The 57,671-nt window shown below is 38.5% G+C and carries 52 protein-coding genes and 1 rRNA gene (1 of these 53 running past the window's edge); 9 read left to right on the top strand and 44 right to left on the bottom strand.

Features of this window, described 5'->3' with window-relative positions; translation table 11 throughout:
* The 10 genes from purR to metG all read right to left on the bottom strand — a co-directional run.
* Positions 1 to 494 carry the 5' portion of a pur operon repressor gene (gene purR / locus H0184_RS20935; RefSeq protein WP_221828079.1) on the bottom strand. Its footprint begins 337 nt before the window's first position, so only the first 494 of its 831 coding nucleotides appear in the window; its start codon is at positions 492 to 494; the stop codon falls past the left edge of the window.
* Positions 495 to 548: 54 nt separating this feature from the next.
* Positions 549 to 1,418, bottom strand: coding sequence for a 4-(cytidine 5'-diphospho)-2-C-methyl-D-erythritol kinase (gene ispE, locus H0184_RS20930; RefSeq protein WP_221828077.1), 870 nt, complete (start codon positions 1,416 to 1,418; stop codon positions 549 to 551).
* A gap of 199 nt (positions 1,419 to 1,617) precedes the next feature.
* A complete protein-coding gene (locus tag H0184_RS20925) occupies positions 1,618 to 1,803 on the bottom strand; it encodes a small, acid-soluble spore protein, alpha/beta type (RefSeq protein ID WP_221828075.1) in 186 nt (61 codons plus the stop codon).
* A 134-nt stretch (positions 1,804 to 1,937) separates the two neighbouring features.
* The gene (gene veg, locus H0184_RS20920; protein WP_132097037.1) at positions 1,938 to 2,201 is read right to left on the bottom strand and encodes a biofilm formation stimulator Veg; all 264 of its coding nucleotides are present in this window, start codon (positions 2,199 to 2,201) and stop codon (positions 1,938 to 1,940) included.
* A 202-nt stretch (positions 2,202 to 2,403) separates the two neighbouring features.
* Positions 2,404 to 3,276, bottom strand: coding sequence for a sporulation peptidase YabG (gene yabG / locus H0184_RS20915; RefSeq protein ID WP_260631709.1), 873 nt, complete (start codon positions 3,274 to 3,276; stop codon positions 2,404 to 2,406).
* Between the two features lie 137 nt (positions 3,277 to 3,413).
* The gene (rsmA, locus tag H0184_RS20910) at positions 3,414 to 4,292 is read right to left on the bottom strand and encodes a 16S rRNA (adenine(1518)-N(6)/adenine(1519)-N(6))-dimethyltransferase RsmA (protein ID WP_221828073.1); all 879 of its coding nucleotides are present in this window, start codon (positions 4,290 to 4,292) and stop codon (positions 3,414 to 3,416) included.
* Entirely contained in the window at positions 4,285 to 4,845 is a 561-nt protein-coding gene (gene rnmV / locus H0184_RS20905) for a ribonuclease M5 (protein ID WP_221828071.1), read from the bottom strand. The genes rsmA and rnmV overlap by 8 nt, the downstream gene beginning before the upstream one ends.
* Before the next feature lie 184 nt (positions 4,846 to 5,029).
* Entirely contained in the window at positions 5,030 to 6,208 is a 1,179-nt protein-coding gene (locus tag H0184_RS20900) for a G5 and 3D domain-containing protein (RefSeq protein WP_221828069.1), read from the bottom strand.
* 237 nt (positions 6,209 to 6,445) lie between these two features.
* Positions 6,446 to 7,213: a TatD family hydrolase gene (locus H0184_RS20895; protein ID WP_221828067.1), complete on the bottom strand. Its 768-nt coding sequence runs from the start codon at positions 7,211 to 7,213 to the stop codon at positions 6,446 to 6,448.
* A gap of 110 nt (positions 7,214 to 7,323) precedes the next feature.
* Positions 7,324 to 9,291, bottom strand: coding sequence for a methionine--tRNA ligase (gene metG, locus H0184_RS20890; protein ID WP_221828041.1), 1,968 nt, complete (start codon positions 9,289 to 9,291; stop codon positions 7,324 to 7,326).
* Positions 9,292 to 9,783: 492 nt separating this feature from the next.
* Between metG and H0184_RS20885 the strand changes: the two genes are divergently transcribed.
* Complete coding sequence (locus H0184_RS20885) at positions 9,784 to 10,068, top strand: AbrB/MazE/SpoVT family DNA-binding domain-containing protein (RefSeq protein ID WP_045515586.1); 285 nt, start codon at positions 9,784 to 9,786, stop codon at positions 10,066 to 10,068.
* 44 nt (positions 10,069 to 10,112) lie between these two features.
* On the opposite strand, the gene rsmI is transcribed toward H0184_RS20885, so the two are convergent.
* Genes rsmI through H0184_RS20855 form a run of 6 tightly spaced genes read right to left on the bottom strand, consistent with a single transcriptional unit; the run spans position 10,113 to position 14,386 of the window.
* Positions 10,113 to 10,991, bottom strand: a complete 879-nt coding sequence (gene rsmI / locus H0184_RS20880) for a 16S rRNA (cytidine(1402)-2'-O)-methyltransferase (RefSeq protein ID WP_221828038.1) — start codon at positions 10,989 to 10,991, stop codon at positions 10,113 to 10,115.
* A gap of 15 nt (positions 10,992 to 11,006) precedes the next feature.
* Complete coding sequence (locus H0184_RS20875; RefSeq protein WP_221828036.1) at positions 11,007 to 11,756, bottom strand: tRNA1(Val) (adenine(37)-N6)-methyltransferase; 750 nt, start codon at positions 11,754 to 11,756, stop codon at positions 11,007 to 11,009.
* Between the two features lie 58 nt (positions 11,757 to 11,814).
* Entirely contained in the window at positions 11,815 to 12,186 is a 372-nt protein-coding gene (gene yabA, locus H0184_RS20870) for a DNA replication initiation control protein YabA (protein ID WP_221828034.1), read from the bottom strand.
* A gap of 12 nt (positions 12,187 to 12,198) precedes the next feature.
* Positions 12,199 to 13,026: a PSP1 domain-containing protein gene (locus H0184_RS20865; RefSeq protein WP_221828032.1), complete on the bottom strand. Its 828-nt coding sequence runs from the start codon at positions 13,024 to 13,026 to the stop codon at positions 12,199 to 12,201.
* Positions 13,019 to 14,026 (bottom strand): DNA polymerase III subunit delta', encoded by a 1,008-nt coding sequence (holB, locus tag H0184_RS20860; protein ID WP_221828030.1) that lies wholly within the window; start codon positions 14,024 to 14,026, stop codon positions 13,019 to 13,021. The genes H0184_RS20865 and holB overlap by 8 nt, the downstream gene beginning before the upstream one ends.
* A 30-nt stretch (positions 14,027 to 14,056) precedes the next feature.
* Positions 14,057 to 14,386, bottom strand: coding sequence for a cyclic-di-AMP receptor (locus tag H0184_RS20855; RefSeq protein ID WP_045515592.1), 330 nt, complete (start codon positions 14,384 to 14,386; stop codon positions 14,057 to 14,059).
* Positions 14,387 to 14,608: 222 nt separating this feature from the next.
* On the opposite strand from H0184_RS20855, the gene H0184_RS20850 reads away from it, so the two are divergent.
* From H0184_RS20850 to H0184_RS20830, 5 genes are all read left to right on the top strand, one after another.
* Positions 14,609 to 16,351 carry a sensor histidine kinase gene (locus tag H0184_RS20850; protein WP_221828028.1) on the top strand — a complete coding sequence of 581 codons (1,743 nt, stop codon included), beginning with the start codon at positions 14,609 to 14,611 and terminating at the stop codon, positions 16,349 to 16,351.
* A gap of 1 nt (position 16,352) precedes the next feature.
* Positions 16,353 to 17,138, top strand: a complete 786-nt coding sequence (locus H0184_RS20845; RefSeq protein ID WP_221828026.1) for a response regulator transcription factor — start codon at positions 16,353 to 16,355, stop codon at positions 17,136 to 17,138.
* 111 nt (positions 17,139 to 17,249) lie between these two features.
* Complete coding sequence (locus H0184_RS20840) at positions 17,250 to 18,557, top strand: extracellular solute-binding protein (protein WP_396953612.1); 1,308 nt, start codon at positions 17,250 to 17,252, stop codon at positions 18,555 to 18,557.
* A 72-nt stretch (positions 18,558 to 18,629) separates the two neighbouring features.
* Complete coding sequence (locus H0184_RS20835; protein WP_221828022.1) at positions 18,630 to 19,508, top strand: carbohydrate ABC transporter permease; 879 nt, start codon at positions 18,630 to 18,632, stop codon at positions 19,506 to 19,508.
* Between the two features lie 16 nt (positions 19,509 to 19,524).
* Complete coding sequence (locus H0184_RS20830; protein WP_221828020.1) at positions 19,525 to 20,418, top strand: carbohydrate ABC transporter permease; 894 nt, start codon at positions 19,525 to 19,527, stop codon at positions 20,416 to 20,418.
* A 105-nt stretch (positions 20,419 to 20,523) separates the two neighbouring features.
* On the opposite strand, the gene H0184_RS20825 is transcribed toward H0184_RS20830, so the two are convergent.
* The 17 genes from H0184_RS20825 to xylA all read right to left on the bottom strand — a co-directional run bounded on the left by H0184_RS20825 (position 20,524) and on the right by xylA (position 41,486).
* Positions 20,524 to 21,150, bottom strand: coding sequence for a YesL family protein (locus tag H0184_RS20825; protein WP_221828018.1), 627 nt, complete (start codon positions 21,148 to 21,150; stop codon positions 20,524 to 20,526).
* A 201-nt stretch (positions 21,151 to 21,351) separates the two neighbouring features.
* A complete protein-coding gene (locus H0184_RS20820; protein WP_221828016.1) occupies positions 21,352 to 21,957 on the bottom strand; it encodes a polysaccharide deacetylase family protein in 606 nt (201 codons plus the stop codon).
* Between the two features lie 13 nt (positions 21,958 to 21,970).
* Entirely contained in the window at positions 21,971 to 22,954 is a 984-nt protein-coding gene (locus H0184_RS20815; protein WP_221828014.1) for an aldo/keto reductase, read from the bottom strand.
* A gap of 50 nt (positions 22,955 to 23,004) precedes the next feature.
* On the bottom strand, positions 23,005 to 26,424 hold the full coding sequence (locus H0184_RS20810; protein ID WP_221828012.1) for a glycoside hydrolase family 2 TIM barrel-domain containing protein: 3,420 nt from the start codon (positions 26,422 to 26,424) through the stop codon (positions 23,005 to 23,007).
* Positions 26,425 to 26,439: 15 nt separating this feature from the next.
* On the bottom strand, positions 26,440 to 27,105 hold the full coding sequence (locus tag H0184_RS20805; RefSeq protein WP_221828010.1) for an SGNH/GDSL hydrolase family protein: 666 nt from the start codon (positions 27,103 to 27,105) through the stop codon (positions 26,440 to 26,442).
* A gap of 47 nt (positions 27,106 to 27,152) precedes the next feature.
* Entirely contained in the window at positions 27,153 to 27,599 is a 447-nt protein-coding gene (locus tag H0184_RS20800; protein ID WP_260631708.1) for an MATE family efflux transporter, read from the bottom strand.
* Between the two features lie 14 nt (positions 27,600 to 27,613).
* Positions 27,614 to 29,668 (bottom strand): alpha-glucuronidase family glycosyl hydrolase, encoded by a 2,055-nt coding sequence (locus tag H0184_RS20795; protein WP_221828137.1) that lies wholly within the window; start codon positions 29,666 to 29,668, stop codon positions 27,614 to 27,616.
* A gap of 84 nt (positions 29,669 to 29,752) precedes the next feature.
* Positions 29,753 to 30,808, bottom strand: a complete 1,056-nt coding sequence (uxuA, locus tag H0184_RS20790) for a mannonate dehydratase (RefSeq protein ID WP_221828008.1) — start codon at positions 30,806 to 30,808, stop codon at positions 29,753 to 29,755.
* Positions 30,809 to 30,932: 124 nt separating this feature from the next.
* The gene (locus tag H0184_RS20785; protein WP_221828006.1) at positions 30,933 to 31,628 is read right to left on the bottom strand and encodes a YesL family protein; all 696 of its coding nucleotides are present in this window, start codon (positions 31,626 to 31,628) and stop codon (positions 30,933 to 30,935) included.
* Positions 31,629 to 31,845: 217 nt separating this feature from the next.
* Positions 31,846 to 33,471, bottom strand: coding sequence for an ABC transporter substrate-binding protein (locus tag H0184_RS20780; RefSeq protein ID WP_221828004.1), 1,626 nt, complete (start codon positions 33,469 to 33,471; stop codon positions 31,846 to 31,848).
* A gap of 70 nt (positions 33,472 to 33,541) precedes the next feature.
* A complete protein-coding gene (locus H0184_RS20775) occupies positions 33,542 to 34,414 on the bottom strand; it encodes a carbohydrate ABC transporter permease (protein ID WP_221828001.1) in 873 nt (290 codons plus the stop codon).
* 13 nt (positions 34,415 to 34,427) lie between these two features.
* Entirely contained in the window at positions 34,428 to 35,399 is a 972-nt protein-coding gene (locus H0184_RS20770; RefSeq protein ID WP_221827999.1) for an ABC transporter permease, read from the bottom strand.
* 160 nt (positions 35,400 to 35,559) lie between these two features.
* Positions 35,560 to 36,354 carry a Nif3-like dinuclear metal center hexameric protein gene (locus H0184_RS20765; protein WP_221827997.1) on the bottom strand — a complete coding sequence of 265 codons (795 nt, stop codon included), beginning with the start codon at positions 36,352 to 36,354 and terminating at the stop codon, positions 35,560 to 35,562.
* Positions 36,355 to 36,402: 48 nt separating this feature from the next.
* Positions 36,403 to 37,248, bottom strand: coding sequence for an SDR family oxidoreductase (locus H0184_RS20760; protein WP_221827995.1), 846 nt, complete (start codon positions 37,246 to 37,248; stop codon positions 36,403 to 36,405).
* Between the two features lie 86 nt (positions 37,249 to 37,334).
* Positions 37,335 to 38,342 (bottom strand): endo-1,4-beta-xylanase, encoded by a 1,008-nt coding sequence (locus H0184_RS20755; protein ID WP_221827993.1) that lies wholly within the window; start codon positions 38,340 to 38,342, stop codon positions 37,335 to 37,337.
* 248 nt (positions 38,343 to 38,590) lie between these two features.
* Positions 38,591 to 40,090, bottom strand: coding sequence for a xylulokinase (xylB, locus tag H0184_RS20750; RefSeq protein ID WP_221827991.1), 1,500 nt, complete (start codon positions 40,088 to 40,090; stop codon positions 38,591 to 38,593).
* Positions 40,091 to 40,154: 64 nt separating this feature from the next.
* Entirely contained in the window at positions 40,155 to 41,486 is a 1,332-nt protein-coding gene (gene xylA / locus H0184_RS20745) for a xylose isomerase (protein ID WP_221827989.1), read from the bottom strand.
* A gap of 361 nt (positions 41,487 to 41,847) precedes the next feature.
* On the opposite strand from xylA, the gene H0184_RS20740 reads away from it, so the two are divergent.
* Positions 41,848 to 42,999 carry an ROK family transcriptional regulator gene (locus tag H0184_RS20740; protein WP_221827987.1) on the top strand — a complete coding sequence of 384 codons (1,152 nt, stop codon included), beginning with the start codon at positions 41,848 to 41,850 and terminating at the stop codon, positions 42,997 to 42,999.
* Between the two features lie 203 nt (positions 43,000 to 43,202).
* On the opposite strand, the gene H0184_RS20735 is transcribed toward H0184_RS20740, so the two are convergent.
* The 7 genes from H0184_RS20735 to H0184_RS20705 form a co-directional block, all read right to left on the bottom strand.
* Positions 43,203 to 43,868, bottom strand: a complete 666-nt coding sequence (locus tag H0184_RS20735; RefSeq protein ID WP_221827985.1) for a nitroreductase — start codon at positions 43,866 to 43,868, stop codon at positions 43,203 to 43,205.
* Positions 43,869 to 43,964: 96 nt separating this feature from the next.
* Positions 43,965 to 45,443: a glycoside hydrolase family 5 protein gene (locus H0184_RS20730; protein WP_221827983.1), complete on the bottom strand. Its 1,479-nt coding sequence runs from the start codon at positions 45,441 to 45,443 to the stop codon at positions 43,965 to 43,967.
* Positions 45,444 to 45,471: 28 nt separating this feature from the next.
* Positions 45,472 to 47,073 carry a glycoside hydrolase family 43 protein gene (locus H0184_RS20725; protein ID WP_221827981.1) on the bottom strand — a complete coding sequence of 534 codons (1,602 nt, stop codon included), beginning with the start codon at positions 47,071 to 47,073 and terminating at the stop codon, positions 45,472 to 45,474.
* 8 nt (positions 47,074 to 47,081) lie between these two features.
* Positions 47,082 to 48,470 carry a glycoside-pentoside-hexuronide (GPH):cation symporter gene (locus H0184_RS20720; protein ID WP_221827979.1) on the bottom strand — a complete coding sequence of 463 codons (1,389 nt, stop codon included), beginning with the start codon at positions 48,468 to 48,470 and terminating at the stop codon, positions 47,082 to 47,084.
* Positions 48,471 to 48,575: 105 nt separating this feature from the next.
* Positions 48,576 to 49,415: an aldo/keto reductase gene (locus H0184_RS20715; protein ID WP_221827977.1), complete on the bottom strand. Its 840-nt coding sequence runs from the start codon at positions 49,413 to 49,415 to the stop codon at positions 48,576 to 48,578.
* Positions 49,416 to 49,611: 196 nt separating this feature from the next.
* Positions 49,612 to 50,547 carry a dihydrodipicolinate synthase family protein gene (locus H0184_RS20710; protein WP_221827975.1) on the bottom strand — a complete coding sequence of 312 codons (936 nt, stop codon included), beginning with the start codon at positions 50,545 to 50,547 and terminating at the stop codon, positions 49,612 to 49,614.
* A 79-nt stretch (positions 50,548 to 50,626) separates the two neighbouring features.
* Complete coding sequence (locus H0184_RS20705) at positions 50,627 to 52,621, bottom strand: YjhG/YagF family D-xylonate dehydratase (protein ID WP_221827973.1); 1,995 nt, start codon at positions 52,619 to 52,621, stop codon at positions 50,627 to 50,629.
* 223 nt (positions 52,622 to 52,844) lie between these two features.
* On the opposite strand from H0184_RS20705, the gene H0184_RS20700 reads away from it, so the two are divergent.
* Positions 52,845 to 53,606: an IclR family transcriptional regulator gene (locus tag H0184_RS20700; protein ID WP_221827971.1), complete on the top strand. Its 762-nt coding sequence runs from the start codon at positions 52,845 to 52,847 to the stop codon at positions 53,604 to 53,606.
* Positions 53,607 to 53,828: 222 nt separating this feature from the next.
* Entirely contained in the window at positions 53,829 to 54,812 is a 984-nt protein-coding gene (locus H0184_RS20695) for a glycoside hydrolase family 43 protein (protein ID WP_221827969.1), read from the top strand.
* Between the two features lie 53 nt (positions 54,813 to 54,865).
* Here the strand turns inward: H0184_RS20695 and tmk are convergent, their stop codons facing one another.
* From tmk to rrf, 4 genes are all read right to left on the bottom strand, one after another.
* Complete coding sequence (tmk, locus tag H0184_RS20690) at positions 54,866 to 55,495, bottom strand: dTMP kinase (RefSeq protein ID WP_221827967.1); 630 nt, start codon at positions 55,493 to 55,495, stop codon at positions 54,866 to 54,868.
* 111 nt (positions 55,496 to 55,606) lie between these two features.
* Entirely contained in the window at positions 55,607 to 57,076 is a 1,470-nt protein-coding gene (locus H0184_RS20685) for an aminotransferase class I/II-fold pyridoxal phosphate-dependent enzyme (protein WP_221827965.1), read from the bottom strand.
* 74 nt (positions 57,077 to 57,150) lie between these two features.
* Entirely contained in the window at positions 57,151 to 57,351 is a 201-nt protein-coding gene (locus tag H0184_RS20680) for a sigma factor G inhibitor Gin (protein ID WP_221827963.1), read from the bottom strand.
* 226 nt (positions 57,352 to 57,577) lie between these two features.
* Positions 57,578 to 57,671: ribosomal RNA gene (gene rrf / locus H0184_RS20675) — 5S ribosomal RNA — on the bottom strand; the annotation flags it as partial.

The raw sequence follows: 57,671 nt of genomic DNA, 5'->3' as shown, positions 1-57,671 counted from the left end.
ACCTTACTGTCTCTTCTTACAATGACAACGGGTGTATTTAATTGGCTCGCAACAGCATAAGCAAGTGGAATCCCCTTCGTTGCCACGGTCATGACTACATCAATTTTTGTATTTACATAAGCGGATGCAATAATCCTGCCCGCTTTTTGAACAATAGATGGATTACCTAATATGTCCGTTAAATATAAGTATCCCCCTGGTAAAAGTCGATCTGGGTGGGCAATTAACGAACATAACTCATCTACAAAAGGTTTTGCCTCTTCATCACTTACGCTGACAAAGAATTTAACTCCACCGGCTGCACCTGGAACGGTTTGTAAGGTTCCAATTCCTCTTTGTTCAAAGGTCTCCTTAACGATTGCTAGATCTTCACTAATGGAAGATTTCGCAGAAGAGTAACGTTCAGCGAAAAAGGTGAGTGGTACAAGCTGGCGCGGATGATCAAGTAAATAACTTGTCATATCAATCAATCGTTCACTGCGGCGAAACTTCATAACAATCCCCCAAAGACGAATATTCTAATAATAGAATATCACTATTGTCCGTTTTTAATCAAGAGTATGACGCTCTCCAAGCATTCTCACAGCAAAAACTTGATCACAAAATCCTCTAAGACCATTGTAAATCCGATGCATTCGTGAATCGTGCTGCACAATTCCAAAAACCGTTGGTCCGCTTCCACTCATTAGAACAGCGTCGGCACCGAACCGCTTCATTTGCTCCTTGATTTGTGCTACCTCTGGATGAAGTTTTAACGTAACGTCTTCTAAGACATTGCCGACATTTTCACATACACTTTGATAATCATTGTTTTCAATGGCCTTAACCATTTCGTTTATATTGGGGTGCTTCATTCCCTTTAAATCTAACCGTCGATAAACCTCCGCGGTTGATACACCAATGAAAGGCTTGGCCAAAATTACCCAGCAAGTGGGCGGGGCAGGAAGGTCCGTAATCATTTCTCCTCTCCCTTTGGCTAAAGCGGTACCACCATACACACAAAACGACACGTCTGATCCGATTTCAGAACCAAGACTAGCTAATTCATCCAATGTTAACCCGAGGTCCCACAGTTTATTAAGACCTCTAAGCGTTGCAGCAGCATCACTGCTTCCTCCAGCCAGTCCAGCAGCAACAGGAATTGTTTTTTCAATTGTAATTTGGACACCTTTTTTTACTTGGTATCGATCCTTCAACAATTGTGCTGCCTGATAGGCCAAATTCCGCTGGTCATCAGGTACATATCGGTTATGAGATAGTATATGTATTTTATCCTGCTCTAATAATGTCAGTTCCACTCGGTCTGCCAAATCAATCGTCGTCATGATCATTTCAACTTCATGAAAACCATCAGGACGCTTATATAAAACATCCAAAGATAAATTAATTTTGGCTGGTGCTTTTACTAAAAGCTTCACTACGCCCACCTACACTTCTATATCGTTCATTTATTTTTCCCTATTTTACCACAAAACTTCTGATAGGAAAAAAGTCTATTAATAATATTTAAAGGCCAGGGATTCTTTCTCCTGGCCTTGCCGTGGTATGGTGTCTGTTTTGTTTAATAATGGGAAGCAAGTGCCGCATATCAACTTTTGGCTGCCGCGGGTGCTTCTTCTAAGTCTTCCTGTTGTTTTTCATAAGTTGCTCTGAAGCTAATTCAACCGCTCTTTTCACCATATTTCCTGCGTCTTTTGCTCGAATGCCGCCCCATCCTTCTTTTTGAACGACATCATAAAAACCAAGCTCTTTCGCAAGTTCCTCTTTAAATTGAGCAGACATAACACCTCTTCTTCTTGCCATCTAAACAACCCCTTTTATCACACCACAGCACTATTAGTATGTTATCTAGAGTTTATTTCATTAATATTTATTTAATGGTAAAGCAAAAGGCAGAAAATCAGATGATTTTCTGCCCTAAAAAATTGCCCTATATTCTAACTTAAAGCTATGTTTCCTGCTGCATCTTCATAGAAGGTTATTTGAACTGTTTCGGTAAGTACATCAGCATAGCTGTAAGAAACTCGTTCAAATGAATTCTCTTCTTGATCTAACTCGATTACAAAAACCGAAGGGTACGTTTCGGCTAATACGCCTGATCGTTCGATTGTCTTTCTACGTCCTCCGTTTGCCTTGAGCAACAATCTTTTCCCTAAATTTGAATCAAGAGCCTTTTTAATATCGGCTAAGGTTTTTGGCATTCGGTCCACCTCACTGTGTAAAGTATATCACACTGACATAGTCCCTGTCAAATAAAAACATAAAATTATATCAGTCCGACAAAATGATTGTCAATATCTTTTCTTCTACTTTTTCTCCCAAATTTCAACAATCATTAGGATTACCTTAATTATGGATATTATGTGTGTAAAAAAAATAAGCCCTTATTTTTTCCAAAGGGACTTATGACTCTTCATCCTGGACAGGATTGTAAGGCATCCCTGTTCGTAAGACTCCTTTTGTTTCGATGCCTCCTAGTCCTTTTTCTCCTGTAAGTGTGTTTCGTAAGACATCCCAAACATTGATACTCTCCATAAACGGCGTAAAGCCTATTTTCGCTACGATATAAACGGGATCTAGTGCATGTATGTTAATTCGCGAGGGAGAACTTGCAAAGTTTGCACCAGCATGTATCAAGGATTCAAAGTGAGATTGGCAGGCACCTGCAAAAATAACGAGTTGATCTAAATGAGGGATCTTCCTCCGTGCCTCCTTAACGGTTTGAACGAAATGCTTTGAGTGGCGGTATGCATTAATATCTGTTATTTTCCCCTTAGACTTAGAATAGGCGTCATGACCGGTAATAACTAGTATATCAGGACGATATTGATCAAGCAGGCTGCCAATTTTATTTGGCATTTCTTTTTCATTACAATGTATACCATAGACAGGAATACCAATTTTTTCATATAATGTCATACATTTTTGTAGATAGTCCTGGTCTCCATCTAAGTGAAGAACCTTCCCTGGGATTTGAAAGTAATTGGCGGGCTGTACATAGCCTCCAGTCGCTTCATAATCCTGCCTTTGCTTAATTAGATCTACGTCCTGTGCAAATAGTTTGAAGGATTGCTCCTCTAGGGTTTTGTATTCCTGGATAATCCTCGATCTCACATTTTTGTTAATAACGACTAAATCTTCGTAAGGCGCATCTGCCACTAAGCGAATATCCTCACCGTAAAGGACTGCAAATCTCTGGCCATTTAGTATTTGAATATCAATCACTCGGAATAGAATATCGCAGTTATAGGACCGTCTGCCGACAATATCCATCATTTTTATTTCCACTGCCTTCACTCCAATAAGACCAGCATATAGGCCTTCCAATAAATTTTTCTCTTTGATAGGCTATGCAACTACACATCTTTTGGTGAATGGACAGCTATAGCCAAAAAAAAATAGACCATAAAGGTCTATTGAAAATAGGTATATAATTCATCACTTAAACGCCCAAATTCCTCAACAGAGAGTGTTTCCCCTCTTCTTGACGGTTCAATTCCTGCTGCGTTTAGCGCAGCTATGATTTCTTCCTTCTTCTGTTTCCCATCCTGCAGCTGACTAGTTAGATTATTTAGTAATGTTTTTCGTCTTTGCGCAAAGCTTGCCCGGGTTACTTGGAAAAAGAATTTTTCATCTTTTACGATAACTGCCGGCTGGTCCCTTCTTGTTAATCGAATAACAGCTGAATCAACATTCGGCTGAGGAACAAAAACTGTCTTTGGGACAATCATCACTGTCTCTGCCTTTGTATAGTACTGTACAGCGATGGAAAGCGATCCATACTCCTTAGTACCCGGCTTGGCTGAAATGCGGTCTGCGACCTCTTTTTGAAGCATACATACGATACCGCGTATTGGAATTTGTTCCTCCAGCAGCTTCATAATAATCGGAGTTGTAACGTAATAAGGAAGATTAGCAACAACCATAAGGTCATTAATATCATTAAATTCATTATCAATAACTTCTTGAACATCTGCCTCTAAAATATCTTTATGAATAATTTTTACATTTTCATAAGGAGAAAGAGTGTCTGACAAAATCGGCAGCAGCCTTTGGTCAATTTCAAAAGCAACAACTTTCTTACTCCTCCGGGCAAGCTGTTCTGTAAGAGCACCAATACCAGGACCAATTTCGATTGCCCCTGAATTTTCACCCAAGTCGGCAAAATCAACAATTCTATGTAAAATATTTGTATCAATTAAAAAGTTCTGGCCCAGACTTTTCTTAAAAGAAAATCCGTATTTTTCGAGTATGGCTCTTGTTCGAATCGGGGTAGCAATATCTTTATTCATTATTTTCCTCCTGTATAACCGCTGCAAGTGCCTCTGCAAATTCCTGTCTGCTGATTTGGAACATCATCAACCTCTTATAAAGCTGTTTTCCATTGGTATATCCAATTTTCAAAAGTTTTCCCAACATGATTCTACGCTCTTTAGAGCCAGCTCCGCCAATGAGTCCTGCAATAATTAAATCCTCTTGTGTAATTTCCTCTTTAATTGAGTCCGACATGATTTGTGCATCCTTTAGTGCATTCTGGATGGCCTCTAATGAAGCATGCTCAACACCAAGCCCTTTTCCATTTTTCGCAATCGCGTTTTCCTTCGGCAGGAAAGCATGCTTGCATCCAGGTACTCTTTCCGAAATTGTCTTTCTAATCTTTTCTCCGGGATAATCGGGATCGGTGAAGATAATAACCCCTCTTGTTTTTTGTGCTCTTTTGATTTTTTCGATAGTATCTTCATTAATGGCAGAACCATTGGTTTCAATCGTATCTGCATCAACAGCTCGTTTAATCGTGGTGGTATCATCTTTCCCCTCCACCACAATGAATTCCTTAATCTTCATTATTTCCTCCGTATGTAATGATAAAAGATAAAATAATTTGAAAAATAAATGAAACATTTTTGTAATGTCCATCGTCTATATTAACAAATACATTCATATTATGAAGTAAATACCTTGTAAGTATAATGAATATCGGAGAAAAAGCAAAATGCAGAGGCTAAAATTAACCTCTGCAGTGATATGCTTATTGTAATATTTTGATTTTGACCTTTCTAACTCCCCAGCGGAATGCCTCCGCCTTTGTTGGGAAAAAAACATCGATCTTGTGTCCTTTAATGGCGCCGCCAGTATCAGCCGCTACAGCATAGCCATAGCCTTCCACATAAACCTTTGTTCCCAGCGGAATTACCCGCGGGTCAACTGCAATTACTTTTGCCCCTGGGTTAGCGCGCAAATCAAATCCCGTTGCCGTTCTTCCTGAACAGCCGTTACAATATGCCGTATAGGCAGTAGTATTAACATAAAACTCAGTTCCAGTTTCTGCTCCACGTGAAACTTGAAGATTTAATTCCTTCGTTCCGACAGCCACAACTTTATCGAGTTTCTCTCTAAGACTCTGCTCATTAATTAGTTTTCTTGAAACTTCTATACCGTTTTCCATGATGACTTCATATTCTCTTGAAACAAGCCCCTGTCTGCCATCTTTAACCGTTATTTGTTTTCCTTTTTCTAAACTCTCATCTTTCTTGGTGATCACGGCAAATTGAATTGGTTCTTCCACTACATCGGTGACCTTTTCTACGCGAATGACATTAATAACGTCATCCTTTATCAATGTCTCTGATAATGACGGTTCAACTCGGTCAAATTCATTAAGTTTAATTCCCTGTTGTGTTAAAAAGTCAGCGACCGTAGCCGAAGTGGACCATACCTGTTGCTTTTTTCCGCCGTCAACTAGTGTAAGATGAAGAGCATATTTGATACTAATATCCATCTTATTTTTGATTTTTTCCTGCGGCCTTGGTGAAATTTCGTCCTGTTCGTTCAATACAATTTTCTGCTCTTTTAAGAGCTCAGCGACCGTACCTGCTGTTGTCCATATCGTTTTTTTCTCGCTGTCTTGTACCATCTGAACCTGTTTTGCTTGTTTCCAGACAATTTTTTGATTGTCTCTCACCTTAGCATCAGCTGAAGGTGACAAGTAGTCTTTAGAGTTTAGTGATATATCCAGTTGGGCGAATATATCCTTAACCTTATCGGCATGTGTTTTTATTACTTTTTGCTGTCCGTTAAGAGTTAATGCAACTGTATACTTCGATCCCTCATAATATGAAAAACCAAGGAGTGCTGCTAAAACTACAAAACTAGCAAAAATGATTGCCAACCTTTTCTTACTCGAAGACTTGGAAAACAGGTTTTTCATGTTTTTGAATACGATGAAAAACGCCTCCTTTTCTCGGAGAGATTATTGAGAAACATGCTGCCGGCTGTCAACCCTTGCATTTGTTGTGAACGTATTTCCTATTATGCATATAGTTGGGAAATTTGCAAAGGAAAACTTATCGACACGGTTATCCTATGAGAAAAAGGAGACATGTAGAACTTTAAGTTATCTATAAAAATTTGGACAAGCTTCTATTAACTTCGACAAGCTTGTCTATCAGTTTATGTCGAATACTTTTTTCGCATTAGCTGTGGTTACCTCCGCTACCTCCTCGAAGGATATACCCTTAATCTCTGCAATTTGCTCAGCAACTAGCTTTACATATCCCGGTTCATTGCGTTTTCCACGATAAGGGTGCGGCGCTAAATAAGGACAGTCAGTCTCAATCAGCAGCTTTTCTAACGGAACGACGGCTGCCACTTCTTTGGGTTTTTTGGCATTTTTAAATGTGACCGGTCCGCCAAGTGAAATATAAAAATTCATTTTTAGACATTCCAATGCGACCTCAGGACTGCCGCTAAAACAGTGCATAATCCCCCCGACTTCAGCAGCGCCCTCCTCCTGCAAAATTTCTACGATATCTGCCGTTGCTTCCCGGTTATGAATTACAATTGGAAGTTTGACTTTCTTAGCTAATTGTATTTGCTTTCGGAATACTTCCTTTTGAATATCTTTTGGAGATTTGTCCCAATGGTAATCTAACCCCATTTCCCCTATCGCTACTACTTTTGGGTGGGAGGCAAGCTCTTCTATCCATACCAAGTCTTCCTCAGTCATATCAATTGCATCTACAGGATGCCAGCCAACGCAGGCATAAATAAAGTCATAGCTTTCAGCAAGCTCCATAGCCTTTTGTATGGTTGGCCTGTCAAAACCGACACAAACCATACTCGACACTCCGGACTCTTGTGCCCTTGCAATTACTTCTTCTAAGTCTTCTTCAAATTGCTCTGCATTTAAATGGACATGTGTATCAAATAACATAAGTCATACTCCTTTGTTGTATTTCATCACTATATCTTGTCGAATGTATAAAGAAAAAATGGAAATGCCACGAAATTTGTTTCACGTGGAACATTTCCATTTGAAAATTTTTACTTTACCTTAGAACCGTTAGGTAATGTCTGGTCAACTGTGGCTAGTGATAAGGATCCATCCTTTGAACCAGCTAGTATCATACCTTGTGATAATTCACCACGCAGTTTCACCGGCTTTAAGTTTGTAATACAAATTACTTTTCTGCCAACTAGCTCCTCAGGCTTATAGTATTGTGCAATACCTGAGACCACTTGACGTTTCTCATAACCTAAATCCAACTGAAGCTTTAGAAGCTTGTCTGCCTTCTTAACAGGTTCCGCTTGAATAACTTCTGCTACTCTTAGATCAATTTTCATAAAGTCATCTATAGCGATTTCATCTATTTCTTCCGGCTTTTCTTCCTGCTTCACTTCTTGTTTCTCTTCAACAACAGGAGTTGAACCTCCCATTTTTCCACGGATAAATTCAACCTCATCAGCGATTTCAAGTCTCGGGAACAAAGGATTTCCTTTCGAGACCTTTGTATCAGCAGGAATAGCCCCGAAGCTGGCTAAACTATCCCAAGTTTTAAGCTCCTCATTACTAACACCCAGTTGTTCAAATATCCCTTTAGGTGTCACAGTTAAAAACGGCTGCAGAAGGATAGCAGTTCTCCTTAATGATTCAGCTAAATGCACCATTACACTAGCCAGCTCACTTTTTCGTTCTTCCGCTTTGGCCAAGGTCCATGGTTGTGTTTCATCTATATATTTATTAGTACGGCTTACTAATTGCCAAATCGATGTAAGTGCAACTGAAAACTCCATTTTCTCCATGGCTTCCTCATATTTAGCAACTGTTTCATTATTTGTTTGTAGTAATGCTTCATCAAACTCACCCGTGGAACCAGTATAAGAAGGAATAACACCATTGAAATACTTCTCAATCATTGCCACTGTACGGTTCAACAGATTGCCGAGGTCATTGGCTAAATCGAAATTTATTCTTTCAACAAATCCTTCTGGTGTAAATACACCATCAGCCCCAAAAGGTACTTCTCTTAATAGGTAATACCGAAGAGCGTCAAGGCCATAGCGGTCAATTAATGTAACAGGATCCACTACATTTCCTTTTGACTTGGACATTTTCCCATCCTTCATTAAAAGCCAGCCATGAGCAAAAACCTTTTTAGGAAGCGGAAGATCAAGAGCCATCAACATAATCGGCCAATAAATGGTATGGAAACGAACAATTTCTTTCCCTACAAGATGAACATCTGCAGGCCAATAATTTAAGTATTTACTGTCATTTTCCGTTCCATAACCAAGAGCTGTAATGTAGTTTGACAGGGCATCAATCCATACATAAATAACATGCTTTGGATCACCAGGTACTTTTACTCCCCAGTCAAATGTAGTTCTAGAAACAGCTAAATCCTCTAGGCCGGGCTTAATAAAATTATTAATCATTTCATTCTTACGTGACTCCGGCTGGATAAACTCAGGATTCTCTTCATAGTATTGCAAAAGCCGGTCAACATACTTACTCATTTTGAAAAAGTAAGATTCTTCTTTGACAATTTCTACTCCTCTGCCGCAATCAGGACAATTTCCTTCGATTAACTGGCGGTCCGTATAAAAGGATTCACACGGTGTACAATACCAGCCTTCATACTTATCAAGATAAATATCCCCTTGTTCAAGTAGTCTAGCAAAGATCTTTTCAACTATTTGTTTATGTCGCTCTTCCGTTGTCCGAATAAAGTCGTCGTAGGAGATATCAAGTTTTTTCCAAAGATCCTTTATCCCATCCACAATTTCATCAACATACTGTTGAGGGGAAATCCCCTTTTCCTCAGCTTTACGCTGGATTTTTTGTCCATGCTCATCTGTACCCGTCAGGTACATAACATCATAGCCGCGCATTCTTTTATAGCGTGCCATCGCGTCACCAGCTACTGTTGTGTACGCATGGCCAATATGTAAGTTTCCACTCGGATAATAAATCGGGGTAGTGAGATAAAACGTTTTTAATTTTTCTTGCATTTGATACCCTCCTAATATAGGCAAATCGACTTATCTATTATTAAATCATTATTGCCCTTTTTCATCCTCTTATATCATCAAAATATACCCAAAAATCAACAATTGTGCAATAAACTCCAATTTTAACAAATATATTTATTTTTATTTTTCATTTACTCCCCCCATAAAAGTATATGTGCCTGTCGAAAATTATACATATGAACCTGTTAATATTGTTGTTTTTTGTCGAATTTTACATTTATATTAAAAACACTCTTTTTTATTAACAATAATATTACTGGTCTGTTTCAACTGAATGGTCATTCATTATACATTGATAAATCAACATTTCACTAATTTGTAATATTTTCCATTACTTTTTTTGTAAAAGTAATTGACGCAAATGGGAATGGCTGGTATCATAAATTTATGAAAATAATGTCGAATAATGACGAATTAATAGAGAGATAAATTAATAAATTAATAGGTTTAAAATGAGAGGAGCTATTAGATATGAAATCTACAGGTATTGTCCGTAAAGTTGATGAATTAGGTCGTGTGGTAATTCCAATCGAATTAAGAAGAACTCTTGGTATAGCTGAAAAGGATGCACTTGAAATTTACGTTGATGACGAGCGCATTATCCTAAAGAAATATAAGCCTAACATGACTTGTCAAGTAACAGGTGAAGTTTCTGATGATAACTTGGCACTTGCTGGCGGCAAATTAATTCTAAGCCGTGAAGGTGCAGAGCAGTTAGTTAATGAAATCAAAAGCCAATTTGAATTAGTAAAGTAATACACAGTAAGCTTCTCCTTTAGGAGAAGCTTTTTTATTTCCAGTTAATCGATATGGTAGGCCTGATACACTTCACGCTTATTTATTCCTCGGTCCTTGGCTGTCTGTTTGATAGCTTCTTTTGAGGAAATCTCTTTGACATTTATGTAGTGATTTACATGCTCTTCCAGCGACAGGTTTTCCCACCAGCTAATGTCCTCTTCCTTAACTCTACTTTCATCTGCACCTTCAATAATTAAACAAAACTCGCCGCGAATCTCATCATGGTTAGCCCATTCTATTATCTCTTCTAATGTTCCTCTAATAAATTCCTCAAACTTTTTTGTCAATTCTCTGCAAATAGCAGCCTTACGATTCCCAAGGATTTCATACATACTGTATAAGGTTTCTTTAAGTCGATGCGGCGACTCGTAGAAAACAAGAGTTCCTGTTTGTTTTTTTAAACTCTCTAACTCCGTTTTCTTTTCCTTTTTACTACGGTTTAAGAATCCATAAAAATAGAAGGGCTGACAGATTAGCCCTGAGGCAATTAATGCCGGGAGTGCTGCATTAGCTCCTGGTAATGGCACTACTGTAACCTTTTCACTTATCGCAGCCTCTACAAGCTCATATCCCGGATCTGAAATAGCCGGCATACCTGCGTCACTCACTAAAGCAATTTTCATTCCGTCCTTAATTCTATGAATGAGCTTTTCCCCGCTGGCTTCTTTATTATGTTCATGATAGCTGACAACAGGCGTTTGTATTTCAAAGTAATTACATAACTTTTTTGTATTTCTTGTATCCTCGGCTGCTATTAAATCTGCTTCCTTTAAAATTCTAACTGCACGAAAACTCATGTCTTCAAGATTTCCAATTGGGGTTGGAACGAGATAAAGGATACCTTTTTGCGCCTCGTTCTCAAAACTCTTTTGCTGCCACACACTAACCACCCACTTCTATTTATCACCGTATAATATTTTTTTAATTTCGGCTGTATATTCCCCTTCTTCATTATAGACAAACAAAGGAGGAAGTATTTTTAAATCTGGACTGCCATCTTTTATTCCTTCAATTAATAATGTATTTGCCTCTTTTCCCTGCTTCGGATAGACAAACTGAATGCGTTTCGGTTCTATTCTGTATTGCCGCATTACCGTAATGATATCCATTAATCTCCCTGGGCGATGAACAAATGCAACCTTTCCGCCCTGCCGCACTAGTTGACTTGAAGCCTTTACAGCATCCTCCAGTGTACATAATATCTCATGACGGGCAATGGCTAAGTGTTCATTTGGATTCATCTCACTTTTTGAGGGAGTAGGAAAATATGGAGGGTTACAGGTAACAACATCAAATTTTCCTTGTCCTAACCTCTTTGGTACTTCTTTTATATCACCATGAATCATCTGAATGCGTTCTTCGAGAGTGTTATATGCAATACTTCTTACAGCCATATCATACAAGCGCTCTTGTATCTCCACACCCGTAATCTTTCCTTTTGTCCGAGCACTTAAAAACAATGGTATAACTCCATTTCCGCTGCATAGATCAATAATATTTCCCTTTTGAATAGGAACATATACAAACCGAGCCAGCAGGACTGCATCAAGCGAGAAGGCAAAAACGGAAGGACTTTGAATAATTCTTAAATTTTCCGCAAGCAAATAATCAAGCCGCTCATCATCTTTTAAATTAACCACTGCCATACCCACCTCAAAATTATATGTAAAAAAATAAGGCTGACCAGTGTCAACCTCTTCTAAGTTATTTCTTATTAAGAAAGGAGAGGCAAAATAAGCAATCGCCTTCCTTACGCAAGCTGCCAAAGTGGAGATTACAAATGTGGAATCCCTCTTGGTATAGACGAGCGAGGTTATCATATCCTTCACCGATATCTATATTCCTGTCTCCAGCAGATGCACGGGAAGTTGTCCCCTTTTTAACGATCTCATCCTTTTTATCTTTTTCCGTGGTTACATCTAAACGGCGTCTTAGATGTTCATTTTCAAGCTTTAAATAATGATTCTCTTCTAGTATTTCGGCTAAATGCTGCTTTAATTCTCCGAGCTGTTGGTAAAGATGGCCAATTTGTGTTTCCATATTACTCACTGATTCGAATATCTCTTTTTTATCCACGTCGCACACCTCTTAATCTGTGGATTGTATAGACAAGGCACCCTCTTTAATGATTTCATCCAATGTATACTCCAGAACTCGATCCTGTTCCTTTAGTTCTACCTGAAGTACCCGCTCTAATATATTTAATCCTACCACTTTTCCTCTGCCTTGAGGAGTTTCAATCATTTCTCCTATATCAGGCAGCTGTGATTTTGCTGCTTCATACTCATCATTTTCATACTTTAAACAGCACATAAGTCTGCCGCATAAACCGGATATTTTAGTAGGGTTCAAAGAAAGATTTTGATCCTTTGCCATCTTAATAGACACAGGGTCAAAGTCACCTAAAAATGTGGAACAACAAAGCATTCTTCCACACGGACCAATACCGCCGAGCATTTTCGCCTCGTCCCTGACACCGATTTGGCGCAGTTCAATCCTTGTCCGAAAAATAGATGCTAAGTCTTTTACTAATTCACGAAAATCAACTCTTCCGTCCGCAGTAAAATAGAAGATTATTTTATTTCGATCAAATGTATATTCAACATCGACTAGTTTCATATCCAGCTGATGTCCATTTACTTTTTCATTACAAACATCATATGCTTCCTGGGCAGCTTGTTTATTTTCTTCAACAATCATTCGATCCTTATGATCTGCAATTCTCACTACCTTTTTTAATGGCAGCACGACATCATGCTCCTCGACCTGCTTACGAGGAACAACCGCCTTACCGTATTCAACCCCGCGGACAGTTTCAACAATCACAAAGTCATCCTTTTGAATTGAGAGGTCTCCAGGATCAAAATAATAGATTTTACCCGCTTTTTTAAAGCGTACTCCTACAACATCATACAAATGAAGATCCCTCCTGCAAATTTAACACAAGCTCTTCCATCATTAGCTGTGGGTTCATATTGGCCGCAAGCTTCCTTTTTGCCTCGAGAATAGCCGACATTTGATCCGATAACCGCCGTCCGGATGTTTCTAGAGCATACTGCCTTAACACTTCACTTTCAGCTTTAAAGACGATTTGCTCCTGTTTATCTAATTGTATATATAATAAATCCTTAAAAATAAGAAGTAAAAGATCTAAACCACGATTAATCTGTTCTTTCTCTTTAAAGTGTGAGAACCAATCCCCTTGAAGTGTGACCATTGCTTCTAAAGGATTTTTTTTCAACACCTCATATAATTTTAACACTATTTTTTGGGCTTGTGCAAACCAATCATCGACATTTAGTGTATACGCTTCTTCTAGACTATTGGTCAACTGTGCCAAAAGTGGTGCTTTCATTGGGTTAACGCCATTTTCAATCAGTTGATTAATCATGGTTTGTGGAGATAATGGTTTAAATGATAAAATTTGGCACCGGGAAAGAATTGTAGGTAACAGCTGCTGAAGCTGCTCCGTTAATAGAAAAGCAGTTGTTTGTGAACTTGGTTCTTCTAGAAACTTCAGCAGACTATTTGCTGCACTTACACTCATTTTATCAGCATCACTAATCATATAAACTTTTCTTTGTGACTCTACCCCTTTTTTAGAAAACTCTGCTTGAAGGTCTTGAATTTGTTGTTTTTTTATCGATAACCCGTCGGGCTCCACCTTATGAACATCAGGGTGATTACCGCTATTAATACGCCGGCAATTATGACATGTCTCACATGGTTTGAAGCCATCTATTAAGGAATCACAAAATAATGCTTTTGTGATTAATATAGCAATTTCTTTTTTCCCAGTCCCTCTGATTCCCTCGAATAAATAGGCATGGGCTACTCGGTTCTTCAACAAACTGTTCTTTAACATTTTTAGCACGGCAGGCTGCAGCTCTTCTAGTTGATCCCATGTTTTTATCAAGTTCATCACTCACTTACAAATAGTATTGATTTAAAAATGCATATATTGTTCAATCGGCAGAACAAATACGGTAGCACCGCCAACCTCAACTTCAACAGGATATGGTACGAAGGAGTCTGCATTTCCTCCCATCGGAGAAACTGGTGCCACTAATTGATCTCGTGATTTACAGTTATCTTTAATGATTTGCAATGCGCGGTCCACACGAATATCCTCTGTCCCAATCATAAAGGTGGTATTGCCAGATTTCAAAAAGCCGCCAGTAGTTGCCAGCTTTGTCGCTCTAAAGTTATTGTCAACCAGTGCTTTTGATAACCGGTTGCTATCTTGATCCTGAACAACAGCGATGATAAGTTTCATCTCTACCAACCCCTTCATTAACATTTCATTTCTTTTCTTTATTATAACAGGTATTTGTCCTTGGTACATTGATATTCGACAGCTGGGTGTTTTGAAAGTTGTCTGAAAACACCTCCCCACAAAACTAGGAAATACTACATAATCCCAAAAAGACAACGATTACAGCGAACAAGTTATATAATATAATAAGGTATTATCCTACTAAAGAAAGGCGAACAATCAATGTTAAATCTGCTAAAAAGATGGAATACCCTTCGGAACCAAATTTTATTTATCTTCTTATTCTTTATGATCATTGTTCTATTGATTGTAAGTCTTCTTACATTGAAACAGGTTTCTTCTTTATTAAAAAATAATGCTGAAAAACAAATACAACAAGTGGCCATTGAAGCAAATGGCCGAATAGAATCACTTTACGAACAAATTAACATGTCTTCAAAGCTTGTGATAACAGACGAAGAGGTTCAACGAGTTTTAACTGCTGTCCATAATCGAAAAGACGTATCTTTTAGTGACCGTCAACGTTTAATGGGACATATTAACAGAATTATGGGGAACACATATGGAATCTTTTCCTTTCAGCTCTTTGCAGGAAAACAACAGCGTGTTCTCCCTCTTGATGAAGACTCTTTATTGAACCGTATTGACAAAAAATGGATTAATGAAGCAAATAAAGCTAGAGGAAGAATGGTTTGGATAGGTGAGGATCCAAATGATAGAAACTACTTTCTTGCCATCCGCAGTATAAATTTAATAGAGAAACAATACAAGAATGGCGGTTATCTGTTAATTAGTATAAATCGTAATCATTTTACATTTGCAAATGAGATATATGAAAACAGTCAGTACTCTATTCTTCTAGATCAAGATCAAAAGCCCATTATCCAAAATTATAATGGAGACATAACAGATATTATTGAAAACAATGAAAACATCGTTCAACTAAATCAGCAAGATTATATGGTAACAAGGCAATTATCCAAACTAACAGGTTGGACCGTGCTAATTTTAACCCCTGTAAGTGAACTAACAGAAGGTATGTCTGGGATCCGGACTGGAATTATCTTATCGGGAGTTTTTGGTGCTCTTATTTTTACAATTAGCGCCTTATTCCTTTCAACAATCATTACAAGACCAATCATTAAATTAACGAAAACCATGCAGCATGCGGGAGAAGGTTCTTTAACATTGAATCCAAGTGTTTCTTCCATAAATGAAATTAATGAATTAAACAGTACGTATAATCAGCTTGTAAAAGAAACCAATCATTTAATTCAGATGGTTTATCAAAAAGAGATTTTACGGAGCCGCAGTGAATTGAAAGCCCTTCAGGCGCAAATTAATCCACATTTTCTCTTCAATACATTGGATGCGCTTCATTGGTCGCTTGAAGAAAAGGATGAAGAAGAATTGTCTGAACTTGTCCTGGCCATGTCCAATTTATTTCGTTATACCATAACAAAAGAAACCGATGATGATTGGGTGTTTTTGAAAGACGAAATCAAGCATATTGCCGACTATATGGAAATTATGAAAATGCGCTTTGGTGACAGATTACAATGGCATGTCTCTGTCCCCTCAGAATATGCGTTTGTTAGAGTACCTAAATTAATTATTCAGCCTTTAGTAGAAAATGCAATTTTACATGGAGCTGGCAACAAAGCTGGAGATTGTCTTATTTCAGTAACGGTGGAACCTGTAACCCGAGAAGGCAAAGAATGGATTTCCATCTGTGTTCAAGATGATGGTCCTGGAATGGATAAAGAGCGGCTGGAGTGGATTATTCAATCAATGAAAACTGGCGGCACATCCTCAGTGAATGGTAAAGGAATGGCCATTTCCAATGTGTACAAGCGCTTAAAATTGTATTACAAAGAAATCATAGATTTTGACCTTATGATTGAGAGTAAGGTAAATGTCGGAACACAAATATCATTTGAAATACCGATTGATGGAGGAGAATAATTTGATTACTAAAAATATCGTAATAGTTGACGATGAACCAAGAACCAGGCAAGGTTTGCAGAGAACATTAGAAAGTTGGAATAATGGAGAATTTACTATCCTCACTGCTGAAAGCGGTGAGGAGGTTATGGAGATTGCTGAGGAAAGAAAGATTCATATTTTGCTTTCTGATATCAGAATGCCTGAAATGACTGGATTACAACTGCTTAAAAACTTGAAGGAAAAAGGGATCTCATCTGTGGTAATTGTTATTTCCGCCTACTCCGAGTTTGAGTATGCCCAGGAAGCCTTAAGGCTTGGTGTAGTGAATTATCTTTTAAAGCCCATAGGTAAAAAGAAGTTGATTGAGGCTGTTGATGAGGCTGTTAAGGTTATGGAGAAACAAGTAAGAGCAGGAATGATTGAAAGGGTAGTGGATAAAAGAATAGCCGATACCAACAACAAAATAGATTCGACCAAAGATCCTATTCGCAAAGCCATTGCCTATATTGACCAGCATCTAAAGGAAGAATTGACCCTCAAAGACATAGCTGCCCACGTTCATTTGAATCCGAGTTATTTCAGCGTGTTGTTTAAGGAGCAGGCTAATCTAAATTTTAGTGAATATATAACTAGACGAAGAATTCAGCGAGCAAAGGAATTAGTGATTTCAACCAATCTGCCAATAAATGAAATCGCTGAAGAAGTTGGCTATAAAACATCTAAATACTTCATTAAAATCTTTAAGGAAATTGAAGGTATAACACCTAGTATCTATCGAAAGACGAGCAATGATAGCGTTTTCTAAAAATGATGGTATTTTCCCTAATCTTTGTTACCTATTTTGATTATGTCTAAGGTGGTAAACTTTAATTGTTAGATATAAATAAATAAAAACAATCAAGGGGGTTTTAGTATGTTGAAAAAGAAAGCGGTTACCGCTGCGTTATCTTTGGCATTAATGGGTGGTCTTGTATTAGGCGGCTGTTCATCATCATCTAGTAAATCTGAAGATACAAGTAAGTCGAGCGGTGACAAAACAGTTGTAAAAATGATGCATTTATGGCCTGAAGGAAGTGCAAAAGCTCAGTATACAATTGTGGATGACATTATCAAAACGTATGAAAAAGAGCATCCCGATATCGATATTCAAACAGAAATATTAGGAAATGAACAATACAAAGAAAAAATAAAGGTATTATCCGCTTCAAATGAGCTTCCAGACATTGGGATTACTTGGGCTGCTGGATATATGAAACCTTTCGTTGAAGGAAATATGTTTGCACCATTAGATGATATTGTCCAAGAAGACAAGTTCGTTGCTGGTACACTTGATGCATTTTCAGTTGACCAAAAGCCATACGCTATACCTCTTGAATTAAATATTGCTCCAGTGTATTACAACAAAGAAATTTTTAAGAAGTATGACTTAGAAGTTCCAAAAACATATGATGAGTTTTTAAAAGTTGTTAAAACACTTTCTGATAACGATGTTACACCAATCACAGTTGGAAACAAAGACCGCTGGACTGGCTCTATGTGGTATATGTACCTTGCAGACCGTATCGGCGGCCCTGAAACATTAAATAATGCAATTAATCGTACCGGCAGTTTTGAAGATCCGGCTTTAGTTAAAGCAGCTGAAGAAATTACAAAACTTGTTGACATGGATGCATTTGTTAAAGGATTTAACGGACTTTCAAACGATGAAGCAAAAGGTTACTTTATGAATGAGCAAGCTGCCATGTACATTATGGGCACTTGGGAATTACCAAACTATACCACTAGCCCAGATGTTGACCAGAAATTTAAAGACAAAGTCGGTTACTTCAAGTTTCCAGCTTATGAAGGTGGAAAAGGCAACATTGATAGCTTTGTAGGAGGACCTGGAGTCGCTTTATTCGCATCTGAACAATCTAAAGTAAAAGATGAAGCGAAACAATTTATTTCTTACTTAGTTGATGAATGGGGCAAACGTTCCGTTGTTGAAGCTGGTGTGATTCCTGCAACAACTGTTGATACATCCGGCAGCGATCTTGCACAAATGTACATTGACATTCTTAATGACTTAGGAAATGCTACAAATATTACACTTTATGCGGATGTTCAAATGTCTGCTGGCGTTGCTGATGTGCACTTAAATCAGATTCAAGCATTATTTGGCGGACAATCAACACCTAAAGAGTTTACAAAAGCACAAGAAGAGGCTCTTGCTTCTGAGAAATAATCATGCTTTATAAGAGGGCATATTGATAAAAATATGTCCTCTTCTTTATAGAAAGGTAGGGGACGAACCAACATGAAAAATGTTATGTCGAATAAATTCGTTATCACCCTTTATACTCTCCCGGCTTTACTTCTCATTTTAGTCCTTATCTATATTCCTATTACATTATCAGGTTATTACGGTCTCATGGATTGGGACGGAATTGGAGAGATGAAGTTTATTGGGTTAGAGAATTATGTAACCCTGGTTCAGGATAAAGTTTTCTGGACAAGTACTTGGCATTCTTTTCAATTAGCCATTTTCTCCGCAGTTAGTTTGCTGCTATACTTAGGGATTTCACTTGTTCTAGCCAGCAAAATTAAAGGTTCTGATTTATTACGTAAGATTTATTTAATTCCAATGCTCTTATCATCAGTTGCGATTGCCCAGCTTTGGATGAAGATTTTTGATCCAAATAACGGAATGGCCAACAGATTACTTGAAATCTTTGGCGTGGAAAATACACCATTATGGTTAGCGGATCCAGAAATCGCTCTTTATTCCATTTTCATTCCAGTTATCTGGCAATATGCAGGATTTTATATTCTTATTTATTACGCAGCATTAAAAAATGTACCAGATGAAGTAATCGAAGCTGCAAAAATTGATGGAGCTAATGCATTACAAATTGCGTTTAGAATTAAACTGCCGCTTATTTCTGGCATATTTAAAGTAACGATTATGCTGGCAGTAGTTGGATCATTGAAATATTTTGACTTGATTTATGTAATGACCGGCGGAGGACCAAACGGTGCAAGTGAAGTAATGGCCTCTTACATGTACAAGGAAGCATTTAAATTGAATAACTTTGGTTATGGTAGTGCACTTGGATTCGGCCTATTAGTCATCTGTCTAGTCATGACTTGGTTAACATCGAAACTAACGAAATCTAATGATGATGTTCAATTTTAAGGGGGAGTGAAACAAGATGAGTAAGGTTAGTACACAACCAGTAACAACAAACCTTTCCGTACCCAAAACTACAAAGAAATCTTACTTGAACAAAATCGGATTTGGATTTCTTTATCTAATATTAGGGGCATTTGCTATTATTCAGATTTACCCATTAATATGGCTGGTTTTCTTTTCACTGAAAACCAATCAAGAAGTATTCGGAATGTCTCCCTTCTCTTTACCGCAAGATCCAAATTGGGAAAACTATACAAGAGCATGGACTTCAGGAAATATTGGATTATACTTTTTCAACAGCGTCTGGATTACGATACTATCAGTCGTCCTAACCACCATTCTTGCTAGTCTGGTAACGTTTGCCGTAACAAGGATGCATTGGAAACTAAGTGGTCTAGTACTTGGGTTATTTTTAGTCGCTTACATGATACCGCTGCATTCAACAATCATTCCTTTGTTTAACATGTATAACAATGTGAATTTAATTGATAGTCCAGTATCGATTGTATTGTCATACACAACCTTTAACTTACCATTAACGATTATGATCCTGCTTGGTTTTTATAGAACGTTCCCGCGTGAAATTGAGGAAGCAGCAGTTATGGATGGGTGCTCGGTTCACCGAATCTTCTTCCAAATCACCCTGCCAATGACCGTGCCTGTACTATCAACCACTGCGATTATTAACATGATTTACAACTGGAATGAATTCGTCTTTGTAAACACATTCATCAGTTCTGATAAATGGAAAACACTAACTGTCGGAATCAACAACTTTGTAGGTCAATATTTAACTGATTGGGGCGCCATTGGTGCAACTCTTGTAATTAGTATCATACCAATTCTGCTTACCTTCTTATTCTTAAGTAACAAGATTGTTGAGGGTATGGCAGCTGGTTCAGTCAAAGGCTGATTAGTAAAAAAATTATTTTTTAAACGCAAAAAGACAGATAGAAGAGTTTCTTCTTTTAAAGAAACACTTCCTATCTGTCTTTTTAGTTGAACTCTTATTAAGAAACTATGTCATCTGTTTCTTTTTGTCTACTTTATTAAATGCTAGATAACCTGATGCCATTATTATAGCTGCACAAAGGCTGCCGCCAAAGAAGAAGCCTAAACCTGGAATGTAATTTACCACAAAAAGCAAGGCAGCTATACCAGCGATCATGACTAGATTTTGAAGAGGATTAATGAGCATGATTAAAAATGAATTTTTAATCACCTGCATCAGTTTTAACTCATAATGAACATAAACCGGAAATAAGTAAAATATGGTCATGACTACTGCAAACATAAACAAGTAAAGAGGGATTTGAATGCTGTTCATAAGATCATTCTCAGAATTCTTCATATAAACCAAATCTAGGACAATAAGCCCGCCTACTGCCGCAACGATTAAGCCTAACCCATTACTGCGCAGGAACTCCGATTTATAGGTAGTCCAAAAGGTTCGAAATATCGGTATGTCCCTTTCTCCCATTATCCATTTACGAATGACCGCAAACATCGAAATCGTGGCAGGAAAAAAACCTAGAAAAATTAAACCGACCAACGAAAATCCAATCCATAATAAATTAATATAAGCAAATCTGGCAATCCATTCAGTCGCTGAATAGATCCGATTTACAGAGTTACTTCCATTCAATCTAATCCCTCCAGACAATAAATACTCATGTTGTGTTGAGGCTGCCACCTCAGTCAACTATTATTCTGAAATAATACGCAGTATATATCTATTATATAATAGGTTATCTATTATGAGTGCCCATTATCAAATAATATTATATGAAAGCAAAAAATCAAAAGGAAGCACAAAAAGATTATTTGAGCTTCCTCTAACTAACGATTATTTAACTTGTTTTAATAGTTCACTGACGGTTACTAGCTGATAGTCTTGTGATATTAATTCGGAAACAAGCATTCGCACTGCTTCTATGGTTTGTGATCGGTCACCATAGCCATCATGAAAAATTAGAATGCTTCCATTTTCTACAACATCCCTTGATTTTCCCAAGATATGCTCCACGCCGGGCTGTTCCCAATCCTGTGCCTCTAGATTTACCGCACCAATCATAGGATATCCCTTCTGCTGCAATAGTGAAACCGTATCCTGATTATAATCAAAGTAAGGAGGACGAAAGACAACAGGTTTCCTGCCAGCCAACTCCACTGCAAATTTTTCTGTTTGTTCAATCTCCGCTAAACAATCATCTATGCTTAACTGAGATAGCTTTGGATGGCTGAAAGTATGATTCCCAATTTCGTGACCCCCTTCTGCAACTTGTTTTACAACCTCGGGGTGGCTCTTCATTTGTTCACCTATCATGAAGAAAGTAGCCTTTGCTTTTGCTTCTGAAAAAATCTCTAATATTTGCGGCGTGTATAACGGATTTGGACCATCATCAAATGTAATGGCAACCATCCTCTGTGATGTATGAACTTCATTAATCATCACGCACACTCCTTTAATAAGGGCCTCTTATAAAATCTTTTACCTTTTCCTGATAAAAGCGTTGTATTTCTTGCTTTTCTTCAGACGAAAATGGTTTTGTATCCAAAGCAGAGAGATTGTCCTCAACTTGTTTAACATTTTTAAATCCAGGAATGATACATGAAATTTCTTTTTGATCTAGTATCCAGCGCAGTGCTGCACTAGCCATTGACTTACGTCCTTCTGCAATCCACTTTAACTCATCAGCTAACTCGACACCCTTACGAAATCCTAGACCGGCAAAGGTTTCCCCTACATTAAAAGCCTCTCCATTTTCATTAAAGCGGCGATGATCGTCTTCTTCAAACACATGGTCTGTGGTAAATTTACCAGTCAGCAGTCCACTGGCAAGCGGTAATCGAACAAGAAGACCTACCCCTTTTTGATAAGCCTCAGGTATTAAGTTTTCTAATGGCTTTTGACGGAACATATTAAATATGATTTGCAGACTCTTAACATTAGGATTCTCTAGGCAAATAAGTCCCTCTTCGACTGTTTCCACACTAACTCCATAATGGCGGATTTTTCCCTCTTTCTTGAGACGGTCTAGTACTTCAAAGACACTTCCGTCTTTCAAGATTTCTGTTGCAGGGCAATGAATCTGGTACAAATCAATCGCTTCTCTGTTTAAACGGCGGAGGCTGTCTTCACAATAAGAGCTTACTCTTTCATAGCTGTAATTTTTCGGATCAAAAATATCACCCTGACGGCAGAACTTGGTTGCAATATGTATCTGATCTTCCCTGCCCTTTGTCGCCTTAGCCAATAGCTCTTCACTATGACCATCACCATACACATCAGCTGTATCGAAAAAATTCACACCTTTGTCGATTGCATATTCTAGGGATTTCAGGGCTTCTGCATCGCTTGTTTTTCCCCATGCCCCTCCGATTGCCCACGTTCCAAAGCTGACTTCACTAATCTTTATCCCTGTATTTCCTAATTCACGATAATTCATGGTAACAACTCCCTTTTATTTATACAGTTCTTCCTTCTTTATTCCATCCTTTACCGTTCAAAACGGAAACTGCCAAAGTCAAAGTTTGAACCTGGCAGGAATATAAAGGTTACTTTTTGTACTCCAGTTATTTTTTCTAATTCAAATACCCGCTCAACGTATTCATCGGATTGTGTGAATTCAACTAATTGATTGCTTTCGCTATCCTGACTGGCAAAGGTGATATGAATCGTATTTTTATCAATTGGCGATTTGCCTTTAATGACAAGTTTTGTACAGCCTTCACTTGTAAAATCCATCTCTTCAAATTCTAGAGAGACATTATTGCCTATACCCTCCACGTAATGTTCATTCATAACAAACGTATCACCGTAGATGTAGTTACATTCAGCAGCATTGTTTTGATTAAATGCACGATTCTGTTTTTCAAACGAAAATCCCTTGATATGCACCTTCTTTTGAAGGACAAAACAAATTGATGTAATGCCGCGGAGTCTCTTTGACAAAACATAGGTCTCCTCTTGATATACATTCCACTTGGATTCCTTTTGATAAATGACATCTGCAACCAATTCACTTCCAGACTCATCAGGCATTCCCTCCCATATCTGCAGGGAATATTCCTCGTTTGACAAAGCAAAGATTGGAAGAGTGATGGTGTCAGAGCCATACAGACCAAAGTCGATGTCATGGAAACCTACCTGTGTTTCACCATCCCGGCTAGTCGCCACTCCTCTTTCATTTCCGTTCCCAACTTCCCCTTTGCTGTAATCATATAAACCTGCTGAGATAAAACCATAGGGATCTTTATAAGCAGTCCCAAGATCCTCTGCATTGAATTCCAGTTGAGATATCAATTTTGTCTTGTCGGTACCATTTTTACTCGTACAACGTACTCTAAATTCACCATCACCTAAAGCGGTGATTTTTGCTTCATGACCAAATGCCTCTACCTTTGCAATGTTTGAAAGAATTCCTGCTTCATTCACCACACTCCACTCTACTTCTTGATAAGAAGTATCCTGGGGATGCAGCTTTGCATGGACAACCATCTCTTTTCTTGAGTCGTCAAACAATTGTCCTGATTCACTGATAATTTCGATTTTGCGGACAGGTATTTCTTCCATGCTGCCCATCACAACAGGTAAGTCCTGATTGTTCATAATGGCAGAAATTCCTTCTGCATTTCCATCTAATATTGGAAGAGACACAAATTCTGCCATTTTCGTCTCTAGACCTATGGAAGATACTTCGATATTAATACTGCCTGGCTTCAATGATGCTCCTATGATGGCCATTAACTTGCCGCTGAATAATCTTCTGCTTTTCCCTTTGTACTGGTCGTAATCAGTACTATCCCCATTATCCAGACCAAGTAAACGACCTGCGCCCGTAACATTCACATTTACCCGGTTAGCAGCATTCTCAACTGGATTGCCATTTTCATCTTCCATACTAATTTCGACAAAAATTAAATCCGTCCCATCTGCCATAAGTTCCTTTTTATCCGCTTGGAGGACTATCTTCTTTGCATCTCCAAATGATCTTTTTACATCAGTTGCGATTACTTTTCCTGTCTCATCATAAGCAATTGCCCTTAATTCTCCCTCTTGATAAGGGAGTTTCCACCACCCGACTAGTTCCTTCCCGTGTATATGGTCAATATCATGGGTGCCAATGGTAACACCATTCAATTGCAGCTCAATTTTAGGTGCATTCGAACACACCCTTACATCGATGGTTTGACCATTATTAAAGTCCCAATAAGGAAAAATGTGCACCATCGGGTTTGACTCGTAATCTGTCCATTCTGCTTGATAAATATAATAAGAATCCTTCTTAAAGGTAGCCGTATCAATTTGCCCTAGGTAGGAATTCTTAGTATGATATGGTGTTGGTTCACCGATATAGTCAAATCCTGTCCAAATAAATTGGCCAAGCGAAAAAGGAGTATCGCGGTCTGCTATTATACAGGCCTCTGTTGACTTGGCACCCCAGCTGGTTGAACTATTTCCAAGTGCAGAGCATTGCTCGTCATCGTCCGCCAGTATTGATTTTTCATACGGAAAGTGATAAATTCCTCTGCTTTGGACAGTAGACGCGGTTTCACTTCCATAGATAATCCAATCCGGATGCTCTTCATGTTGTCTTTGATAATATTTTTCTGCATAGTTATAACCTGCGACCTTAACGATGTCTGCACATTTTTGAGCATTCTCCCAGGGCATATAATTAGACCCAATGGTCACACTTGCATTTTCTTTCGGATCGTATTTTCGTACCTCATCCAAAAGCATTTTTGTTATTTCCTGCCCTCTTTGATCGGCATGGGTATCATAAATTTCATTTCCTATGCTCCACATCAGCAAGCTGGGATGATTCCGATCCCGCATGACCCAGCTTTTCACATCTAATGGAGCCCATTCCTTAAAATATCTTGCGTAATCAAAGGTTGTTTTTGATCGTTCCCACATATCAAAGGCTTCTGAAACTACCAGCATTCCCATCTCATCCGCTAAATTCATCAGTTCTTTTGCAGGCATATTGTGAGCAGTCCGGATGGCGTTAACACCCATTTCCTTCAGTATGATAAACCTTCTTTTTAAAGCTGCTTTATTGAACGCAGCTCCTAAAGCTCCTAAATCATGATGTTCACAAACACCATTTAATTTCATCCTAACTCCATTTAAGAAAAAACCTTGCTGAGGATCAAGGTTAATGGTTCGAAACCCTATATTCTGAGATATGAATTCAATTTCCAGGTCCTTCTCAGCTGACTGTAACCGGGTTGTGAGCTGATATAGATTCGGTTCATCAGGGCTCCATACATCAGGACTTCTGATCATTAGCACTTGCCGGTTCCGTATACTAAAATCTTTACCTGCTATGACCGTCACCGAAGCAGCAGCAATCATTTGACCTTTATACGAAATCGTATGAGAAAGCTGTACATCTTCATTGATAATTAATTCTGTGTCGACTTCTACCTCCCAGCCATCCTCTCTCTGGTTTGTGGTAATGTAAATTCCATCACTCACAATATAGGAATTAGTCCTAGTCTTCAGCCATACATTGCGATAGATGCCTGCACCCGAATACCATCGGCTATTTGGGCTCTGGTGTACAACCTTGACCAGAATTTCATTTTCTCCCTCCATGAGCTTTTCGGTAATCTCGTGCTCAAATGAGGAATAACCGTATTTCCATTCTCCTATCCACTGTCCATTCACATAAAGGGAAGAATCCATATAAACACCATCAAAACACAGGAGAACATGCTCTTCTTCTTTCGTATATGAAAATGTTTTACGATACCAGCCGATACTGTTTTCATAAAGGTCCAATGTATTATAAATAAGCCAATCATGGGGCAGGTCGACCGCCTCAAATTTCAAAGTCGCGCTATCTGTAATCTCCAGGCTGCTTTTGGCAAATTCCCACCCATCATTAAAAAGTGTTTTCTGGTTCATGTTGGTGTACTCCCTTTACTCTAGTTTCGACCGATCCCAATTAAAGCCGATTTCCTTTAAGAAGGCTCTGGCCAGTACGATATGACCTGCAGCGGATGGATGGACACGGTCCCAAGCTAATGCTGCCGGATATAGGCTCCCTAATACCTCATTAAAGGCTGCTTGAGTATCCACGAATAAACAACCATACTCTTCTGCTGCTTTTCTGACCACTAGCCCATATTGATCCATTGTCTGGCGCATTGGATCCTGTTCATTGTTTTCTAAATAAAATGGGGTCATTAGGACAAGTCCTTTTACTAAAGGCTTTGTTTCTGCCACAAGTTTCCGCAGCGTTTCCTCATATTCATCTATATACACATGCTTTTCTTTGATAAAAGGAACGTCATACTGGCGCCAAACATCATTTATACCAATCATAATTCCTAACCAGTCGGGCTTCTGGTCAATTACATCATCCTGCCATCTTTTCTTTAAATCACGAACAGTATTTCCACTGATTCCCTTATTAACCACTCGAATTCCCAACTCCGGATATACGGCTGACAAGAGGCCATTTACAAAAGAAACATAACCATTTCCATGAGCACCAAACAATCCTTCACCCTCTGGCTTAGCCCTGTCGCAATCTGTGATGGAATCACCAATAAATAATAGTTTTTGACCTGTTTCAATCTTCATTTTACTTTCCTCCCAATTCCACAGATTCTACTAACTTTTCCGGATAGCTAAATAGAAACAGAAGATTCTTGCTGAACTAAAACCTTCTTCTCCCATACCCGGCTCTTCCATCTAAAGTACATGGTAATGCCTCTAAACCACTCATCGACGATAAACGCAATCCAAATACCAGGAAGACCCAGCCCCTGATGAATACCTAAGTAATAGGCAAGCGGGACACAAATTCCCCACAGGGAAAGTACTCCGACTTTTACTGAAATTGTAGCATCACCTGTTGCTCGTAATGAACTAATAACCACCAAATTAAAGGTTCTGCCCGGCTCAAGAAGTAAACACATTAAGAGTAAGATACCACCCATGCTGATAATTTCGTTATCATCTGTAAATATCCCTAACATTGGTTCCCTAATAAGTGCAATTACGATAGCCATGACAATCGTGATTGAAAAACTGTATTTTAGGCTTTTTAATAACTGGCGATAAGCACCATACAGGAAATCTATTTTGATTAATAGATTTTTCTATTTAGCTCATCCTTGATTCCAGATTTTCTATAAAAATAGGTATTGATTATATCGCGCCATTCCTTCGAATGTTTTGCTTGTTCTTGTAATCTATTTAAACTATCCTCGAAGCGCTCTTGATCAATCTTATCCTTAAGCTGTAACCAAGATTCAACCAACCCCTCGGCCTCTTCAACCCCCTCAAAATGAGTGTTGTAAATATGCTGGATTACCGTTACACCTGATTTAAGTTTATGTGTGTATGGGACATGATGGAAAAATAACAGCAGTTCGTCTGGACATGTTTCAATGCTTTCAAACCTATCAGTATTTTCCTTAAAATACTGAGAAGTATAGCCGGTACCCGTTTTTACAGTCCGGTCCACCCCAATTCCTTTCCAATCTGCAAAGTGGTATGTTCCCCAAACGTCATATTCATAACCATCCACATTTGGACCGTAATGATGATGTGGGTTTACCATCCAGCCTACACCAAGTGGTGATGTATATTTTTCATAAATACTCCATGATTTTAACAGCATTTTACTAACTGTTTCTTTAACCAATTCATCACTTCCAAAGGTTTGCCCGATCCATTCATCTGTAATATCTTCAGCTGCTAGATCAGGGTTCCACGTCAAGCGCCCAAAACCATATAAATTAGCTTGTGCCAGTGTATGCCCGGTCCAATTATAATCATTACCAATATTGGATACTGCTGTAATCCCACTGTACTTGTATTGGAACAGGGAGCCGTCTACAACCCTTTTGACTTCTGACCCTTCACCTTTTGCATACGTATCAAAGTCAAGGACTTCCTTCCATTGTGGAACCAGGTAACAAAGATGCCTTTGTTGTCCTGTATACTCTTGAGTGACTTGAAATTCCAACATTTGATTGGTCTTTTCCATTGCACCGAATAACGGAGAAACACCTTCACGTACTTGGAAATCCATTGGTCCATTCTTGATTTGTAAAATAACATTGGAATGGAACTGTCCATCTAATGGTTTAAAATGATCGTATGCAGCTCTTGCACGATCCGTAGAGCGGTCACGCCAGTCCTGAAGACAGTTATAAACGAAACATCTCCAAAGCACGATTCCATTAAAAGGCTGAAGTGCTTCTGCGAGCATGTTTGCGCCGTCTGCATGATTTCGTCCATATGTAAATGGACCAGGGCGGTGTTCTGAGTCGGCTTTCACGAGGAAACCGCCAAAGTCAGGGATATAACTGTAAATCTCTTCAGCCTTTTCCTTCCACCATTGTCTAACCTCAGGATCCAATGGATCTGCTGTTGATAAATTTCCAATTGTGATTGTACTTGCATAGTTCACACTAAGGAATGTCGTGATTCCATAAGCTCTAAAAATGGCTGCAACTTCAGCAACCTTCGGAAGTAAGATGCTTGTGATTAAATTGGTCTCAACCTTGTGAACATTTACGTTATTAATGGCAATTCCATTAATTCCAACTGAGGACAGCAATCTTGCATAATCTTCAATTCTATTAAGCTCATCAGAGAATTGATTATCCTTATAAAAAATAGAGTTTCCTGCATAGCCGCGCTCAATACTGCCATCCATATTATCCCACTGGTTTAGCATTCTTAATTGATTTTTAGGATTTTCCAGGATATCGAGCTGTTGTAAATTGTTCCTGCTTTGCATTAAGCGTAATAGATGAAAAACAGCATATAGGACACCTGAATCTCTTTTTCCCACGAGGAATATTTGCTTTTCTTCTCTAGATGTAACAGTTTTTATGACGTACCCGTCATCATTTAGTTGATCAAAGTCAACATCCACTAAATCACCAAGAGAATCCTTTGTAGCTAACACAAGATTTGCTTGCGTTGGTTCTGCAAAGGCAGGCTCAATTCCTAACATAGAAGAAATGGCTGATAAGAGTTCCTTTTTGGCGGTCTCAAGGATTAAAGAATTTCCAAGAACATTAAGGCTGCCCCATAAATGCTTATATTCATTTGATAATGCGCTATTATCAATATTTTTATACTGGAGCCAAGCAGCATAACTGTCTTTATGTTCTACCTTGAACATATCAGTACTATTTTTTGAATTAGTTTCAATTGTGCTATTCATTATTTATCCTCCTAAAAATGATTGACTGTTAGTGTATATCAATTAACCTTCTAATGAATCCCAAATACCTAATAGATACATAATTCCAAGGGCTCGATCATATAAACCATAGCCTGGGCGGCATTTTTCGTCCCAAATATGTCTTCCATGATCAGGCCTAATATATCCTTTAAAGCCACTTTCATGATAAGCTTTCATAATGCCGACGATATCAACTGTTCCATCCTGTCCACGATGTGAAGTCTCAATAAAATCACCATTTTCATAGACCTTTACATTACGAACATGGGCAAAAGGTATACGTTCTGCAAATTCTTTGACCATATTAACGATATCATTACTTGGATTGGAACCTAAAGAACCACTGCAAAGTGTTACACCATTATAAGGACTGTCAACAAGCTTTAACACTCTTCTAATATTCTCTTGATTCGTAATAATACGGGGCAATCCGAAAATAGACCATGGTGGATCATCAGGATGGATGGCCATTTTGATGTCGTTCTCTTCACATACAGGAATAATTGCTTCTAAAAAATACTGCAGATGATTAAATAAATCTTCCTCTGTCACATCCTTATAGGCGTCAAATAGCTTAGTCAGATTTTCTAAGCGCTCTGGCTCCCAGCCGGGCATTGTATAGTCAGGATTATTCCCAATCTTATGGACTAATTCCATTGGGTCAATATCATTTACCCTAGACTTTTCATAAAACAAGGCAGTGGAACCATCTTCTAGTTCCTTAAATAAATCAGTCCTAATCCAGTCAAACACAGGCATAAAGTTATAACAGATAACTTTTACTCCAACTTTTCCCAGCTTTTCAATGGTTCTTTTATAGTTTTCAATATATACATCTCTAGAAGGGAGGCCTAGTTTAATATCTTCATGAACATTTACACTTTCAACCACATCGATATTAAATCCGAATTTCTCGGCTTGCTCCTTAACTTTAAGGATTTTTTCCATCGGCCATTCTTCACCAGCCTGCATATCATGAAGGGCCCAGACAATACTTTCCACACCTGGAATTTGTTTGATTTGCTTTAGACTAACAGAGTCATTTCCTTCTCCATACCACCTAAATCCTACTTGCATTCTTCACACACCCACCTCAAATTTATGATTATCCTGCCAAAAAGTTGGTTTATCGAATCAACAAACTATGTATGAATAACTAGGTATTACCTTTTTACCTATACCTAGTCTATTCCAGGTTGCATTAACCTGCGTTTTCTTGTGAATCAGTAAAATTTATTTTAATATGTTCAATCACTTCTTTACTATTTAGCATGAATAAATAACATACAAGACTTGCTGCAAAAACGATTAAGAAATCAGAAACAATAGATGACAAGAATAATAGAATAATTACAATCCCAATGTTCCCAAAAGTAATCTTTAGCTTCGTAAAGCTATAATAAACGGATAGTTTCCAGATATCTTTTAATCTGAAAGTAAAACCAGCATTTATCAGAAATGCATACATTACAAGAACGATCATTAATATAATGGCAATTGAAAATAGTACCGATAAAATATCGTTGATTGTAGTTGAGTTTGAATTAAAATATTGTAAATCAACAAAAAGAATGTAAAGTACTATTAGCAGCGGCAGCCAAAATTTCATGGTATCCTTAAAATTTATTTTATATCCATGAAAAAAATCCCGTAAAGGAGAAAGATCCTTTTCACGAATTAATTTTCCAATTGAATAAAACAGAGCTGAAATGGAAGGTCCTGTCGGAATAAGGGCTAAAAAATAAATTGTAATATTTGAGAAACTAGGCTCTAACGTCATAAAAAAGAATAGAAATAGTCCATTACATAAGATGAAATAAATATTCGTCATGATCAGCCAATAAATATGACTTGTTAAGGAAAATAAAAGTCCTTCTCCAAATTGTCTTGTTTTCATAAAATATTCTCCCCATCATCATTATTTAGTAAATAGGCTTTGCTTGCTAGGGATTACTCATTGCGTTAAAGGAACAATAATAAAAAATGGCTGTGAACGTGAGAAGTCACCTTTCTCTCCACAACCATAAATATAAAATCTTCAAATAATAAATGAGGCTGCCTGCAATTACTAAAGATAAATTACAGGCAGTTTCTCATATACTTTTATACTTGTTTTATTTGTTTTTCTTGAATTCTTTATAAGATTTGTTTACTAAATCTAGGTACTTATCCATACCTTTTGCTTTTAACTCTTCCACGTGCTTATTCCACTCAGAAATTGGACGTGTACCAGAGATAAATTGTAATGTATTTTGGTCTGTAAGGTCTTTTAATGGTGTGCTTAATAGTGTTGCTTGCTCACGGTCAACTGAACTTAATGGATATGGAGGTTCAGTTTTCACTGGTTCTTTGACTTCTGCCATAGCCTTTTGGAATACTAGTTCTTCTTCACTAAACATTGATTGAAGTAATTCTGTATTTCCGCCGTAAGAGAATACGCCGCCAGAGAATCCGTAATCTACATTAAGAGCCTTTGTACCAGCTGGATTTAATCCAACGTAGTTTACATCTTCAGTTAATGTACGCTTGCCATTTGCATCTTTTGTATAAGTTACGCCTTCAACGCCCCATTTTGTAAGTTCTTTACCTTCTGGGCTGTACCATAACCAATCAATAAATTGCAGCATTGCTTCAAAGTTTGGATCTTCTTTCGCCTTAGACGAAATCATCATACCGTTTTCTAATCTAGAACCAGCCATAAATTGACCAGCAGGTCCACCAGGAACTGTAATTTTTTGGACTTTGAAATTACCTGCACCTAGGTTTGTATCCATTGTTTTACGCATGCTGATAATCTCTTGAGCATTTGTTCCAATCACAAATGATTTACCTGTAACGAATTTAGTAATAGCTTGTTGGTCATCTTGAGTAAGACTCTCTTTATCTAGTAAACCTTCTTCTACTAATTCGCTAAAGTAGGTAACCATATCTTTGTACCCATCCATTGCGCCAGTATAAACAAATTCATCTTTCTTCTCATCAAAAGTTACTCCATTGTAGCCCCATCCTGCTTTTGTTCCAAATCCAGCTGCTAAGAAATTCATTGTAGCCTTCATCTGCCAGCGATCAGAGTAAGGAGTAACATCTGGGTAGATTTCTTTTAATTTCTTTAATGCATCTTTAAACTCTGCCAAAGTTGTTGGAATAGCAATGTTATTCTTTTCAAAAATATCAGTACGTACTGCAAAAGAATAATCTGGCCAAATATTTTCATGCATACCTGGAAGTACGTAGAATTTGCCGTCCTCTTGCTTTAAAGTTTCTAAGTCTGGTTGTAAATTATTTTTTTCAACAAAGTCTTTGAAGTGAGGCATTTTATCAATGTAATCACTTACAGGAAGAATTACACCTGAAGAAACAAATGCAGCTTCTTGACCTGGGTAAGTCTTAGGAATGATAAGCGGAGCATTACCAGAGCTCATTAACAAGCTTCTCTTTTGCTCATAGTCACTCATAGGAACAATAGTTGGTTCTAAAGTAATATTAGTTCTTTTCTTAATTTCCTCAAATAATAGCCAATCTTTTTTCAACGGATAGTTTGGATGATCGCTATAAAGAAATGAGAATGATAGCGGTTCTTTCGCTTTAAATGTAGAGCCAACTTTATAATCATCCACGGCAGCTTTGCTCTTAGGAACTTCTGTTGATGATTCCTTCGAACCACTGCATGCTGCTAGCAGCGAACCAAGCAATGTAATGATTGCTATTAGCAAGAAAAGCTTTTTATTGCCTTTTGACATTTGTTTGTCCTCCCTTTTATCTTTGCAACTTTTTATAATGAACTTATTTCTTCAATAAGTGTCACCCAATTTATTGTTTTACCGAACCTAACATGATACCGCTAACAAAGTACTTTTGAATGAATGGATAAACCATAATGATTGGTAAAACAGTTAATACCATGGTAACTGATTTAATATTTGCGGCTATCTGTGTTAAGTTATCCGCACTTGTTGCACCAGTCGATAATCCAGCGGTTGCCCCTTTAATTAAATTTCTTAAGTAGAGGGTAACAGGGAATAATTCCTTTTGATCAAAATATAGGAAGGCGCTAAACCAAGAGTTCCAATTACCTACTGCATAAAACAAGACCATTGTTGCTAAGATAGGCTTGGATAGAGGCAGAATTATTTTAAAGAGAGTACCATAAGTACTTGACCCATCAATAGAAGCAGCTTCTTCCAACTCTTCCGGAATGTTCTCAAAGAAGGATTTCATAATCAACATATTAAATACACTAATCGCTCCTGGAACAACTACTGCCCAAATTGTGTTTCCCCAGCCAAGCTGTTGAATGAGGATGTAGTTTGGGATAAGTCCCCCTGAAAAAAACATGGTGAAAACGGCGAATTTTGTAAAAAACTGACGCCCAGCCAGACGTTTTTTTGATAGTGCATAAGCAAACATAGTGGTCATCACCATTGAAATGGTGGTTGCAACTACGGTATAAAGAACAGTATTTTTATAGCTGACCCAGAATTGTTGGTCTTTCAAAACAGTTTGATAGGTTTCAATATTAAATCCTTGTGGTATGAGACCTACCTTACCTGCATTAATTTGAGCTTCACCACTAAAGGACTGTGCGACAACATTTAAGAATGGAAATAAGGTCACATAGACAACGAGTAACAGTATAAGCACGTTAATGACTTTAAAAATTTTGTATTGTACGGATTCCTTCATTGTTGCCCCTCCTTTACCACAAACTGCTATCGGTAAGTTTTCTAGAAATTGCATTAGCTGATAAAACCAATGTTAAACCAATCAATGCTTCAAACAATCCGATCGCGGTAGCATAGCTAAAGTTACTAGATTCTAAACCGATACGATATAGATAAGTAGAAATTACGTCAGCTGTTTCATAGTTTAATGGATTGTATAAAAGCAATACCTTTTCAAATCCAACAGCCATTAAGGAACCGATATTTAGTACAAGTAATGTAACAATTGTCGGAAGGATACCTGGAATCGTAATATGTATGGTCTGCTTCCATCTGTTTGCTCCATCAATTTTTGCTGCTTCATATAGTGATTCATCGATATTTGTTAAGGCAGCAAGATAAAGGATCGCTCCCCATCCCATTCCCTGCCACATTTCCGATGTAACATAGATGCCTCTAAACCAACTAGCTTCCTGCATAAAGTAGATCGGCTCTCCACCTAGTGCTGTGATTAGGGCATTGATGGGTCCATTCCCTGCTGTAATTTGCAGAACCATTCCCGCTATAATGACCATCGACAGGAAATGAGGTAAATAAGAAACTGTTTGTACGAATTTTTTGAATTTTTTCGATGTTAATTCATTTAATAACAATGCAAAGATTATTGGTGCTGGAAAACAAAATAGCAATGTCAAACTACTAATCATAAGAGTATTCTTAAATACATGCCAAAAGGTTGGGTCATTAATAAACATTTGAATGTATTGTAACCCTACCCATTCCTCTCCAAAAATACTTCCGCCTGGAATAAATCTTCTAAAGGCGATAATATTCCCCAGCATTGGGAGATATTTAAAAACTAGCAGGTAAATAATCGGTAAAACAAGTAATGAATAAAGCTGCCAATCTTTTTTCAGTAATGCAAGAACTTTAGTTCGCTTGTTGACGTTTAGGTCCGGCAGCACGATATTTTGTGCTGTTTTCTGTACCTGAACCGCTGGTTTCATACGATTCCCCCCTAAAGGTTTCAATCATTAATTAATTTAGTATACTTACCAATTTTAGTTTGTTTGTAGAATGAATAAACTAAGTTTAAATAGATTTTACCACATATTTCGACTTTTGCAAGCGGTTCCAGATGAATAATTATTAATATATTTTTTTCGCTTATATTACCTTTAAAGCTTGCTCTATCGGTATAAAATGGGTTGGAATAATCGGGAAGATTGTTTTTATCCAACCTGCTAAGTAGTTCATTCCAGGTTCTTCACTTTCTGCATGTCCAAGAACGATTAGGTTCTTCTTCTTACCCTGATAATTAGCATCTCTTACATATTCAGGAGTTTCCCATTCTGGTCCTTCACCATAAATAATCAGGTCTAAATCTTCCTTTTCATAAAGCGGGATACATAAGCTTCCCCCGCCTCTATAACCAGCCAAGAGTCCGATACGCTTACAATTCATCGATAAATCTCCTGAAAAGCGTAAATATTGAATCCCTAACATTTCTTTTATATACGCGGAAATTTCTCCTACTGTCATTTGAGGAATGGTTAGAATGGCTGCTGCCGGCTGATTTTCTTCAACGTACGATTGCCACTTAAGCTTTTGAATCAATCCAGCCATTATGCCATCTGGTTTATACCTGTGCCAATAATCATGAAAACGGAAGATTGCCAGGCCAGAATCATTAATTAGCTTGCTTTTCTCATTATAAATCCGATTATCTTCCAAGGATTTTCTATTGTCATGATGACTAAAGTATATTCCCTCATGGGTTATTAGCAGGTTAGCTCCCAAGGATATTGCTTGTTCAATTACCTGCTGTGTAGCCATAAATGCAGTGACTATCCCTTTCACTTCTGTATCTGGATTACCGGACAAAAGGGTATCAACAGTGTTTGGAATACTGTCAATCGGCTCCATTAATTTATCAATGACATTCTGAACCGTTAATGGCATGATGATTTTCACCCTTTCACTGGAATAACAAAAATGTTAATCAAATTATTATACTCCTGAATAAGCCATAAATCCGCCATCCACTGGGACACTTATTCCAGTGACAAATCCACTTGCTTCTTTGTCAACAAGCCATAATAAGGTGCCTAATAAATCCTCTGGTTTACCTAATCTTCTCATTGGGGTGCCTGCTAGAATTTTGTTGGTTCTTTCTGTATTTGTACCATCCGGATTTGTCAAAAGCGCACGGTTTTGTTCTGTTAAAAAGAACCCAGGAGCAATTGCATTCACACGCAGTCCAGCTTCGGCAAAATGAACCGCCAGCCATTTTGTAAAATTCTCAATTGCCGATTTCGCTGCGCTATAAGCCGGTACCTTTGTCATTGGACTTGGTGCACTCATGGATGAGATATTAATGATAGTCCCTTGTGTTTCAATCATGTTTTTCGCAAATATTTGTGTAGGAATAAGTGTTCCAATAAAATTTAAATTGAAGACGAATCCAAATCCCTCAGGCGTCATATCAAAAAAGGTTGTTAACTCGTCACGGGTAAGATCGCTTTTTTCAAAGATTTCTTTTGTTGTGATACCATTAGGATGATTGCCGCCGGCACCATTGATTAATACATCACAGCTGCCATATTCAGCAGAAACTATTTCCTCCGCTCGCTTCACACTTTCAACACTTAATACGTCACATTCGATCGCGAGTGCCTCTCCGCCTGCTGCCTTGATTTCATCTACTACCTTTACAGCCTTCTCATAGGTACGATTTAAAATAGCTACTTTCATACCCTGCCTTCCTAGTTCTCTGGCCATACAGCCGCATAAAACTCCACCGCCGCCTGTAACAACAGCCACTTTTCCCTCTAAATTTGAATTCAACGGTAACATTCTGTTATTCTCCCTTCTCGTTGTCTTAATTGATATTCAGCAAAACTGGCATACCATTGTTAAATATATTTGCTGATATTTTGATATTAAAATTGGACAACCTTCCAAAAAGAGTCTTTAGGTTGTTGATTTTCGTCGAAGAGAAAAGGCCAATTCTTTCTTCCTTTGACAGGAAAATCACTTAACCAAGTATAGTCATCAGCAGCGCCCCAAAACGTTACAGAAGTGATAGAGTCTTGATATTCTCTAAGTAAATGAAATATTTGATGATATCTTTCCGCCTGGATTTCTAACATTCCAGGAGTCGGTTCGGTTAGGTCAGTCCTCTTATCGTCATAATTGAAAACGGATACATCCAACTCTGTAAGATGCAGCTTTAGACCAAGAGTTGCATAGCGTTCAATTGCTGTACGAATATCCTCAAGACTTGGATTAACTAAATTCCAGTGAGCTTGAAGCCCTACACCGTGAATTGGAACACCCTTATCAACTAATGTTTTAACAAGCTTATAGATCTTTTCACGCTTTTGTGGGTTGGACTCATTATAATCATTGTAAAAAATCAGAGCTTCAGGATCAGCCTCATGGGCAAACTCAAACGCCTTTTCGATATAATCCTCACCGATGATTTCTAACCACTTTGTAGATCTATACAATTCAGGTCCCTCATCCGTTACAGCTTCATTTACAACATCCCAGCAGAAAATTGTCCCTTTATATCTTTCCATTACCGCTTTAATATGATTATTCATTCGCTGTAACAGAGTTTCTCTATCAACCTGCTTACCATTAACATCTTGAAATACCCAATCAGGAGTCTGATTATGCCATATCAGTGTGTGACCGCGCATCTTCATACCGTTTCCCTTTGCAAAAGCAGCCAATTCGTCAGCCTTCTCAAAGGTAAATTGACCTTCTTTTGGCTGCAAGCTCTCAAATTTCATATCATTCTCTGCTGTAATACTATTAAAATGCTGAGCTAATAAGTTTCGTTGTGTCACAATTGTTCTCAGGTTAACTGCTGCACCAATGTCAAAGATATTTTCATATTTTTTTTGCAAGGATGGGGCTTCCACACTAGTTTGAGTTGTCATTATTTTTTATACATCTCCTTATGAATATTTGGACAATCGGGTTAGTTTATACAGGCAACAAACTAATTATACGATAATCATATATAAAAATTAATAGTTTTACAATAAATTTATCAGTTTTTTCTGACACTATTAAAGAGAGCAAAATATCCCTTGGGCCCATATGTATTCTAAGGGGTATTCTGCTCTTTAATTACTATCATTTTTATTGGCATTCTCTGATTTTCTTTTTGGCAATATAATCGTGATTACTTTCTATATTCCTTTAGTTGATCATTGAGCACCTTTGTTTGTGTGTATACTTGTTGATAAACATTAAAAAGCTTTGCATACTTTTCAACATTTTCTTTATTTGGATAATAAACCTTGGCAGTCTGAATAAAGTGCTCGGCACAATCTTTTAAGGAAGGAAACCATCCGCATCCATATGCCGCTAACATAGCTGCACCCATTCCAGGACCTTGCTCACTTGTAAGCTTTTCTATTTTTGAATTAAAAATATCCGCTTGCATCTGCAGCCATGTGTCGTTTTTCGCACCGCCGCCGATAGAGATAATCGAATCAATCTTCTTACCGCTGCTTCTAAAAATCTCAATTGATTCATTTAAAGAGAACGTTATTCCTTCTAGAACAGCACGGGCAAAGTGCTTCCGCTCATGCGATGCATCAACACCAATAAAGCTGCCGCGAATAGTGGAATCCGCATACGGTGTTCTTTCACCGACAATATATGGTGTAAACAATAATCCGTTGCTGCCAGCAGGTACTTCTTCTATTCCTTCTAATAACTGATCAAATGCTTCGTCTTTTGCAAAGGTATCTTTGAACCAGCTTAAGCTATAGCCGGCAGCTAAGGTCACACCCATTGTATAGTAAGTATTTTCTTCGCTATGGTTAAAGTAGTGAACTTTTCCTTCAAAATCAAGGTCATTTCTTTCTTCATAAGATAGAACAACACCTGAGGTACCAATACTTGCTAACGTTTTTCCCTCTGCTAATATCCCGGAACCAATCGCTCCGCAAGCATTGTCCGCGCCTCCTGCAAATACCTTAGCAGCCTCTGATAATCCCGTTTTTTGAGCAAATTCAGCCGTAACATTCCCAACAAACGCGTGAGATTCTACTAATGGCGGGCAGAAATCAGCTGAAAGACCAAATGCCTCTAATACTTCGCCGCTCCATTCGCGTTCTGCAACGTTTAACAATAAAGTTCCCGCTGCATCAGAGTACTCCATATGAATATTTCCTGTAAGGCGGTAACGAAGATAGTCTTTCGGAAGCACAAACACACTGGCACGATCAAAAGTTGTAGGTTCGTTTTCTTTTACCCATAGAATTTTTGGCAGAGTAAAGCCTTCTAATGCCGGATTTTTAGTTACATCTAATAACCGCTCTTTGCCGAAAACATCGTAGATTTCCTGACATTGCTTTGTCGTTCTTGTGTCATTCCACAAAATTGCGTTTCTTAATACTTCGTTGTTTTCATCTAGTAAAACTAAACCGTGCATTTGGCCAGAGAAGCTAATGCCCTCGATATCGCTTATATCCCCGTTAAATTGCTGGATGAGTTCAGCTAAACCTGCTGTTGTTTTTTCTACCCATTCTTCAGGGTTTTGCTCGCTATAGCCTGATTTTTCTATAATAAGTGGATATGATTTGGAAACTTCCTGACAAACTTCACCATTTTGATTAACAAGTAAGATTTTTACGGCACTTGTTCCAAGGTCAACACCAATTACATATTTCATCACTATCATCCTTTTCTAAAAAAAGTGCTGGAGTAATTCGCCGCCAGCACTTTTTGATATAGTATTATACTGTTACACTTGAAAGAGTTTCAAGCAGATATTGGTTGATTGTAGCTTTAAGACGTTCTGTTCTGCCAGAAATATTCTTGATCTCTGTTAAACCAAGAGCATACGCTTCAAGCTCTTTGAAGTTGGTTTTTCCTTCAACGATATCTAAACCAATTCCTTTAGTATAGCTGCTGTAACGCTCTTCGATAAAGCTATCCAACACTTTGTCTTCGATTAACTTGTTCGCCACTTTTGTGCCGATTGCAAATGCGTCCATGCCAGCAATGTGTGCGTGGAATAGATCTTCAGGTTCGAATGATCCACGACGAACTTTCGCGTCGAAGTTCAATCCGCCTTTTCCTAAACCGCCATTTTTAAGGATTTCGTACATAGCTAATGTGTTGGTGTATAGATCAGTTGGGAATTCATCTGTATCCCAGCCAAGTAATGTATCACCTTGGTTTGCATCAACAGATCCAAGCATACCATTGATACGTGCAACGTGAAGTTCGTGCTCGAACGTGTGACCAGCTAATGTAGCGTGGTTCGCTTCGATGTTGAACTTGAAAGAGTCAGTTAGGTCATATTTTTGTAAGAATGCAATACCAGTAGCCACATCGAAATCATATTGGTGCTTTGTTGGCTCTTTTGGTTTTGGCTCGATTAAGAATGGCACGTTTAAGCCGATTTCTTTTGCATAGTCAACTGCCATGTGGAAGAAGCGCGCAAGATTATCTTGCTCTAATTGCATGTTCGTATTCAAAAGTGTTTCGTAACCTTCACGGCCGCCCCAGAATACATAGTTTTCCGAACCAAGTTCTTTTGCTACTTCTAATCCCTTTTTCACTTTCGCCGCAGAATAAGCAAACACATCTGCATTTGGAGCAGTTGCAGCACCGTGAGTATAGCGTGGGTTAGTGAACATGTTTGCTGTGTTCCAAAGCAATTTAGTCTTGCTAGTCTTCATATATTCTTTGATCATGCCAACGATAACGTCTTGATTTTCATTCGATTCTTTTAACGTGCTTCCTTCTGGAGCGATGTCCACATCATGGAAAGCGAAGAAAGGAACGTTTAATTTTTCGAAAAATTCGAATGCCGCTTCAACGCGTGCTTTTGCTAAATCTAGGCCAGTGAAACGATCCCAAGGACGGATTGCTGTACCTACGCCGAATGGATCTGATCCGTCAGCATTGAATGTGTGCCAGTAAGCAACAGAGAAACGAAGAAGTTCTTCCATTGTCTTGCCATTGATTACTTCTTCTGGATTATAATACTTGAAAGATAAAGGATTCTTAGATGAAGCGCCTTCATACTTAATTTTGTTAACTGTTTCGAAATAAGCCATGTGGTTATTCCTCCTAGTAATATAATAGTTTAGGTTTATTCATGTAAATGCTTTCAATAGGTTGTTAATTTCTTAACCTTTGCTTAACTAGATTATAGCACCGCAAACTTTGTTTGTCTATCGAATAAACTAAGATATTTTAAAAATCTTTTGCATCCAAAAATATCACACTTTTTGAACTTCGATAGTCTACAAAATATACACATAGAAAATCAATACAGACGACCTTAGACCCAGTTATTTTTATCCCTTTCCAACACATATATAGTGGAAGTGAAATTTTGATGATGCATGTTTGTATATTCAGTGAACAAAGATTGTGGTAAAATAATACTACTGTCAAAAAATAAGGAGCTTTTTAATGGAAACCATGTCATGGAACCAACAAATTGTAAAAAAGAATAATAAAGCACTCGTATTACAATTAATTATGGAAAAAGAGCCAATTTCAAGGGCAGACATTGCTCAAATATCCGGGCTGCACAAAGCAACGGTTTCTTCTTTAGTAAATGAATTATTAGAGGAATCACTTATTTTTGAATCTGGACCAGGAGAATCAAGCGGCGGACGACGCCCTGTTATCCTTCATTTCAATAAATCTGCAGGTTATGCAGTCGGGATTGATATCGGGGTAAATTATGTATTATGTGTCTTAACGGACTTAAACGGTAATATCATAATTGAAAAAAATCAGTCGGTAAAACGTACCCCTTATCCTGCAATTATGACCATCATTCAAAGCATGATTCAGTCGATTATCGACGAAATGCCTGTTAGTAAATATGGAATAGTCGGGATAGGCGTAGGTGTACCAGGCATTGTAAACATACAAGGCTCGATCCTTCTTGCTCCAAACTTAGGATGGAGTAACATTCAGTTAAAAAAGGACCTTGAGGAATTATTCCATGTTCCTGTTATTATTGAAAACGAAGCAAATGCCGGGGCCTTTGGCGAGCAGCAATTTGGTGCAGGTCAAGATTTCCAAAACATCCTTTATATCAGCGCCGGAATTGGTATCGGTGTCGGGATTATTTTAAACAAAGAATTGTATCAAGGTAAAAATGGATTTTCTGGTGAAATGGGACATATGATTATCGATCTTAATGGTAAGCCTTGCAGCTGTGGAAGCAGAGGATGCTGGGAAGCATATGCTTCTGAAAATGCACTGCTGGAGCTGGCTGACAGTGATTCGCTCGAGTCTTTAATAGAATTAGCGGAAAACGGTGATGCAACCGCTCAGAGGCTTTTTGAAGAAATTGGAACTTACTTAGGGTACGGTATAAATAACATTATTAATACCTTTAATCCTGATCAGGTAATCCTGGGTAATCGATTAGCATTAGCTAGAGAATGGATTGAGCAGCCTATTCGAACCACGATTGAAAATCATACACTCACTCACCATCAAAATGAAATGCATTTAAATTTCCCAAAACTCGGGAAATATTCAACATCACTAGGTGTATCCGCCTTTGTTGTGGAGAAATTTATCAAAGAAGAAGTAAACTCTTAATAATGTAATACCCCTGCTCTTTTTTAAAGGGAGCAGGGGTATTCTTTATGCAGTATTACTATACTATCCAGAGGTTTGTTATGCTTTGTAAGACATCATGATTTTTCAACTTTTCTCAAGGCTAAACTCATTAACTTCATTGCATTTACAGAGGTTATTTCAAGGTTTTTCCTGCCATTACTCAAAGCAATCTGATTATCAACTCAACTACCTCTAAAATGGACTACCTCCTCCATTGGGACCCTGCTAGAAATATATTGATTATAGGGGTGCTCTACATCGGCATAGCCAACCATAATTCCCACAATAATTTTCTGGTTTTCCGGGATATCGAGTACCTCTCTTATATGATGCGGATATGAGACTGAACTTGCAGCCGGTGCAGTATCAAGTCCATGTGCTTTAGCAGCGAGCATAAGGCTGTTGGCAAACATGCCTAGGTCAAATAAAGACCAATCTGAAAGATTCGTATCAAGACATAAAAAAACAGCTACTGGAGCTCCAAAAAACTGATAATTATTTTTCCAATTTTTATAGCGGGCCGCCTCATCTTCACGAGTAATGCCCATACTTTTAAACGATTCTGCATAGCTCTTTTTTATCCGATTATCAATATACTCAGGCCATCCTTTCGGTGTTGGCAAATCCTGTGTGTGCGTTTCTTGATTTTGAAATGACTCCAAATACGCTGATCGCAGCTCCTCTAATTTATCCCCTGTTGCCACATAAATCTCCCAGGGCTGTGAATTTGGCCATGACGGTGCACGAGTAGCATCTGTCAGTACTTTTTCTAATATTTCTTTGCTGACAGGCTTATCTAGATATTTACGGATTGTATGCCTTTCAAAAAATATTTTTGTAGCGTCCAAGAAAGACCCTCCTATAACGTAAAAATGAGAAAGCTGATTTCAAAAGGGCTTTACATCACGCCTTCTAAAATCAGCTTCATTTTCTGAGCAATTGTGTTAATTTGCTATCTCAACGGTTTCGCTTGTGTGTTTTTTCAAGATATTGAGCAGACCTTCATTAATTTTGCAGTTTTTGAAGGCAAATGACTGCATAACAAGGTCAATTTCTTCTTCAGAAAGATCTTTAAAAATCTTGGCATACTCTGGCTGAATCAGTGCTCCAGCATAAATGGTGAATATTGCTTGTGAAAGGCTGGCTAAATTATAACCGTGAGACATTTCTGGATTGACAACCTCTTCTAAGTGACTGGCCAATTCCGCTGCTAACTCTCTTGCCTTAAAGCCTGGCAGCCAAATCATCCAATCATCCGTATTTAAGGCATGTTTCATTTTAAAAATGGAAGCAACCTTTTTCATATACTCTGATTCTGGGTCAAGGGTCACTAAGCCCATGACGCCGACATCTTTATACGTCCAAGTGGTCCAATGTGCTCCAAATTCTTCAAAGATACCAAGTTGATCGTCCATTGCACTTAAGCGGTCAGGGATTTCATTTTCTGGACCATTATATACAGATCCAAACTCCCCTACCCAAAGAGGAACATCATACTTCTGTGCATATTTAGTACCTTCATGGCTATAAAATACTTCTTCTTGAACAGCTTTATCCCAATACTTGCCGCTTACCACACGTGGTGTTTTTGCGTCAGCCACTCCCGGGTATGGTCCAGGTCCAAACCCAGCTGCAGTGTAGTTATGACTGCTGTAGACCAAGTTTTTAGCAAACGGTGCTTCTAAACCATCAAATAATTTTGAGTAGTTATCTCCTTCAAGGAAGATGATATGTTCAGGGTCGATTGCACGGATGGCCTCGACCACACGTTTGTAGACCCTGTTCATTCTTTCCCAATCCGGTTTGTAATTATCAAAGAAGGTATGCGGGAAATCACCGTGTGGTGTGTTCACCGCTGGTTCATTCATGACATTATATCCTGCAATTACTTCTCTGCCTTTGTAACGGCGGGCAAACTCTTCCCATAGCGCGATAAAACGGTCTTGATAGGTTTTATCATGCCAGAAAAAGCTATGACGGACATCGTTATCTGAATGCCAGTGAGTGTTTTGGAAGCCCTGCACCGCATGAAGATCAAGAATTACATAAAGTCCGTGCTTTTCGCATAAATCAATAATTTTATCTAATCGCTTGAAACCAGACTCTTTATACGTGAACGGTGCTTCATCATCCTCAAAGTGACGATAGTTTAAAGGAATGCGGATCGTTGTTGCGCCCCAGCTCTTAATAAACTCAATGTCATCTTCACCGAAGAAGTAATGAAGCATTCTGTCAAATAAAAATTCTGCTTTTTCTTTACCAATCACTTCTGCGACTGTATGACGAAGAGCATGTTCAGTTCCAGTATAGCCATTAATAAAATCCTCCAAGTTCATCCAGCCGCCGATACATGTACCTCTAAGTTGAATAGTTTCTCCAGCAGCATTAGTAATTTTATTATTTATTACCTGAAGCATTTCCATTAGAAGTCCCTTCCTTCCATTGACAAAATTAAAGTTCTTTATAAGTGAAATAGTCGAAGTCAGCTGGTTTGCTTGTTCCGCTTGTGTCTTGGCAATGCATGCCGACGAATGCACCGGTAAATCCATTTAGGCGGACATATTCATCTGAAAGCTTATAAGATTCAAAGGTTACTGGAATGTTAGTCCAATTATCGCCATCGAATGAATAAGCGTACTGATAAGTATGTTCTCTTACTTTCACTTTTAGATGAACATATTCCACTGATTCCGGAACTTGAATTTCTTTACCTTGCAGCGGCTGTGAGAAAATAAAGTTATCTGCACCCATGATATCGATGATGCGGCCTTTTTCTTCATTCCAAGTAATTTGAACAGATGTCCAGTTTTCTGTATTGTAATAACATGTCAAACCTGCAGCCTGCTGGTAGGTATCTGGCTGAAAGGAAACCGCGGTGACTGCATCAAAATGCAAGGACTGCCAGCGGCGTGCCACCAACGCTTGCGTAAAACAAGATGTTAACGACTCTTTTCCATATAGGCGCAAGTTTCCTGGTCGATCTGTCAAAGACATAATATTTTCTGTTAATGGAATCCTTAATGAATGGAAATGATGGTTCAAGGTCTTGCTATCGAAATGGTCGACTTCATCATAATCCTTCTCCCATTTCACTTCTTCCATCTTCGGTGCTTCTACTTCAAGAGATCCTTGTTTACCGCCGACAACATAAGGCCAGCCATCTCTCCATTCCAATTTTTGAATCGCAGTTTCTCTTCCCAGCGGACAGAAACCACGATAACCAAGCACTGGTTTATCCTCGTGAGATAATGGTCTGCCTGTCAGGTGTGCCAAATACCATTCATCCGTATGCGTGTGAACGATTGAAGCATGTCCACATTTTTGCAATGGATTTCGTGGATCATGCCAGGAAGTTAGGAAAGGATGATCTGGATGCAGCTCATATGGACCGTCGATATTTTTAGACCTCGCCAAGGTTCCTGTATGTTCATAGCGTGTTCCACCCTCTGCTGTCAGCAGATAGTAATAACCGTCGATATAATATAAATGTGGTCCCTCAGTCAGTCTTATATCAGTTCCTTCAAAAATCACTTTCGGCTTGCCAATTAAGCGCTTTTCCTCATGGGAGTATTCCTGTAAGACAATTCCACCAAAGGAATGTTTATACGTTCTTTGGTCCCATAACATATTAATGATATATTTTTTTCCGTCCTCATCATGGAACAAGGATGGGTCAAACCCTGAACTATTTAAATAAATTGGATCGCTCCATTCGCCATCAATCGTTTCACAGGTGGTCAAGTAATTAGGTGTATCCTTCCACGCACCGGAATGCATTTTTACATCTGAATAAATCAGCCAGAATTGACCGTCAGCATATGTTAGGCATGGTGCCCAAACACCGCCAGAGTTAGGATTTCCCTTCATATCAAGCAGGGAAACCCGATTTAACGGACGGGATACTAGGTGCCAGTTGACTAGATCCTTTGAATGATGGATTTGAACGCCAGGAAACCATTCAAACGTGGATACGGCAATATAATAGTCATCCCCGACCCGGCAGATGCTCGGGTCTGGATTAAAACCTTTTAATACTGGATTTTGAATTTTCATTGTGTTCATCATCCTCTCGATTTTATTACAGAAAGAATACGTTTATGTTCCTTTTCATCCAAATTATATAAGAAGATCATACCAAGCTCGATGATGACGAATACAACCGGAATAACGGTCATCGTAATCAAAATACCGTGCAATGCTTCTGAAGTCTGAGCTTGGTTCGCGATGTAACCAAAGTTTGCAAGAAGCAATCCTGGAACAATGCCTCCAATTGCCATACCAAACTTAAAGAAGAATCCAACTAATGCATAGATGATACCGCTTGCACGTTTGCCAGTCTTATACTCGCCATAATCGATGGTTTCAGGAATTAACGCCCATGTAAACGCACCTGCAGTGATTGTACCAAGTGCAGCAATTAAACGTCCTGCAAATACTAATGGAACCATGGTTGGCGGAATAAGGAATAAAGCTATTAAGCCGATTGCTTTTAAACCTAAGGCAGTAAATAATAATTTTTTCTTACCCATCCATTTATACATCATTGGCATTAATGGCATTAGAATAAGGGCAGGAAGTGTTCCCATTAAACCGTACCATTTCACTAATTCCGGTCTTGCAACGTTATACGTGACATAATAAATACCAACAGAGTTAACAATGGAGTTTACACCAAAGTTTAGGATAAAGAAAAAGCATACGATCAATAGTGGACGATTGGTTTTTAATTGAACCCAAATATCTTTAAAGTTAATTTCTGCTTCTTTTGAATGATTAAGCGGAACACGTTCTTTTGTGTTATAGAAGCTGAACAACAATAAAAATGCTCCTGTAATACCCATGATGGTCATGGTAATTTGCCATCCAGAACCTGTCTCACCAGTCATATTTGTAAAAATTCCAGCTAAAAGCGGTACACCAAATGAAACGATTAATCCGCCCATGTTTCCGAATAGCATACGAACTGAAGTCAAGCTGACAACTTCTTTGTTATCTTGTGTGATCGCGGAAGTAAGAGCCGCATAAGGGATGTTAATTACGGAATACGTAATCGATAACAAAATATATGTAGCATAGGCATAAACAAGTTTCATAGGATCAGAAAATCCAGGAGTGGTAAAACACAGAATCGCTACACCTGCAAATGGAAATGCGCCGTATAAAAGATAAGGACGGAATCTCCCGTATTTTGAATTCGTTTTATCAATAACTGCTCCGATAAATGGATCGAGAACTGCATCAATTAATCGAACAACTAGGAACATTAATCCAGCTGCGGCAGCGGTAATTCCAAAAACATCTGTATAGAAAAATAATAAATAACTACTTACTGTTTGGTAAATGAAGTTACAGGCTAAATCCCCAGTAGCATAGCCAACCTTTTCTTTCATTTTGATTCTTTCTGGCTGTGGTTGTACTACGGTTATTTTTTCAGCAAGGCTTGTACTCATTCTAATTCCCCTCTCTATTATAAGTGACATTAACTTTGTTTGTATATTGTATAAACAAAGTTAATGTAAAGAATCTCTATTTTTCAATTCTGATAAACGATTACCTTACACACGGTTAAAGTCATCAGGATCTGCAAACATTCGTTGATCTGTGTTCAGAGAGTTTATTTTATCCATGTCTTCTTGTGAAAGTTCAAAATCAAAGACATCAGCATTCTCAGCAATACGGTGAGGTTTAGCAGACTTTGGTATAGTCACTACCCCAGTTTGTATATCCCAGCGGATAATAACTTGTGCTGCTGACTTATTGTATTTCTGGGCAATTTCTACAATGACGGGCTCTTCAAAAAGTCCGCCCTGCATTAGTGGAGACCATGCTTCAAGTTGAATAGCATGTTTTTGACAAAATGCATGCAATTCCCTTTGATTGAAACGCGGATGATATTCTACTTGGTTGACCATTGGTTTAATTTCACAGTTGGCAATAATGTCTTCCAAGTGATGAATTTTAAAATTACTAACCCCAATAGCGCGGACACGTCCATTTTTATAAAGTTCTTCAAGCGCCTTCCATGTTTCTATATATTTTCCTTGGGAAGGTAACGGCCAGTGAATCAAATAAAGGTCTAAATAATCCAAGCCCAGCTTTCTCAAGCTTACATCAAAAGCTGCTAACGTTTCTTCATATCCATGATCAGCATTCCAAACCTTTGTCGTGATAAATAATTCTTCACGGGCTACATTCGATTCTGCAATTGCTTTACCAACACCTTCTTCATTTCCATAGACGGCAGCAGTATCAATGCTTCGATATCCTGTCTCAAGGGCTGACTTTACCGAATTGACAACTTCCTCCCCATCTTGTACTTTAAAAACCCCCAAGCCAACCAGTGGCATTTTCACACCGTTATGTAAGGTTGTTGTACTTTGTAAACCTTTTAACATCAGCTTCACTCCTTTTACAACTGTTATTTGGATATATGCACCGGACACGAGAGAGGATCTCTGCCGGTGCAATATGGTAGATGAGAAAATGTTTTATAATATAAAACACAGTTTTGTCATCTAGTCTTATCTTGGCTAGATTATATCACTTCATTACTTAGAAATCGATTACAATTTTGTATCAATTATGACTATTTTATAGTAAAACACCTTTATATTCTGGAATGACTTGAACAATCCTCGCATCCAACTCTTGTAAGAGCAAATTGATAGACTCTTTTTGTTTCTCACTTGGCTGAATTAGCGGCTTTTGACAATTTCCCTCTAATCCAATACCTTTAAGAACCATCGCTTGTTTCGTAAACGGAATAAAGGTTGGACCTAAATCGTATAGCTCCATCATTTTATCGACAATTTCCTGGATATCAGCCGCTTTTTTCAAGTCTTGATCGTTTATCGCCTTTACCCATGTAGAAAATACCTCTGGATATATGTTAGAAAGCCCGCCAATACAACCATTACCACCGCTTAAAACGTTATGAGCGAAGTATTCATCAAATCCGGAGTAGACGATAAAATCAGGAAACTCATTCTGTACTGTTTGAATTAGCTTTCTGGTATGCCCCATTTCCGAGACCGTATCTTTATATCCTTTTATATTGTTATGTTTCCGCAAAAGGTTCAGCGTCACTTCCGGAGACAAATCGTGACCAGTCCTAGCAGGATAATTATATAAATAAATATCCCCTTTTATCTTTTGCGCCACTTGAGAAAAATAGAACTCCAAACTTTCATCCGAAAGGGAAAAATAATAAGGGCTGATAATCATGACACCATCGGCACCAGCGTCAATCGCGTAGTTAGATAGTTGCACCGTATCCTCCACGGTCATGCAAGCAGTACCAATATACACTTTGGTTCGGTGATTCACATAACTTACGGCCAGGTCAATCAATTCTTTTTTCTGGGCATCATGCATAAAGGGAAACTCCCCAGTGCTGCCCATGATAACCAAGCCGTCTACTCCCCCATTAATTAAAAAGTCATAAATGTTTTTGTTAGCCTGGTGGTCCAAATTGCCCTCTGAATCAAAGGCAGTAACCACAGGCGTTAAAAATTGTGCTTTTTTCAATAGTCCTCTCTCCTTGGGAATCCTGCAGACTCTGATTCTAGAGCCTGCAGGATGTTTTAAATATTTAAAACACAGATCATTAATTAGTGGTTAGGTTTTCTTTCTTCTCGTTCGCCAGCGCTTTCATACCCGCGTTCAAAACTTCAATGATTCGGTCAGTATCATAGACACTTCCACGCCAAGTTCCGCCACTTGCAGCTTGAAGTGCTGCCCATAATCGGGTATCATCCGGCAGACCTGGATCCGGCTTAAGATCAGGATGTGTCTCACGTTCTTCTAATACTCTCGTTGCTTCTTCTATTGATAAGCGTTGATCCTTTGTTCCGATAAAGTTAACAGAACCAGCCAATTGGTTTCTATCGACGATCATTTCAATGATATCCCCATCACGTAATTTACCAATTGGTCCACCTGCCAGTGCTTCTGGTCCAACATGACCGATACAAGCACCCGTCGATACACCTGAGAAACGGGCATCGGTAATCAAGGATACATGTTTCCCATATGATAAATGCTTTAAGGCAGACGTTAGTTGATACGTTTCTTCCATACCTGTCCCCAATGGTCCTCCACCGATGACAACCATGATATCGCCAGCTTCAATTCCGCCTGTTTTAATCGCTCTGATCGCTGCTTTTTCGGATGTAAACACCTTTGCTGCACCAGTATGACGATAAACACCGTCTTCTCCCACCACAGATGGATCAATGCTTGTAGACTTAATCACAGAACCCTCAGGTGCAAGGTTTCCTTTCGGGAACGTAACTGTAGAGGTTAATCCACGTTGTTTGGATTGAGCAGGGCTCATGATCACTTCATCCGGCGCGATTCTATCATGTTCTATCAATAATTGTCTAAACTTCGCACGTCGTTCTGATTTTTCCCACCAATCTAGGTTTGCTCCAAGCGTTTCGCCCGTCACCGTAAGGGCATCTTCATGCAACAATCCTAATTTTCTTAAATGAAGCATCACTTCAGGTACGCCGCCAGCTAAGAAAGCACGAACGGTTGGATGTTCATCTGGTCCATTTGGCAGTACATTGACCAATCGAGGCACGACTTTATTAATTCTTTCCCAATCATCGACTGTAGGAATTTTGCAGCCAGCCGCATGTGCAACCGCAGGAAGATGCAAGAGCAAGTTCGTTGAACCGCCAAAGGCAGCATGTATGACCATGGCATTCTCAATTGCTTTATCGGTAATGATATCCTTTGTGGTTATACCTTTTCTCTCCATTTCCAACGCAGCGCGAGCCGACTGTCTGGCAATCTCCTCCCAAACAGGTTGACCGGAGGGGGATAAAGCAGAATGCGGTAACGCTAATCCTAGTGCTTCCACCACCACTTGTGAGGTTCCTGCCGTTCCTAAGAACTGGCATCCTCCTCCGCTAGACCCGCATGCGACACAGCCAAGTCTTGATGCTTCCTCCAATGTAAGTTCATTGTTTGAAAATCTTGCACCAATGGTTTGAACCTTGCCTGCATCTTCCCCTTCTGTAGGCGGAAGGGTTGCACCGCCCGGAACGAGCACGGTTGGAAGATGATGCATGGATGCGAGGGCAATCATCACCGCCGGCAGACCTTTATCACAGGTGGCAACTCCTACAACGGCTCCTCTTGTGGGAATCGAGCGGATAAGGCGCCTCATGACAAGTGCGGCATCATTCCGATATGGAAGGGAGTCAAACATCCCTGTTGTTCCTTGCGAGCGGCCATCACAGGGATCGCTTACAAAACTGGCAAACGGTACGCCGCCTAGTTTCGTTACTTCTTCAGCAGCGGCTCTCATTTGTAATCCAAGTTCATAATTTCCGGTATGGTATCCTAAAGCGATCGGAGTGCCATCGTGATCTCGAATACCTGCCAATGTTCCAATGATGAGTACCTGTTTACCTAAGAGCCTCGAAGGATCCCAGCCCATTCCGGCATTCTGCGTCATTCCGAAAATATCACCGCTTGGCAATTCCCTTAACATTTCGGGAGTCAGCGGCAGGGAACCTTGAGGTCCGGCACCATGAGTCTTTATACTATAAATCGATTGGTTTTCTTCACCAAAAATTGAGTTTAGCGACATCGCAGCCTCCTGTATTGAATTTATTAAGTTTTAGTTTTATATTATAAAACTACGTTCTGTATTATAGTTGCAAAATGATTATAGCACACCTAATAATCACTAGGAAGGGAAAAAATGTCTAATTCATTACGAATTTTTAAAAAATTTTTTCTTAGCTTATTTTTAAATATTGTTTGATATAATAAGATATAATTTTATATTATAAAACAAAAAGGAGTCGTCTATGCCAATTATTCAATCTGTTGAACGGGCTCTTAAGATTCTAGATTTATTTGACGAGTATACGTCAGAATTAAAAATTACTGAAATCAGTGAGAAAATGGGGCTGCATAAAAGTACGGTCCATTCCCTTTTGAAAACACTACAAGAACATTCCTACATCAGCCAAAATCCGGAAGATGGAAAATATAGATTAGGATTGAAACTCGCGGAACGAGGAAATGTCGTCATCAGCCATATGGATATCACCAAAACAGCAAAGAATTACCTCCTTGATCTTTCCGCCAAAACGAAGCAAACCGTACACTTGGGGATTTTGGATGGACGGGAAGGTGTGTATATCGACAAAGTAGAAGGGGAACAATCTATTATCCGTTATTCTCGTATTGGTCGAAGACTTCCCCTCCACTCTACAGCGATTGGAAAAGTCCTTTTAGCCTATCAATCTCCTAACAAAATGGAACTTTTACTAAAAAATTATCATTACCAGCATCAAACGGCCAACACGATTATCAATGAGACTGTTTTTCGTGAAGAACTTGAAAAGGTCAAAGAGCAGGGCTATGCATTAGACGACCAAGAAAATGAGCAAGGTGTCCGTTGTGCAGCGGTACCAATTTTTAACGGCAAAGGACACGTGTTAGCAGCGCTCAGTATCTCCACGTTAGTTTCCCGAGTGAACGATCAGGAGCTGCACTTATTTATTGATCTTCTCAAAACATCTTGTAAAGACCTATCGGAACAAATGAGATATGTAGATGAATAATTTAAGACACCTAATTGGCTGTCTGTTTAATCAAGGGATTATCCGATAAGTCTTGAAAAAAGCAAGTAGAGTAAAATAAACTTTTCTCCACTTGCTTTTTCTATTGTTTTCGCTGTATTCAACACTATTTTAAAAAGTTAGTTGTTTGGATATACAAAGTAACACGCTTTCATGTATAATAAAATTGTAAGTATCTAAACTAGCTAATGGAGAGATGTAACGATGAAAAACGCAAAACCTAATGAACCTTTAGTTACACATATTTATACAGCAGATCCTTCGGCGCATGTCTTTGAAGGAAAGCTATATATTTATCCTTCTCATGACCTTGATCACGATGAGCCTTCTAATGATAATGGTGACCAATATAAGATGGAAGATTATCATGTCCTTTCTATGGATGATGTTAACTCTCCTGTTGTCGACCACGGGGAAGCGCTTCACGTAAAAGATGTTCCTTGGGCATCAAAACAAATGTGGGCACCTGATGCGGCTTACAAAAATAACACATATTATTTATTCTTCCCAGCAAGAGACCATGATGGTATTTTCAGAATCGGTGTTGCAACAAGCCCAAATCCTGCAGGGCCTTTTACACCAGAAGAAAATTACATTCCAGGCAGCTTCAGCATTGACCCAGCAGTGCTAGTGGATAATGATGAAAGAGCCTATATGTACTTTGGCGGTCTTTGGGGAGGACAGCTCGAAAAATGGCAGACTCGCACTTTTATTCCAAACGCTGAAGGTCCAGCACCAGATGCTCCTGCATTAGGACCAATCGTAGCTGAATTAAGCGATGACATGCTTACTTTTAAAAGCGAACCCAAAGAGATTTCCATTGTTGATGAGGACGGCAATCCGATTCTAGCAAGTGATGAAGACCGCAGATATTTTGAAGGTCCATGGGTTCATAAATACAATGGCCTCTACTATTTATCCTATTCAACTGGTACTACTCATAAAATTGTTTATGCAGTCAGTGAAAACCCACAGGGGCCGTTTGTATTCAAAGGGACCATTCTTACTCCTGTAATTGGCTGGACTACACATCATTCGATTGTTGAGTTTAACGATAAATGGTACCTATTCTATCACGATTGCTCATTATCTGATGGTGTGAACCATAAGCGCTCTGTGAAGTACACTGAACTTAAATATAACGAAGACGGTACAATTCAAACGATTGATCCTTACGGAGATAAATAAGCAGATTAAAAGCTGGCTTCCTAGTTGAGGCCAGCTTTTATATATGAATTTTCTTATTTAAGCTTTTCTATTAACACTTTATTGATATCAGACACTACTTTACCAATTTCTTGATTAGCATCTATTCTGACCATTCTTTCCGGAAACATCTTTACTACTTCTTCATAGCCTTCCCGAACATTAATATGGAAATTTATTTCCTCTAAATCTAATCTGTTGATTTCTCTCCCCTTATTTTTCGCAATTCGATTTAATCCAATTTGTGGATCTAAATCCAAATACAAAGTTAAATCTGGCATTAAGTCTCCAATTGCAAATTTATTAATGGAAAAGACCTCCTTAATACCTAAACCTCTAGCATATCCCTGATAGGCTAAGCTGCTATCTACAAACCGATCACATAATACAATATAGCCTTCATTAAGAGATGGTATTACCTTTTCCACTAAATGCTGCCTTCTTGCTGCTGCGTAAAGTAAGGCTTCCGTTCGGCCATCCATTTTAGTATTTTTCTTATCTAAAATAACTGAGCGTATCTGTTCAGCTATATCAATTCCTCCAGGCTCTCTTGTTATAACTACCTTTTTTCCATCACTTTCAAGAAAATCCTTTATATAATTTATTATGGTTGATTTCCCAGAGCCCTCTCCGCCCTCTAAAGTAACAAAGTAACCCTTTTTCATATAACATAAACCTCCAAAACCTATGTGGCCATCTGAATCTTTTCCAAATGTACAATTAGCTAATTTTTTGATATCTCTCAATCAACCCGTGAACGAATTTGACTTGTTTCTTCATTGTTTCAAGTTCCTGATTTTCCTGCTATCCGCTTTGCTGAATATATTAATTTGATTTTTATCTAGGCAGGAGCCTCCTTGGAATCTTGCTCCCGTATTCTTTAGGTGTTCGAGCTGGCTAACTTTTTCCTCCGTAATTAGCTCACCCGTCAGCAGAAGAGGAATTCCTGGAGGATACGGTATGATTGTCTCCGCACAAATAAATCCTGCTGCTGTTGAAATATCTTTTATCTCTTGTTCATAACATGACCACTTATCATAGGGAATAGCTAACTCAGATATATTTCCTGAACTAGTCAGCACTTCTTCCTCCTTAAAGTGATAAGGTATATCCACTAATATTTCCCTTATCCTGCTGCATGCTTCAAATAACAGGAAATCTTGATTCTGCTTTAATAATGGAAGTATTAAAAGCACATTATAGGGATCCGCCAACTCTGTATAAATACCTATCTCTTCCAGTCTCTTTTGCAGCTCAAAACCGCTTAACTTAGACCTAGATTGGATGGTTACTTTTAATGTGTCACCATATGAATCAGGATACTCTAGTACCTTAATACTTTGTATCTTGTTTAGTTCTTTCTTGAAGAGTGTTATTTCATTATTTAAGTATTCTATATCAGATTGTTGGTATCTCGCTAAATAATGTCTTGCTAAGTCAAGTGACGCCATAATAACGTAGGACGGGCTGCTTGACTGCAGCACCTGCAAGTAATCCTTTACCTTATTAGTGTTAATCCGATTGCTGTTTATATGTAGATAAGAACCCATCGTCATAGCAGGAAGGGTTTTGTGTGCTGAGTGTACTACCATATCAGCACCTAATTGGATAGCTGAGGCCGGAAAGGGTTCCCCCAAAATAAAATGAGGACCATGTGCCTCATCAACTAACACAGGAATGTTATGTAAATGTGCAAGGTGTATAACACTTTTTAAATCATACACCATTCCATAGTAATTAGGATAGGTTAAGACAATTGCCTTTGCCTCTGGATAAAGAGAAATAGCACTTTCAACTATTTCTTTAGAAACGCCCGTTGCAGTCTTCCACTCTTGGTTATAGTCAGGCTCTAAAAAAATTGGATGGGCCTTTGCTAGTTTTATAGCATTTAAGACTGATTTATGGCAGTTTCTTTGTACAAGGATAACATCATCCTTTTCACAAACTGATAGGATCATGGCTAAATTACCCACAGTTGATCCATTGACCAAGAAAAAACTATTCTTGACCTGGTAAAGCGCTGCTAGAAGCTCCTGTGCTTCTCTTATGACTCCTTCAGGAGAGTGCAAATCATCTAGTCCCGTTAGTTCGGTAACATCGATTCTTAGAATATCTTCAAAAATATTCTCTGACTGCTGGTGGGAAATTGCTCCGGATTTATGTCCTGGAACATGAAAGGAAATAGAACTTTTACGTCTATGATCTATTAATGCTTCATATAAAGGTATTCGATTTTGTTTACTCATTGGTAAGCTCCTTAAAAGAGTCTCATTCATTTTAACAAATAACAGTGCAAAAAAATAAAGCCCAAATGGACTTTTTAAGAAAAAATTTCAGGTGTTGTTATTTTTTTTAATTGTTTCAGATAATATTTATATTTTGGATCATGTGTTTCTGTTTGAATTAGATCTTCTTCACAATCTGTACAAATAAATGAAGTATATAGATGTATCCCTTTTTGTTTTTGACTTTCGCAAATAACGCAGGTTTCCTGATAATGACTATGTGCTAAAGAACTCAACTACACCACCTCCATACACCTATTCTTCCCATTTTTAAAAATTGTATACAATATTTAGAATTATCTTCTTCAGGGTATTCCTCGGTATATCTTATGTTGGTAATTGCTTTTGGGTGTATGTCTAGATATGAATAATTCAAAAACACTTCGTACTTTTTTGTGCTAGGGCCAGATTATCCTTATGGACAATAAAAAACACAACCCTTATCAGGTTGTGTTTCGTTTTGCCTGGCAACGTCCTACTCTCACAGGGACAAAGTCCCAACTACCATCGGCGCTGAGAAGCTTAACTTCCGTGTTCGGTATGGGAACGGGTGTGA

The sequence above is a fragment of the Neobacillus niacini genome (genome assembly GCF_019749295.1).
Taxonomy (GTDB): Bacteria; Bacillota; Bacilli; order Bacillales; family Cytobacillaceae; genus Neobacillus; species Neobacillus niacini_D.
Note: the sequence above shows the minus strand (reverse complement) of the source record. Positions and strands in the feature narration are given on the sequence as shown.

Bases quoted from the DNA above. Each gene is read 5' to 3' on its own strand.
- H0184_RS20725 (WP_221827981.1), bottom strand. From the start codon at position 47,073: ATGAAAATTCAAAATCCAGTATTAAAAGGTTTTAATCCAGACCCGAGC.
- H0184_RS20705 (WP_221827973.1), bottom strand. From the start codon at position 52,621: ATGTCGCTAAACTCAATTTTTGGTGAAGAAAACCAATCGATTTATAGT.
- H0184_RS20720 (WP_221827979.1), bottom strand. From the start codon at position 48,470: ATGAGTACAAGCCTTGCTGAAAAAATAACCGTAGTACAACCACAGCCA.
- H0184_RS20850 (WP_221828028.1), top strand. From the start codon at position 14,609: ATGTTAAATCTGCTAAAAAGATGGAATACCCTTCGGAACCAAATTTTA.
- H0184_RS20875 (WP_221828036.1), bottom strand. From the start codon at position 11,756: ATGGCAGTGGTTAATTTAAAAGATGATGAGCGGCTTGATTATTTGCTT.
- rsmA (WP_221828073.1), bottom strand. From the start codon at position 4,292: ATGAATAAAGATATTGCTACCCCGATTCGAACAAGAGCCATACTCGAA.
- H0184_RS20760 (WP_221827995.1), bottom strand. From the start codon at position 37,248: ATGTTACCGTTGAATTCAAATTTAGAGGGAAAAGTGGCTGTTGTTACA.
- H0184_RS20810 (WP_221828012.1), bottom strand. From the start codon at position 26,424: ATGAACCAGAAAACACTTTTTAATGATGGGTGGGAATTTGCCAAAAGC.
- H0184_RS20755 (WP_221827993.1), bottom strand. From the start codon at position 38,342: ATGACAACTCAAACTAGTGTGGAAGCCCCATCCTTGCAAAAAAAATAT.
- H0184_RS20795 (WP_221828137.1), bottom strand. From the start codon at position 29,668: ATGTTCAAGGTAGAACATAAAGACAGTTATGCTGCTTGGCTCCAGTAT.
- H0184_RS20780 (WP_221828004.1), bottom strand. From the start codon at position 33,471: ATGTCAAAAGGCAATAAAAAGCTTTTCTTGCTAATAGCAATCATTACA.
- H0184_RS20785 (WP_221828006.1), bottom strand. From the start codon at position 31,628: ATGAAAACAAGACAATTTGGAGAAGGACTTTTATTTTCCTTAACAAGT.
- yabG (WP_260631709.1), bottom strand. From the start codon at position 3,276: ATGATGGATATTGTCGGCAGACGGTCCTATAACTGCGATATTCTATTC.
- veg (WP_132097037.1), bottom strand. From the start codon at position 2,201: ATGCCAAAAACCTTAGCCGATATTAAAAAGGCTCTTGATTCAAATTTA.
- H0184_RS20900 (WP_221828069.1), bottom strand. From the start codon at position 6,208: ATGAAAAACCTGTTTTCCAAGTCTTCGAGTAAGAAAAGGTTGGCAATC.
- H0184_RS20925 (WP_221828075.1), bottom strand. From the start codon at position 1,803: ATGGCAAGAAGAAGAGGTGTTATGTCTGCTCAATTTAAAGAGGAACTT.
- H0184_RS20770 (WP_221827999.1), bottom strand. From the start codon at position 35,399: ATGAAACCAGCGGTTCAGGTACAGAAAACAGCACAAAATATCGTGCTG.
- H0184_RS20895 (WP_221828067.1), bottom strand. From the start codon at position 7,213: ATGTTATTTGATACACATGTCCATTTAAATGCAGAGCAATTTGAAGAA.
- H0184_RS20885 (WP_045515586.1), top strand. From the start codon at position 9,784: ATGAAATCTACAGGTATTGTCCGTAAAGTTGATGAATTAGGTCGTGTG.
- H0184_RS20820 (WP_221828016.1), bottom strand. From the start codon at position 21,957: ATGATTAATGAAGTTCATACATCACAGAGGATGGTTGCCATTACATTT.
- rnmV (WP_221828071.1), bottom strand. From the start codon at position 4,845: ATGAAGATTAAGGAATTCATTGTGGTGGAGGGGAAAGATGATACCACC.
- metG (WP_221828041.1), bottom strand. From the start codon at position 9,291: ATGCAAGAAAAATTAAAAACGTTTTATCTCACTACCCCGATTTATTAT.
- tmk (WP_221827967.1), bottom strand. From the start codon at position 55,495: ATGAAAAAGGGTTACTTTGTTACTTTAGAGGGCGGAGAGGGCTCTGGG.
- H0184_RS20740 (WP_221827987.1), top strand. From the start codon at position 41,848: ATGGAAACCATGTCATGGAACCAACAAATTGTAAAAAAGAATAATAAA.
- H0184_RS20805 (WP_221828010.1), bottom strand. From the start codon at position 27,105: ATGAAGATTGAAACAGGTCAAAAACTATTATTTATTGGTGATTCCATC.
- H0184_RS20685 (WP_221827965.1), bottom strand. From the start codon at position 57,076: ATGAGTAAACAAAATCGAATACCTTTATATGAAGCATTAATAGATCAT.
- H0184_RS20815 (WP_221828014.1), bottom strand. From the start codon at position 22,954: ATGAATTATCGTGAATTAGGAAATACAGGGATAAAGATTAGTGAAGTC.
- xylA (WP_221827989.1), bottom strand. From the start codon at position 41,486: ATGGCTTATTTCGAAACAGTTAACAAAATTAAGTATGAAGGCGCTTCA.
- H0184_RS20765 (WP_221827997.1), bottom strand. From the start codon at position 36,354: ATGCCATTAACGGTTCAGAATGTCATTGATAAATTAATGGAGCCGATT.
- uxuA (WP_221828008.1), bottom strand. From the start codon at position 30,808: ATGCAAGTAGGATTTAGGTGGTATGGAGAAGGAAATGACTCTGTTAGT.
- H0184_RS20830 (WP_221828020.1), top strand. From the start codon at position 19,525: ATGAGTAAGGTTAGTACACAACCAGTAACAACAAACCTTTCCGTACCC.
- H0184_RS20715 (WP_221827977.1), bottom strand. From the start codon at position 49,415: ATGTTAAAAGGTTTACAAAGTACAACAACCTTACATAACGGTGTGAAA.
- H0184_RS20855 (WP_045515592.1), bottom strand. From the start codon at position 14,386: ATGAAACTTATCATCGCTGTTGTTCAGGATCAAGATAGCAACCGGTTA.
- H0184_RS20775 (WP_221828001.1), bottom strand. From the start codon at position 34,414: ATGAAGGAATCCGTACAATACAAAATTTTTAAAGTCATTAACGTGCTT.
- H0184_RS20730 (WP_221827983.1), bottom strand. From the start codon at position 45,443: ATGGAAATGCTTCAGGTAATAAATAATAAAATTACTAATGCTGCTGGA.
- H0184_RS20835 (WP_221828022.1), top strand. From the start codon at position 18,630: ATGAAAAATGTTATGTCGAATAAATTCGTTATCACCCTTTATACTCTC.
- H0184_RS20700 (WP_221827971.1), top strand. From the start codon at position 52,845: ATGCCAATTATTCAATCTGTTGAACGGGCTCTTAAGATTCTAGATTTA.
- xylB (WP_221827991.1), bottom strand. From the start codon at position 40,090: ATGAAATATGTAATTGGTGTTGACCTTGGAACAAGTGCCGTAAAAATC.
- H0184_RS20695 (WP_221827969.1), top strand. From the start codon at position 53,829: ATGAAAAACGCAAAACCTAATGAACCTTTAGTTACACATATTTATACA.